The sequence below is a fragment of the Leptothoe spongobia TAU-MAC 1115 genome (assembly GCF_018739885.1).
Classification (GTDB): Bacteria; Cyanobacteriota; Cyanobacteriia; order Phormidesmidales; family Phormidesmidaceae; genus Leptothoe; species Leptothoe spongobia.
In genome coordinates this window covers 1-56,891 of sequence record NZ_JADOES010000011.1, presented here as the reverse complement: position 1 = coordinate 56,891, position 56,891 = coordinate 1, and the positions used below count along the sequence as shown (strand labels likewise).

The 56,891-nt window shown below is 47.5% G+C and carries 59 protein-coding genes (1 of these 59 running past the window's edge); 43 read left to right on the top strand and 16 right to left on the bottom strand.

The features are described 5' to 3' along the window. Positions 1-249 carry the 5' portion of an NAD(P)H-quinone oxidoreductase subunit N gene (locus IXB50_RS07965; protein ID WP_215608427.1) on the bottom strand. It extends 225 nt beyond the left edge of the window, so 249 of the gene's 474 nt are visible here — the first part of the coding sequence; it begins with the start codon at positions 247-249; its stop codon lies beyond the left edge, outside the window. A gap of 473 nt (positions 250-722) precedes the next feature. On the opposite strand from IXB50_RS07965, the gene rplC reads away from it, so the two are divergent. The 21 genes from rplC (at position 723) to infA (ending at position 11,872) form a co-directional block, all read left to right on the top strand. Next, positions 723-1,361 carry a 50S ribosomal protein L3 gene (gene rplC / locus IXB50_RS07960; RefSeq protein WP_215608426.1) on the top strand — a complete coding sequence of 213 codons (639 nt, stop codon included), beginning with the start codon at positions 723-725 and terminating at the stop codon, positions 1,359-1,361. A gap of 18 nt (positions 1,362-1,379) precedes the next feature. Then, on the top strand, positions 1,380-2,012 hold the full coding sequence (gene rplD / locus IXB50_RS07955; RefSeq protein ID WP_215608425.1) for a 50S ribosomal protein L4: 633 nt from the start codon (positions 1,380-1,382) through the stop codon (positions 2,010-2,012). Next, positions 2,005-2,310, top strand: coding sequence for a 50S ribosomal protein L23 (locus IXB50_RS07950; RefSeq protein WP_215608424.1), 306 nt, complete (start codon positions 2,005-2,007; stop codon positions 2,308-2,310). Before rplD ends, IXB50_RS07950 begins: the two co-directional genes overlap by 8 nt. A 38-nt stretch (positions 2,311-2,348) precedes the next feature. Continuing rightward, a complete protein-coding gene (gene rplB, locus IXB50_RS07945; RefSeq protein ID WP_215608423.1) occupies positions 2,349-3,212 on the top strand; it encodes a 50S ribosomal protein L2 in 864 nt (287 codons plus the stop codon). 80 nt (positions 3,213-3,292) lie between these two features. Continuing rightward, positions 3,293-3,571, top strand: coding sequence for a 30S ribosomal protein S19 (gene rpsS / locus IXB50_RS07940; protein WP_193989677.1), 279 nt, complete (start codon positions 3,293-3,295; stop codon positions 3,569-3,571). Positions 3,572-3,582: 11 nt separating this feature from the next. Continuing rightward, positions 3,583-3,945 carry a 50S ribosomal protein L22 gene (rplV, locus tag IXB50_RS07935; protein WP_215608422.1) on the top strand — a complete coding sequence of 121 codons (363 nt, stop codon included), beginning with the start codon at positions 3,583-3,585 and terminating at the stop codon, positions 3,943-3,945. 44 nt (positions 3,946-3,989) lie between these two features. Then, positions 3,990-4,721, top strand: a complete 732-nt coding sequence (gene rpsC / locus IXB50_RS07930) for a 30S ribosomal protein S3 (protein WP_215608421.1) — start codon at positions 3,990-3,992, stop codon at positions 4,719-4,721. 36 nt (positions 4,722-4,757) lie between these two features. Continuing rightward, positions 4,758-5,177 carry a 50S ribosomal protein L16 gene (gene rplP / locus IXB50_RS07925; protein ID WP_215608420.1) on the top strand — a complete coding sequence of 140 codons (420 nt, stop codon included), beginning with the start codon at positions 4,758-4,760 and terminating at the stop codon, positions 5,175-5,177. Positions 5,178-5,180: 3 nt separating this feature from the next. Beyond that, a complete protein-coding gene (rpmC, locus tag IXB50_RS07920; protein WP_215608419.1) occupies positions 5,181-5,426 on the top strand; it encodes a 50S ribosomal protein L29 in 246 nt (81 codons plus the stop codon). Between the two features lie 13 nt (positions 5,427-5,439). Further along, positions 5,440-5,691: a 30S ribosomal protein S17 gene (gene rpsQ, locus IXB50_RS07915; protein WP_215608418.1), complete on the top strand. Its 252-nt coding sequence runs from the start codon at positions 5,440-5,442 to the stop codon at positions 5,689-5,691. 12 nt (positions 5,692-5,703) lie between these two features. Then, on the top strand, positions 5,704-6,069 hold the full coding sequence (gene rplN, locus IXB50_RS07910) for a 50S ribosomal protein L14 (RefSeq protein ID WP_023071154.1): 366 nt from the start codon (positions 5,704-5,706) through the stop codon (positions 6,067-6,069). A gap of 29 nt (positions 6,070-6,098) precedes the next feature. Further along, positions 6,099-6,410 (top strand): 50S ribosomal protein L24, encoded by a 312-nt coding sequence (gene rplX, locus IXB50_RS07905; RefSeq protein ID WP_216867615.1) that lies wholly within the window; start codon positions 6,099-6,101, stop codon positions 6,408-6,410. 44 nt (positions 6,411-6,454) lie between these two features. Next, positions 6,455-7,000 (top strand): 50S ribosomal protein L5, encoded by a 546-nt coding sequence (gene rplE / locus IXB50_RS07900; RefSeq protein ID WP_215608416.1) that lies wholly within the window; start codon positions 6,455-6,457, stop codon positions 6,998-7,000. 20 nt (positions 7,001-7,020) lie between these two features. Further along, a complete protein-coding gene (gene rpsH / locus IXB50_RS07895) occupies positions 7,021-7,422 on the top strand; it encodes a 30S ribosomal protein S8 (RefSeq protein WP_215608415.1) in 402 nt (133 codons plus the stop codon). Positions 7,423-7,486: 64 nt separating this feature from the next. Then, positions 7,487-8,023 (top strand): 50S ribosomal protein L6, encoded by a 537-nt coding sequence (gene rplF / locus IXB50_RS07890; RefSeq protein WP_215608414.1) that lies wholly within the window; start codon positions 7,487-7,489, stop codon positions 8,021-8,023. 7 nt (positions 8,024-8,030) lie between these two features. Continuing rightward, positions 8,031-8,390, top strand: coding sequence for a 50S ribosomal protein L18 (rplR, locus tag IXB50_RS07885; RefSeq protein ID WP_215608413.1), 360 nt, complete (start codon positions 8,031-8,033; stop codon positions 8,388-8,390). Positions 8,391-8,412: 22 nt separating this feature from the next. After that, complete coding sequence (rpsE, locus tag IXB50_RS07880) at positions 8,413-8,937, top strand: 30S ribosomal protein S5 (RefSeq protein WP_215608412.1); 525 nt, start codon at positions 8,413-8,415, stop codon at positions 8,935-8,937. Positions 8,938-8,973: 36 nt separating this feature from the next. Beyond that, positions 8,974-9,420: a 50S ribosomal protein L15 gene (gene rplO, locus IXB50_RS07875; RefSeq protein WP_215608411.1), complete on the top strand. Its 447-nt coding sequence runs from the start codon at positions 8,974-8,976 to the stop codon at positions 9,418-9,420. 87 nt (positions 9,421-9,507) lie between these two features. Then, the gene (secY, locus tag IXB50_RS07870) at positions 9,508-10,830 is read left to right on the top strand and encodes a preprotein translocase subunit SecY (protein ID WP_215608410.1); all 1,323 of its coding nucleotides are present in this window, start codon (positions 9,508-9,510) and stop codon (positions 10,828-10,830) included. Continuing rightward, positions 10,830-11,384 (top strand): adenylate kinase, encoded by a 555-nt coding sequence (locus IXB50_RS07865; protein ID WP_215608409.1) that lies wholly within the window; start codon positions 10,830-10,832, stop codon positions 11,382-11,384. The genes secY and IXB50_RS07865 overlap by 1 nt, the downstream gene beginning before the upstream one ends. Positions 11,385-11,647: 263 nt before the next feature. Continuing rightward, positions 11,648-11,872, top strand: a complete 225-nt coding sequence (infA, locus tag IXB50_RS07860; protein ID WP_006276978.1) for a translation initiation factor IF-1 — start codon at positions 11,648-11,650, stop codon at positions 11,870-11,872. Between the two features lie 82 nt (positions 11,873-11,954). Here the strand turns inward: infA and IXB50_RS07855 are convergent, their stop codons facing one another. Further along, positions 11,955-13,013 carry a DUF1611 domain-containing protein gene (locus IXB50_RS07855; RefSeq protein ID WP_215608408.1) on the bottom strand — a complete coding sequence of 353 codons (1,059 nt, stop codon included), beginning with the start codon at positions 13,011-13,013 and terminating at the stop codon, positions 11,955-11,957. A gap of 131 nt (positions 13,014-13,144) precedes the next feature. Then, the gene (chrA, locus tag IXB50_RS07850; protein ID WP_215608407.1) at positions 13,145-14,323 is read right to left on the bottom strand and encodes a chromate efflux transporter; all 1,179 of its coding nucleotides are present in this window, start codon (positions 14,321-14,323) and stop codon (positions 13,145-13,147) included. Between the two features lie 97 nt (positions 14,324-14,420). Between chrA and IXB50_RS07845 the strand changes: the two genes are divergently transcribed. Beyond that, a complete protein-coding gene (locus IXB50_RS07845) occupies positions 14,421-15,380 on the top strand; it encodes a LysR family transcriptional regulator (RefSeq protein WP_215608406.1) in 960 nt (319 codons plus the stop codon). Between the two features lie 170 nt (positions 15,381-15,550). On the opposite strand, the gene IXB50_RS07840 is transcribed toward IXB50_RS07845, so the two are convergent. Then, entirely contained in the window at positions 15,551-17,620 is a 2,070-nt protein-coding gene (locus tag IXB50_RS07840; RefSeq protein ID WP_215608486.1) for an NAD(P)H-quinone oxidoreductase subunit 5, read from the bottom strand. A 348-nt stretch (positions 17,621-17,968) separates the two neighbouring features. Here IXB50_RS07840 and IXB50_RS07835 point away from each other — a divergent pair, with 348 nt between their 5' ends. Then, entirely contained in the window at positions 17,969-19,963 is a 1,995-nt protein-coding gene (locus IXB50_RS07835) for a mechanosensitive ion channel domain-containing protein (RefSeq protein ID WP_215608405.1), read from the top strand. 88 nt (positions 19,964-20,051) lie between these two features. On the opposite strand, the gene IXB50_RS07830 is transcribed toward IXB50_RS07835, so the two are convergent. The 3 genes from IXB50_RS07830 to IXB50_RS07820 form a co-directional block, all read right to left on the bottom strand. Next, positions 20,052-20,315: a Txe/YoeB family addiction module toxin gene (locus IXB50_RS07830; RefSeq protein WP_215608404.1), complete on the bottom strand. Its 264-nt coding sequence runs from the start codon at positions 20,313-20,315 to the stop codon at positions 20,052-20,054. Beyond that, positions 20,308-20,562 (bottom strand): type II toxin-antitoxin system Phd/YefM family antitoxin, encoded by a 255-nt coding sequence (locus IXB50_RS07825; RefSeq protein ID WP_215608403.1) that lies wholly within the window; start codon positions 20,560-20,562, stop codon positions 20,308-20,310. Before IXB50_RS07825 ends, IXB50_RS07830 begins: the two co-directional genes overlap by 8 nt. Positions 20,563-20,657: 95 nt before the next feature. Beyond that, positions 20,658-21,215, bottom strand: a complete 558-nt coding sequence (locus IXB50_RS07820) for a Uma2 family endonuclease (RefSeq protein WP_215608402.1) — start codon at positions 21,213-21,215, stop codon at positions 20,658-20,660. Positions 21,216-21,529: 314 nt separating this feature from the next. Here IXB50_RS07820 and IXB50_RS07815 point away from each other — a divergent pair, with 314 nt between their 5' ends. From IXB50_RS07815 to hetR, 7 genes are all read left to right on the top strand, one after another. Further along, on the top strand, positions 21,530-22,525 hold the full coding sequence (locus IXB50_RS07815) for a hypothetical protein (RefSeq protein ID WP_215608401.1): 996 nt from the start codon (positions 21,530-21,532) through the stop codon (positions 22,523-22,525). Between the two features lie 139 nt (positions 22,526-22,664). Next, complete coding sequence (locus IXB50_RS07810) at positions 22,665-23,207, top strand: DUF1353 domain-containing protein (protein WP_215608400.1); 543 nt, start codon at positions 22,665-22,667, stop codon at positions 23,205-23,207. A gap of 500 nt (positions 23,208-23,707) precedes the next feature. Further along, positions 23,708-24,289 (top strand): YdcF family protein, encoded by a 582-nt coding sequence (locus IXB50_RS07805; protein ID WP_215608399.1) that lies wholly within the window; start codon positions 23,708-23,710, stop codon positions 24,287-24,289. A gap of 68 nt (positions 24,290-24,357) precedes the next feature. Beyond that, a complete protein-coding gene (locus tag IXB50_RS07800; RefSeq protein WP_215608398.1) occupies positions 24,358-25,098 on the top strand; it encodes a Mo-dependent nitrogenase C-terminal domain-containing protein in 741 nt (246 codons plus the stop codon). A gap of 3 nt (positions 25,099-25,101) precedes the next feature. Beyond that, positions 25,102-26,931, top strand: coding sequence for an FAD-dependent oxidoreductase (locus tag IXB50_RS07795; protein WP_215608397.1), 1,830 nt, complete (start codon positions 25,102-25,104; stop codon positions 26,929-26,931). A gap of 114 nt (positions 26,932-27,045) precedes the next feature. Further along, on the top strand, positions 27,046-27,336 hold the full coding sequence (locus IXB50_RS07790; protein ID WP_215608396.1) for a hypothetical protein: 291 nt from the start codon (positions 27,046-27,048) through the stop codon (positions 27,334-27,336). Between the two features lie 262 nt (positions 27,337-27,598). Then, complete coding sequence (hetR, locus tag IXB50_RS07785) at positions 27,599-28,507, top strand: heterocyst differentiation master regulator HetR (RefSeq protein WP_215608485.1); 909 nt, start codon at positions 27,599-27,601, stop codon at positions 28,505-28,507. Positions 28,508-28,595: 88 nt separating this feature from the next. On the opposite strand, the gene IXB50_RS07780 is transcribed toward hetR, so the two are convergent. The 3 genes from IXB50_RS07780 to csaB form a co-directional block, all read right to left on the bottom strand. Continuing rightward, a complete protein-coding gene (locus tag IXB50_RS07780; protein ID WP_215608395.1) occupies positions 28,596-28,823 on the bottom strand; it encodes a hypothetical protein in 228 nt (75 codons plus the stop codon). Positions 28,824-29,051: 228 nt separating this feature from the next. Then, complete coding sequence (locus IXB50_RS07775) at positions 29,052-30,188, bottom strand: hypothetical protein (protein ID WP_215608394.1); 1,137 nt, start codon at positions 30,186-30,188, stop codon at positions 29,052-29,054. Positions 30,189-30,557: 369 nt separating this feature from the next. Further along, positions 30,558-31,631, bottom strand: coding sequence for a polysaccharide pyruvyl transferase CsaB (csaB, locus tag IXB50_RS07770; protein ID WP_215608393.1), 1,074 nt, complete (start codon positions 31,629-31,631; stop codon positions 30,558-30,560). A gap of 163 nt (positions 31,632-31,794) precedes the next feature. Between csaB and IXB50_RS07765 the strand changes: the two genes are divergently transcribed. Together IXB50_RS07765 and IXB50_RS07760 are read left to right on the top strand one after the other, a co-directional pair. Further along, positions 31,795-32,091 (top strand): DUF2499 domain-containing protein, encoded by a 297-nt coding sequence (locus IXB50_RS07765; RefSeq protein WP_215608392.1) that lies wholly within the window; start codon positions 31,795-31,797, stop codon positions 32,089-32,091. Continuing rightward, positions 32,084-32,371 carry a DUF3593 domain-containing protein gene (locus IXB50_RS07760; RefSeq protein ID WP_215608391.1) on the top strand — a complete coding sequence of 96 codons (288 nt, stop codon included), beginning with the start codon at positions 32,084-32,086 and terminating at the stop codon, positions 32,369-32,371. The genes IXB50_RS07765 and IXB50_RS07760 overlap by 8 nt, the downstream gene beginning before the upstream one ends. Before the next feature lie 649 nt (positions 32,372-33,020). Here the strand turns inward: IXB50_RS07760 and IXB50_RS07755 are convergent. Then, positions 33,021-34,370: a tetratricopeptide repeat protein gene (locus tag IXB50_RS07755; protein WP_215608390.1), complete on the bottom strand. Its 1,350-nt coding sequence runs from the start codon at positions 34,368-34,370 to the stop codon at positions 33,021-33,023. Positions 34,371-34,816: 446 nt separating this feature from the next. Between IXB50_RS07755 and IXB50_RS07750 the strand changes: the two genes are divergently transcribed. Further along, positions 34,817-36,256, top strand: a complete 1,440-nt coding sequence (locus tag IXB50_RS07750; protein WP_215608389.1) for a protein adenylyltransferase SelO — start codon at positions 34,817-34,819, stop codon at positions 36,254-36,256. A gap of 71 nt (positions 36,257-36,327) precedes the next feature. On the opposite strand, the gene hpsJ-B is transcribed toward IXB50_RS07750, so the two are convergent. After that, positions 36,328-37,110, bottom strand: coding sequence for a hormogonium polysaccharide biosynthesis protein HpsJ (hpsJ-B, locus tag IXB50_RS07745; protein WP_215608388.1), 783 nt, complete (start codon positions 37,108-37,110; stop codon positions 36,328-36,330). Positions 37,111-37,236: 126 nt separating this feature from the next. Next, the gene (deoC, locus tag IXB50_RS07740; protein WP_215608387.1) at positions 37,237-37,917 is read right to left on the bottom strand and encodes a deoxyribose-phosphate aldolase; all 681 of its coding nucleotides are present in this window, start codon (positions 37,915-37,917) and stop codon (positions 37,237-37,239) included. 278 nt (positions 37,918-38,195) lie between these two features. On the opposite strand from deoC, the gene IXB50_RS07735 reads away from it, so the two are divergent. The 5 genes from IXB50_RS07735 to IXB50_RS07715 all read left to right on the top strand — a co-directional run bounded on the left by IXB50_RS07735 (position 38,196) and on the right by IXB50_RS07715 (position 43,376). Next, on the top strand, positions 38,196-39,137 hold the full coding sequence (locus IXB50_RS07735; RefSeq protein ID WP_215608386.1) for a glycosyltransferase family 2 protein: 942 nt from the start codon (positions 38,196-38,198) through the stop codon (positions 39,135-39,137). A gap of 147 nt (positions 39,138-39,284) precedes the next feature. Further along, a complete protein-coding gene (locus IXB50_RS07730) occupies positions 39,285-40,229 on the top strand; it encodes a glycosyltransferase family 2 protein (RefSeq protein ID WP_215608385.1) in 945 nt (314 codons plus the stop codon). Next, on the top strand, positions 40,229-40,882 hold the full coding sequence (gene hpsU / locus IXB50_RS07725) for a hormogonium polysaccharide biosynthesis acetyltransferase HpsU (RefSeq protein WP_215608384.1): 654 nt from the start codon (positions 40,229-40,231) through the stop codon (positions 40,880-40,882). The genes IXB50_RS07730 and hpsU overlap by 1 nt, the downstream gene beginning before the upstream one ends. Before the next feature lie 360 nt (positions 40,883-41,242). Next, entirely contained in the window at positions 41,243-42,448 is a 1,206-nt protein-coding gene (locus tag IXB50_RS07720) for a glycosyltransferase family 2 protein (protein WP_326520747.1), read from the top strand. A 163-nt stretch (positions 42,449-42,611) separates the two neighbouring features. Continuing rightward, a complete protein-coding gene (locus IXB50_RS07715) occupies positions 42,612-43,376 on the top strand; it encodes a tryptophan-rich sensory protein (RefSeq protein ID WP_215608382.1) in 765 nt (254 codons plus the stop codon). Here IXB50_RS07715 and ilvA read toward each other — a convergent pair. After that, the gene (ilvA, locus tag IXB50_RS07710; RefSeq protein ID WP_215608381.1) at positions 43,355-44,866 is read right to left on the bottom strand and encodes a threonine ammonia-lyase, biosynthetic; all 1,512 of its coding nucleotides are present in this window, start codon (positions 44,864-44,866) and stop codon (positions 43,355-43,357) included. The two genes, IXB50_RS07715 and ilvA, sit on opposite strands and share 22 nt — an antisense overlap. Before the next feature lie 320 nt (positions 44,867-45,186). Between ilvA and IXB50_RS07705 the strand changes: the two genes are divergently transcribed. Then, the gene (locus IXB50_RS07705; RefSeq protein WP_215608380.1) at positions 45,187-45,732 is read left to right on the top strand and encodes an EF-hand domain-containing protein; all 546 of its coding nucleotides are present in this window, start codon (positions 45,187-45,189) and stop codon (positions 45,730-45,732) included. A 409-nt stretch (positions 45,733-46,141) separates the two neighbouring features. Then, a complete protein-coding gene (locus IXB50_RS07700; protein WP_215608379.1) occupies positions 46,142-46,744 on the top strand; it encodes a hypothetical protein in 603 nt (200 codons plus the stop codon). 828 nt (positions 46,745-47,572) lie between these two features. Here the strand turns inward: IXB50_RS07700 and IXB50_RS07695 are convergent. Together IXB50_RS07695 and IXB50_RS07690 are read right to left on the bottom strand one after the other, a co-directional pair. Beyond that, positions 47,573-53,257, bottom strand: coding sequence for an NACHT and WD repeat domain-containing protein (locus tag IXB50_RS07695; protein ID WP_215608378.1), 5,685 nt, complete (start codon positions 53,255-53,257; stop codon positions 47,573-47,575). Further along, positions 53,250-54,623 carry a P-loop NTPase family protein gene (locus IXB50_RS07690; protein WP_215608377.1) on the bottom strand — a complete coding sequence of 458 codons (1,374 nt, stop codon included), beginning with the start codon at positions 54,621-54,623 and terminating at the stop codon, positions 53,250-53,252. Before IXB50_RS07690 ends, IXB50_RS07695 begins: the two co-directional genes overlap by 8 nt. A 302-nt stretch (positions 54,624-54,925) precedes the next feature. Here IXB50_RS07690 and IXB50_RS07685 point away from each other — a divergent pair, with 302 nt between their 5' ends. From IXB50_RS07685 to IXB50_RS07675, 3 genes are all read left to right on the top strand, one after another. Continuing rightward, on the top strand, positions 54,926-56,035 hold the full coding sequence (locus IXB50_RS07685; RefSeq protein WP_215608376.1) for an AAA family ATPase: 1,110 nt from the start codon (positions 54,926-54,928) through the stop codon (positions 56,033-56,035). A gap of 135 nt (positions 56,036-56,170) precedes the next feature. Beyond that, entirely contained in the window at positions 56,171-56,572 is a 402-nt protein-coding gene (locus IXB50_RS07680; RefSeq protein WP_215608375.1) for a hypothetical protein, read from the top strand. Further along, positions 56,569-56,859, top strand: a complete 291-nt coding sequence (locus IXB50_RS07675) for an HNH endonuclease (protein ID WP_215608374.1) — start codon at positions 56,569-56,571, stop codon at positions 56,857-56,859. Before IXB50_RS07680 ends, IXB50_RS07675 begins: the two co-directional genes overlap by 4 nt. Positions 56,860-56,891 lie beyond the last annotated feature (32 nt).

The window sequence follows — 56,891 nt, the reverse complement described above, 5'->3', positions numbered from 1 at the left end:
AGCTCCAACAGCAGCTTGCCCTACATCTTTTTTCCCCAGGTGAGGAGGGCGGACACCATGAATATCCCCTAAATAAGCGGATAAATCTCCCAGTCCACGGGCTGTCATATGTAGACTTTCATAACCTGCTGCCCGCATCCGTCGTTGATAGCGCCCCTCAAATCCTCCCTCTAGCGGCACCCGTACTGCCAGGGCTCCGTTACTTTCTAAATCACGGACAAATCGATTGCCAAGTACAAGTAATCCCATAGCTTATGTGAGCAGTACCTATCTATAGTTTTTTCATTACCTATATATTAGGGCCGTTGACCCCCTCCTTTGAATCAAACCCTTAGTAGTTCACCTAAAGAAAAACGATCAAAATCTCACTGCAGAATACTTTTCAGAAAATGATGGACAATTGCATCAAATCTCTGTACGATTGTAGACCGCTGCCAAGTTAGATACTAAACGGTCTATCTGTTTAAGTCTAAGGCGCTACTTTTATAGCCCAAAGGACTGCAAAATCAATGCCTTTATTGGCTTTGAACTCGCAAACTTAGTCCTGGCTACTTCTATAAAGTATTCAATCAAATACGGTTGAATTTCTAGAGGAGTGACAAAATCCTCAGGGTGTTTGTTCGCTTTTTTAGGTAATTTCCCCCGCTGTGAAAAAACAAGGGGTTCACGATGCTGGCTGCAATGTTTGTAGTTTGGCTAAAATGTCTAGTCGGAGATTAATTGTGTCTGTCGGTATTCTCGGGACAAAGCTGGGAATGACTCAGGTGTTTGATGACGCTGGTAATGCTGTGCCAGTAACTGTCATCCAAGCTGGCCCCTGCGTTGTTACCCAAGTCAAAACGCAGCAAACCGATGGCTACTGCGCCGTGCAGCTTGGCTATCAGGAAGTGGCAGAAAAAGCATTGAGTAAGCCTGAATTAGGTCACCTCAGGAAGGCAGGAGATACGAATCTGCGCCATTTGCGTGAATATCGTGTTGACGATAGTGCAGCCTTTGAGTTAGGGCAAACCCTGGCAGCAGATATTTTTGAAGCCGGTCAACTTATAGATGTCTCCGGCAAAAGCATTGGTAAGGGATTTGCGGGCAACCAAAAACGCCACAATTTTAGTCGTGGCCCCATGACCCATGGTTCTAAGAATCATCGCTTGCCAGGTTCTATTGGTCCCGGTACTACTCCTGGGCGCGTTTATCCCGGCAAGAAAATGGCTGGGCAGATGGGTAACGTTCAAGTTACGGTTCGAAAGCTTTCGGTTGTCAAAGTTGATAGTGAGCGTAATGTTCTGTTGGTAAAAGGTGCTGTGCCTGGTAAGCCAGGAGCACTTTTGAACATTACCCCTGCAAATATTGTTGGCAAGAAATAAGGGGGTTAGGAACTCATTATGGTTGATTGCGTAGTAAAAGATTGGCAGGGTGCTAATGCAGGCACTGCCACCCTCGACTTAAAAGTCGCCAACGAAGATAATGCTGGTCACATAGTTCATCGCGCTATCGTTCGTCAAATGCACAATGCCCGTCAGGGGACATTGTCATCGAAGACCCGTTCTGAGGTTCGTGGTGGTGGCCGCAAGCCATGGCGTCAAAAGGGAACTGGTCGCGCCCGTGCTGGCTCTAATCGTTCTCCCCTCTGGCGAGGTGGCGGTGTGATTTTTGGCCCGAAACCTCGCGATTTTGAAGTCAAAATGAATCGCAAAGAGCGACGTTTGGCTTTACGAACTGCTTTTCAGAGCCGAGTTGATGACATAGTTGTAGTTCAAGACTTTGCTGATCAGCTATCTACTCCAAAAACAAAGGAAGTTATCTCAGCAATGGGACGTTGGGGTGTAGAGCCTGAGAACAAGGTTTTAATGATCACTGCTGAAAAGAACGATGTGATTTATCGTTCCGTACGCAATGTCGCTAACATCAAGCTTATTTTGGCGGTAAACCTTAATGCTTATGACATTCTTCTAGCTGATCGGCTGGTGGTAACGGCTGCTGCTCTCGAGAAAATTCAGGAGGTGTACGGTGCCTAAGGTAACTGATTCGCGTAATCTGCCCGATATTATTCGGAAGCCACTGATTACTGAAAAAGCAACTTTAAATCTGGAAAACAATCAGTACACATTTGAGGTTGCTCCCAAGGCTACAAAGACTGAGATTAAAGCAGCCGTCGAAGCTTTATTTGAGGTCAAGGTGACCGGCATCAGTACCCTGAATCCTCCTCGCAAAAAGAAACGGCTTGGTCGCTTTATCGGCTATAAGCCTACCTATAAGCGAGCAGTGGTTACCCTTGCTGAGGGTGACAGTATTCCCCTCTTCCCGGATGTCTAAAACTGGCCTTAGCACTCAATTAGTCTGTAGATAAAATCATGGGAATTCGTACTTATCGGCCTCTGACTCCAGGTACTCGTGAGCGCAGTGTTTCTGATTTTTCAGAAATTACTCGGAGCAAGCCGGAAAAGAAATTAACGCGCTCTATTCATCGTGCTAAGGGAAGAAATAATCGAGGCGTCATTACCTGTCGTCATCGTGGTGGTGGTCATAAACGTCTCTATCGCATCATTGATTTCAAGCGAAATAAGCGAGAGATGACCGCTGAAGTTCTTTCGGTTGAGTATGATCCCAACCGAAATGCTCGCATTTCCCTTGTGCAATATGAGGATGGTGAAAAGCGTTACATTTTGCATCCTGTGGGATTAGCTGTTGGTTCTACCATTGTGGCGGGATCTGATGCGCCTCTGGAAGTAGGAAATGCGCTCCCACTCCACAAGATGCCTCTCGGCACCTCTGTTCATAATGTGGAGCTTTACCCAGGTCGAGGTGGCCAAATTGTTCGAGCTGCAGGTGCTTCGGCCCAGGTGATGGCGAAAGAGGGTGGCTATGTTACCCTCAAACTGCCTTCTAGTGAGGTTCGTATGGTCCGTCGTGAGTGCTACGCCACGATTGGTCAAGTTGGCAACGTAGAATCTCGTAATGTCACTCTTGGTAAAGCAGGTCGAAAGCGCTGGTTAGGACGACGTCCAGAAGTTCGTGGTAGCGTTATGAACCCTGTAGATCATCCCCATGGCGGTGGTGAAGGTCGTGCTCCGATTGGGCGCAGTGGCCCTGTGACTCCTTGGGGTAAACCAGCACTTGGCTATAAGACTCGTGATAAGAAGAAATCGAGCACGTCGCTGATTGTTCGTCGTCGTCGTCGTTCTTCTAAGCGTGGCCGTGGTGGTCGTGATTCATAGAAGTGTCTGTCCAACGGTCTGGATTTGACTGTTATTAATTCTTTTGTTGTTCAACCGATTGTTTTTAGTCTGGCGAAACTATGGCTCGCTCTCTCAAAAAAGGTCCTTTTGTGGCGGATCACCTGCTCAAAAAGATTGAAAAGCTCAACGTAAAAGGAGATAAGCAGGTAATTAAAACCTGGTCTCGCGCTTCCACTATTATTCCTCAGATGATTGGACATACTATTGCCGTCCATAACGGTCGTCAACATGTGCCTGTCTATGTGAGCGAGCAGATGGTGGGACATAAATTGGGTGAATTTGCTCCCACGCGTACGTTTCGTGGGCATGTCAAGGGTGATAAGAAAGCGAGACGTTAGGGAGGTTAGCCATGGTTGAAATCGACAGTAATAATCAAGTTAAATCTGTTGCTCGCTACATTCGGATGTCTCCCCATAAGGTGCGTCGAGTGCTCGATCAAATTCGTGGTCTTTCCTATCGAGAGGCTCTGATCATTCTTGAATTTATGCCTTACAGAGCTTGTGAGCCAATTCTGAAAGTACTTCGTTCCGCTGTAGCTAACGCCGAACATAATAATGGTATGGATCCTGTGGATCTATACATCAGTGAGGCATTTGCTGATCAAGGTCCTGTACTGAAACGTTACCGTCCTAGGGCTCAGGGTCGTGCTTATCAAATTCGTAAACCGACTTGCCATATCACAATTGCAGTAGCTCCCGGCTCTGCTAGCTAGAACCGACTACTTTTTTACTGTTAGCTCTGTATAAGGAAGGATCTGTGGGACAGAAAATTCACCCAATTGGATTTCGACTTGGTATTACCAAAGAGCATGCCTCCTGTTGGTATGCGGATTCAAAGCAATATCCCAGTCAGCTGCAAGAGGATCATGTGATTCGTCAATTTATTGAGAAGACTCTCAATAATGCTGGCATTTCCGATATTAAGATTGCACGAAAAGCTGATCAAATTGATTTAGAGGTGCACACAGCGCGCCCTGGTGTTGTAGTCGGTCGTGGTGGTACTGGTATTGAATCGCTGCGAGCTGGGTTGCAAAAGAAACTCAAAGACAACACTCGTCAAATTCGTATCAATGTGATCGAAGTTGCTCGTGTTGATGCGGAAGCTGCTCTGATCGCCGAGTACATTACTCAACAGCTAGAGCGTCGTGTATCGTTTCGTCGGGTTGTACGCCAGACTATTCAACGTGCCCAACGCGCTGGAGTTGAGGGTATTAAGATTCAAGTGAGTGGTCGTCTGAATGGTGCTGAAATTGCTCGTACTGAGTGGACTCGTGAAGGTCGAGTACCGCTACATACCTTGCGTGCAAATATTGACTATGCCTATAAAACTGCACAGACTACCTACGGCATTTTAGGGATCAAGATCTGGGTCTTTAAGGGTGAAATTATTCCGGGCCAAGAAGATGTTCCTCAACCCGCTAACAATCAGCCACGTCGTCGTCAGCCACGTCGTCGTCAGCAATTTGAAGATCGTTCCAACGATTCTTAAATATTTCTCTTTAGCTTTTTAGCCTGTTTAAGCACCATGCTGAGTCCTAGAAGAACAAAATTTCGTAAACAGCATCGCGGTCGTATGCGCGGTATGGCCTATCGGGGCAGCAAAATTAATTTTGGTGAGTATGCTCTTCAAGCAACTGAATGTTCTTGGATGACCTCTCGTCAGATTGAAGCTGCTCGTCGTGCGATGACTCGCTACGTCAAGCGTGGCGGAAAAATATGGATCCGTGTCTTTCCAGATAAGCCTGTGACCATGCGTCCTGCTGAAACCCGTATGGGTTCTGGTAAAGGTAATCCAGAATTCTGGGTTGCTGTGATCAAGCCTGGCCGAATTCTTTTTGAGATCACAGGCGTACCTGAAGATATTGCACGTGAAGCAATGCGTTTGGCTTCCTTTAAACTGCCATTCAAAACTAAGTTCGTTGCCCGTGAAGGATTGGAGGGGTAGGTTATGGCACTTTCTAAGGCTAAAGAGTTGAGAGAGCTCAGTGATGATGAGCTCTCGACCGAAATTGCAAATGTAAAGCGCGAGCTGTTTGATTTGCGTTTCAATCAGGCAACTCGTCAGATGGAGACTGGGTTTCATCAATTTAAGCATGCTCGCCGTAAGTTAGCTCAGCTAATGACTATCGAGCGTGAGCGTCAGTTGGCAGGTGATTCAGCTAACGATGATGCGGCAGTGAGTAGCGAGCAGTAGGAGTTAATCAGCTATGGCAGCTAAGGAACTAACAGGGCGAGTTGTTAGCGACAAGATGGACAAGACAGTTGTAGTGGCTGTTGAAAGTCGTGTTTCTCATCCTAAATATCAAAAAATTGTCGTCCGTACTAAAAAGTACAAAGCTCACGATGATTCTAATGAATGTAAGGCTGGGGATATTGTTCGAATTCGCGAAACTCGTCCCCTAAGTCGAACTAAGTGCTGGGTTGTCGCCGATATCCTAGGCAGTTCTGAAAAAGTGTAGGGGAGCCGATCAATGATTCAGCAAGAAACATATCTGAATGTGGCGGACAATAGCGGTGCACGTAAGCTTATGTGCATTCGTGTCTTGGGTGGTAATCGACGCTATGCCAGTGTCGGTGATGTCATTATTGCCGTTGTTAAAGATGCGTTGCCCAATATGGGGGTTAAGAAATCTGATGTAGTGCGTGCCGTTGTAGTGCGTACTAAGAAAAATCTTCGTCGCAGCAGTGGTATGAGCATTCGTTTTGACGATAATGCAGCTGTTCTCATCAACAATGACAACAACCCGAAGGGGACTCGGGTTTTTGGGCCAGTTGCTAGAGAGTTGCGTGATAGAAACTTTACCAAAATTGTTTCACTAGCACCGGAGGTACTGTAGTGGCTACTAAGCAACCTGTGCGTCATAAGATGCACATCAAAAAAGGTGACACCGTACAGATAATCACTGGTAAAGATAAGGGCAAAGTTGGTGAAGTTACCGCCGTCTTGCCTAAAAAAAGTCAGGTGGTTGTGGAAGGTGTGAATATTCGTACTAAGCATGTCAAACCTCGTCAAGAGGGTGAATCTGGACAAATTGTTACATCTGAGTTTCCAGTTCATAGCTCAAATGTAATGCTTTATTCCACAAAGGAAAAAGTAGCCAGTCGTGTTGGTCACACCTTTACTGATGATGGCCGCAAAGTTCGAGTCTTGAAAAAGACAGGCGAAATCCTTGATTAGCTCAATGTTTGTCCCTGACCAAGCCCAGGGAAAGGAAAGAGAGAATGGCTGAACAGCTCAAAGATTTTTACAATACGAAAGTTGTTCCTAAACTTATGGAACAGTTTGAGTATAAGAACGTGCATCAGGTACCTAAAGTACTCAAAGTTACTGTTAATCGTGGTTTAGGAGAGGCTTCGCAAAACGCGAAGGCGTTAGAGGCTTCAGTAAGTGAGGTCGGAGTAATAACCGGGCAGCGGCCTGTTATTACTCGTGCAAAAAAAGCAATTGCTGGATTTAAGATTCGTCAAGGCATGCCAGTGGGGGTAATGGTTACTCTTCGCTCTCAGCGTATGTATGCGTTCTTAAATCGTTTAATAAATTTGGTTTTACCTCGAATTCGCGACTTTCGTGGCGTAAGTCCTAGAAGTTTTGATGGGCGAGGAAATTATACCCTGGGGTTGCGCGAGCAATTGATTTTCCCTGAGGTCGATTACGACGGTGTTGACCAAGTTCGAGGCATGGATATCACAATTGTGACCACCGCTAAGACTGATGAGGAAGGCCGTGCCCTCCTCAAAGAGTTGGGAATGCCGTTCCGGGATAGCTGAGGTTTATACGAGAGAGAAATATGGCGTCTAACGATACGATTTCAGACATGCTGACGCGCATCCGAAATGCAAATCTTGCGCGGCATAGGACTGTCCAAATTCCATCTACCAAGGTTACTCGTAATATTGCCAAAGTGCTTCAGTCTGAAGGCTTTATCGGCGATACCTCAGAGTCGGCGGAAGGGGTTGCACGTATGATGACTGTGAACCTGAAATATAAAGGGAAAATGCAGCAACCCATCATTCGTAATTTGACTCGTGTGAGCAAGCCGGGGTTGCGAGTCTACTCAAGCTGTAAGGATCTGCCTCGTGTTTTGGGAGGTATCGGTATAGCTATTGTTTCTACCTCGAGTGGCATCATGACTGACAGAGATGCTCGGCACAAGGGAGTAGGTGGAGAAGTCCTCTGTTACATCTGGTGATCAGTTGCCTCACTTATATTAGTTGTTCGCATTGCCGTTGCTGGCGGTTAGGGAAGGATTAAAAATGTCTCGGATTGGTAAAAAGCCGGTACCTGTGCCTTCAGGTGTAACCGTGTCTATTGATGCTCAGTCAGTGGTTGTTAAAGGGCCAAAGGGAGAGCTATCTCGGATTTTGCCCAGGGAAGTTGATATTGCCCAAGAAGGGGAGCATATCGTTGTAACCCGTCAGGATGACTCGCGTACGGCGCGGGCTCGTCATGGGTTATCGCGAACCTTAATTGCCAATATGGTAGAGGGCGTTTCCAAAGGCTTTGAGAAACGACTTGAAATTAAAGGTGTTGGTTATCGTGCTGCTGTTAAGGGCAAGATGCTAACTATGAACTTGGGCTATAGCCATCCGGTTGAGTTTGAACCGCCAGCAGGTATTGATTTTAAGGTAGAGAGCAATACCAATGTGATTATTAGTGGTATTGATAAGGAGTTGGTTGGTACGATTGCCGCTAAAGTTCGTGATGCTCGACCCCCTGAGCCTTACAAAGGTAAAGGAGTACGCTATCTCGGTGAGATGGTTAGACGTAAAGCTGGTAAAGCAGGGAAGTAATTGAGTTATGAAAGCAACGCGAAAACAATCCACCCATCGCCGCCACGTGCGTATTCGTCGTCGGGTTAAAGGTACAGCCGAGCGACCTAGATTAGCGGTTTATCGCTCGAATAATCATATTTATGCTCAGGTGATTGATGATTATAAGCATCACACTTTAGCAGCTGCATCTACGCTAGACAGCGATCTCAAAAATGATGAGGGTGGTGCTACTAAGGATGCTTCTGCCAAGGTTGGTAAGTTGATCGCAGAGCGTTCTTTGGCTAAAGGGGTAAAGCAAGTCGTTTTTGATCGTGGTGGTAAACTTTACCATGGTCGAGTTGCGGCTTTGGCAGAGGCTGCTCGTGAAGCTGGTCTGGATTTCTAAGACTTCTACAGGGATTTAAATCATGGCAAAGGAACGTCGCAAGGGAAATAAGAATAAAGAGAAGGATTCAGAGTGGCAGGAGCGAGTGGTCCAAATTCGCCGTGTGACTAAAGTAGTCAAGGGTGGTAAGAAACTCAGTTTCCGTGCCATTGTGGTCATTGGTAATGAGAAAGGCCAAGTTGGTGTTGGGGTTGGGAAAGCCAGTGATGTTATTGGTGCTGTTAAAAAAGGCGTCGCCGATGGCAAAAAAAACTTGGTTGAAGTTCCTCTGAATAAAGCTTATTCATTACCGCATCCATCGACTGGTGAGGCAGGTGGTGCTCGTGTATTTATGCGTCCAGCAGCTCCTGGTACTGGTGTAATTGCTGGTGGTGCGGTGCGAACTGTGCTTGAATTAGCGGGTGTACGAAATGTTTTGGCTAAGCAGCTAGGTTCTGACAATCAGCTGAATAATGCTCGAGCAGCTGCCGATGCTCTGGCCTCATTGAGAACCTTCTCTGAGGTGGCTAAAGAGCGAGGAATACCGCTTGAGAAGCTTTATGCGTAGGTCTGAAATAGTTGAATTTACTTGGATTTTGAAACAATGAGACTAGAGGATGCTCAGCCTAAAGCTGGTTCAAAGCGTCGCCGTCGTCGCGTAGGTCGTGGTATCGCTGCAGGTCAGGGAGCTACCTGTGGTTTTGGGATGCGTGGCCAAAAATCTCGTTCAGGTCGTCCTACCCGTCCTGGCTTTGAAGGTGGTCAGCTACCGTTGTATCGTCGGATTCCAAAGCTTAAGCACTTTCCCATTGTCAATCAGAAAGTGTTTACCGTGCTCAATGTTTCACGTTTGGCTGAGCTATCGGCTGGTTCAGAAGTAACGATGGCGTCTCTGATGGATGTTGGCATTATTACTTCAAATGATGGCCCGCTGAAAATTTTGGGCAATGGAGAACTGAATGTTGCTCTTACAGTTAAAGCAGCAGCATTTACGCAAAGTGCCAAAGCTAAAATTGAGGCCGCTGGTGGGACCTGTGAAATCGTGGCGTAAGCCTCTAGAATGAGCATACATATCAGTTTAGCTGTGCTCTGGGTTTATGGCCTGGGTACAGCTTGCGTTTAATTAGAATCTAAACTTATGGTTGTCAGTCGAGGAAAGACACCCAGCGCTCAGGAAACCTTTTTGCAGATGGCGCAAGCGGCTGGTCTGCGAGGTCGGTTGCTGGTGACTTTAGGGTTATTGGTGCTGGTACGTTTAGGAATGTATATTCCTGTGCCAGGGATTGATCGTGTCGCTTTCTCACAGCAGGTTGATGCTGGAGGTCTACTGGGATTTCTAGATATCTTTGTGGGTGGTGGCTTATCTTTGCTAGGTATTTTTGCTTTAGGCATTTTGCCTTATATTAATGCCTCCATCATCATGCAGCTGCTGACAGCCGCTATTCCTCAGTTAGAAGATCTTCAGAAAAATGAGGGAGAGGCTGGACGTCGTAAAATTTCCCAAATCACTCGCTACGTAGCAATGGGTTGGGCAGTTTTGCAGAGTACGCTATTGGCAAGTTTCTTATTGAGTCCTTTTGCGAATCAACCTGGTATCCCATTCATTGTTGAAACAGCTGTAGCCCTGACGGCCGGTTCAATGTTCGTCATGTGGGTGGGAGAGTTAATTACTGAGCGTGGTGTTGGTAATGGCGCATCACTGCTGATCTTTTTGAACATTGTTTCATCACTGCCGCGATTGCTAAATAGTGCTGTGACTGTGGCTCAGTCTCCCACATCCTCTCGTCAGGATGTAGCAGGCATCGTTGTTGTCAGCTTGGTTTATTTGGCCATGGTTGTCGGAATTGTGTTTGTTCAAGAGGGTATGCGTCGAATTCCGATTGTGTCGGCTCGACGGCAGGTAGGTCGAAAGCTCTATTTGGAGAAGAGTAATTACTTGCCCCTGCGTCTCAACCAGGGGGGCGTGATGCCAATTATTTTTGCCTCAGCTATTTTGGTTCTTCCTTTGCAGGCGGCTCCCTATATTGCCAGTACTCTTTCTAACCCAGGTGTTTCAGATTTTGTGAATCAGTTTTTGAGTCCAGGTTCTATTCCTTATAACCTGATGTACTTGGTGATGATTTTGTTCTTCAGCTATTTCTATGCATCATTGGTGGTAGATCCTGAGGATATGTCGCGGAACTTGAAAAAGATGGGTGCTAGTATTCCTGGAATTCGTCCTGGTAAAGCAACTAGCGACTTTATTGCTAAAGTTCTGAATCGACTCACATTTTTAGGTGCCTTGTTCCTTGGTATTGTTGCTGTGGTGCCCAGTATGGTGGAAAGTGGTTTGCGCGTAACCGTATTTCAGGGCTTAGGTGCTACGTCGCTATTGATTTTGGTTGGTGTGGCGATTGATACTGCCAAGCAGATTCAAACTTATGTGATTTCTCAACGTTACGAAGGTATGGTGAAAAAGTAGTGATCAGAGTAATTTTTTTAGGCCCTCCAGGGGCTGGTAAGGGGACTCAGGCCGCCGTTCTATCCAAGAACTTTGGCGTGCCTCATATCTCAACTGGTGACATTTTGCGTTCAGCAGTAGCTGCTAAGAGTGATCTGGGTCAAAAAGCTGAATCCTATATGAATTCAGGTGAACTCGTCCCTGATGATCTAATTTTGGATCTTATTCGTGAGCGTCTGGCTCAGGATGATGCGAGTAAAGGTTGGATTTTGGATGGCTTTCCTCGTAATGTCAGCCAAGCTAACTTTTTAGATAAATTGTTGGCAGAAATAGGGCAGCCTTGCGAATGTGTTCTAAATCTGGAAGTTCCAGATAATGTTTTGATATCGCGTCTGTTGGCTCGTGGACGTAAGGACGATAATGAAGAGGTAATTCGTAATCGGTTAGAGGTTTACCATCAGCAAACGGAACCGTTGATTGAATTTTTTAGAAGCCGCCAACAGCTTGTATCGGTTAATGGTCATCAGTCCCTGGACTCAGTAGCTTCTGATTTGAAGCAGGTTTTGCAAGCCTAGAAGTTTGCGTAGCAACTCTAGCTACTTTACAAGTCTTCGGTTGTGGAGCTGCTGTCCCGTCTCATTTTGGGTATCGTTTGTTACCCTTGTAACATTGGTCTCATGAATTAAGGCCAAGCGTATGGCGATGAACGCCCTGAGATATGTCATTGAGTCAGGCAAATATTCCTAAAACAATAGGGTATCTGCTGTAGAAGCGGGTGGACGGTTAAAGTCCGTCCGCTTTATATGTTTGATTGTTTACTGAAGTGAGGAATAGCTAATTGTCTAAGCAAGATTTAATTGAAATGGAAGGGACCGTTACCGAATCTCTTCCCAATGCCATGTTTCGGGTAGATTTGGATAATGGGTTTAATGTACTAGCCCATATCTCTGGCAAAATCCGTCGTAACTACATCAAGATTTTGCCAGGCGATCGGGTAAAGGTTGAACTAACTCCCTATGACCTGACTAAGGGACGTATTACCTATCGTTTGAGGAAAAAGTAATTTTTTGAGTTTTGAGTGGTGATAGGCATCGTTGGTAAGGTTTAGGATTTTGCTTTACCAGGGCCTTGCCCTATCAAAAACTTCAATCGCTTAGAATGCTGTCCAGAATGGGTTCTGGACTAAAGCGGACAACGTCTGTACAGGGGAGTCCGGTAGTTTTTGATAGGGAGGTGATTGCGTCTCTTGCCTCATCTTCACCTATTCCAAAAGTGTTTAACGCAATACCTGTAATTTTTGCTGTTGCAAATGTCCCTCCTGCTGCCGCTACAGTTTCATAGAGATGAACCACCTCTTCAATAGGAGGAATTGAAAACTCTGGAAAGTGTTGAATGTGTTCCAGGTTTATTTTGTGTACTAACACTAGGTGAGTAGGTTGGGAGCCCCGCAGTAATGGCAATGTGGCAGTAGAGGCTGGATTTAGCAGGGAACCCTGGCCCTCAACATAGATCACATCCTTGTCATCACTATGGGCAAGGATGGCCTGTTCTACAGCGCCAGCTGCAAAGTCTACCCTCACTGCATCAAGGGCTATGCCTGGTGCTCCGAGCATGAGGGCCGTTTGGCCTGTGGCAATCAGTTGGGACTTTAGACCTCTAGCCTGAGTTGCTTGATTGAGTTCAATACAGGTAGACATTTTGCCGACAGCCATATCTGTACCGACAGCTAGGACACGTCGACAATTTAGGTGGCGAGCTTTACCCGATCCAACTGATAGCCCGCTAGGTTCTTGACGCATATCCCAAATCCACTGATCGGGATATTGGGTTGGATCAAGATGCTTGATGAGACTAGGATCGTCATTGAAATAGGTGTGGAGACCATTCATGACGTTAAGGCCTGCTGCGATCGCAACCCTGACATCCTCTACCCATGGTTCTGGTAAACGTCCTCCCGATGGAGCCAATCCAATTGCCAACACATCTGCCCTATGAGCCAAAGCCGCTTCCATAGTGGCAACAATAGGGACATGCCGATCAATACCTGTAAGTTCCTTGATAGATTGTCCGGTGCAGGTTTCGTCAATAACGACGGCAATAGGATTGTGACTATAGCGCAGCAGCGCTAAACCAGTTTTGCCCTTGTCTCCGGTAATCCCGTTGTGGAGCAAAATGGCGATGCGATGATGAGGTTGGAGATGCATAGTTGAGGAAACACTGAGGTAGGGACTGTTAGTTTTGTAGACATAACGGCAGCTTCCCAAAGGTTATTTTGAATTATGGATGTTTGACCTCAGAGTTTTTGTTTTGTGTGAAATATTCTAATTTAGCTAATTTAACCAACTTCACCCCCCAGTAACGGATATGCGGTTAGGCCAATCGCTGCTCCGCAGAGAATCAGTTTCCAGGCGGTGACGTTGAATCGTATGATGGCGATTAGAGATGTAATCGCCACACCCACAGCCAATATGGACAAGGGCCAAGTTGTTTGACCAAAAGCTGTTTTTCCTAAGGGAATTGCTGCTGCCATAATCGTCCCTACCACAGCTGGTTTAATTCCTTTGAGAAACGCCTGTACCCAGGGATTGTTCCGCAAACGGAGCAGTAAGGGAGCTGCCAACATAATAAATAAAAATGATGGCATAAAGATACCGACAGCAGAGATAAACGCTCCCCCAAAACCCGCCATTTTATAGCCAACGAAAGCTGCCGTAAGTACCACGGGACCAGGACTTAGCTGACCAATGGCCACACCGTTAATAAAGTCTGTTGTGGTCAGCCAACCAAGACGTTCAACTACCTCAAATTCCAGCAGAGGAATAATCACTAGCCCCCCGCCAAATATCAACGTGCCTACCTTGAGAAAAAAGGTAAACAGCGGTAATCCATACTTTCCTAACCGCTCCATCCCCCAAACACTAGGTTGCACCATTGCCAATAGCCCAAAGGGCATAAAGCTCTTGAGCTGCAGAGTCTTCGGACCATACATTCCTATACCCAATAGACCTGCTAGCAAGAATAAAACCGGTGTACTCAGGTCGCTAAATGCACTAGCTAGCAATGCCAAAACAGCTATAGCGACACTTAACCAGTTCTGAATAGCCTTGCAGCCAAGCTTGTAGCAAAAACCTAGAATAATGGCGATCATTACTGGCGATAGGCCAAAAAATAAAGCCAGCAGCTGAGGTAACTGATGAAACCGGAAATAGACCCAGCTCAATCCCACCACAATCAAAAAAGCTGGAGTAATAAAGGCTAGACCTGCAACCAAAGCTCCTAGCCAACCGCCATAAACATAGCCAGTATATATACCTATCTGAGTAGACGCTGGACCGGGCAGTATTTCACACACAGCCAGTCCATCACTAAACTCCTCGTTCCCAAGCCACCCCCGTCGTTCTACAGCTTCATTATTAATCATGGCAATGTGAGCCTGAGGACCACCAAAACCAAGAACTCCCAGTTTTAGGAACAAGCCAACGAGCTCCCGCAGCCGACTAATCTGAGTATTCATAGAAAAAATCCACTCAAATAGGTTTCTTTGATAGAATAGACTCTATTGAAGAATAGGTTACGATTGAAAACTGATAGCTGCAACGAGGATTAAACCCGTGATTCATGCGACGCTCCATCAGCTCAAAGTATTTGAAGCCACTGCGCGTCACGGTAGTTTTACCCGTGCAGCCGAAGAACTCTATTTAACTCAGCCAACGGTTTCCATACAAGTCAAGCAGCTTACAAAAGCTGTGGGATTACCGTTATTTGAGCAGATTGGTAAACGGTTATATCTAACCCAGGCGGGTAAAAAGCTACTGGAAACCTGCCAGGAAATCTTCCAAGGGCTATCTCAGTTTGAAATGTCCATTGCCGACCTTAAGGGTATGAAGCAGGGCAAGCTGAGTTTAGCCGTTATTACCACTGCTAAGTATTTTGTCCCTCGACTGCTGGGGCCATTCTGCAAGCGTTATCCCGGTATCGACATTTCCCTCAAGGTGACGAATCACCAAAATATCCAGGAGCGCATGCTTAATAATAAAGATGACCTGTTTATCTTTAGTCAGTTGCCCAGCCAGCCGGATCTCAAGACCTATCCCTTTTTGGATAATCCATTGGTGGTGATTGCCCCAACAGATCATCCTCTGGCCGGTAAGCGAAATATTCCCATTGACGCTCTGAACAATGAACCCTTCATCATGCGTGAGCCCGGTTCGGGGACCCGAGAAGCCGTTCAGAAACTTTTTGCTGCCAATAATGTTGATGTGAAGGTGCGCCTAGAGTTAGGTAGTAACGAAGCTATCAAGCAAGGGATCGCTGGTGGCCTAGGTGTTTCAGTTCTATCGCAGCACACGATTATTTCTGAAGGGACCAGTGGCGAATTTGCCATCCTTGACATAGAAGGATTTCCGATTCCCCGTCAGTGGTATGTAGGGCATTTGGCCGGTAAGCAGCTTTCTGTAGTGGCTGAGAGCTTTTTGAATTATTTGATGGAAGAAAGTCCAGCGATGGCAAAGCGGTTCTTACCTGGTTTAGGGCAACCAATGCCGGGGAAAGAGGCTGCGACTGTGGGGTGAGCGGTTTGATGGAGTTGCTAATGTCTATAGGGTTGGCCATACAACTTCAGGCTGATAAAAAATAGGGGCGTTGCATTGGCAACGTCCCTATTTTTTGATTTATTTGTGATGCTCGCAGTTACTTAGACAGGACGTAACCCTCATATTACAAGGGTTTTTATGGTCCTTAACTAGGTTAGACCTGAGAGCAGCACTAGTCCGAGTACTGCACCAAACACGATCAGGGCATAGAACTGGGCACGGCCTGTTTCCAGGTATTTCAGGCCTTCTCCTGAGATCAGGGTGAGGAAGCCAGTGAGATTAACGATCCCATCAACAAGTTTGACATCCATGGTGAGGGCACCTTTAGCAATCTTGCGACTGCCTTGGACAAAGACAACTTCGTAGATGTCGTCGACGTACCACTTGTTGAGGGAGAAGTTATAGAGGGGCTTGATTTTGTTTGCGATCGCACCCGCATCTATCGTCTTCGTCATATACATCAGCACTGCCAGGGTGATCCCCACGACCGAGATCGCCACAGAACTACCCGCCATAATGGCAAACTCATGTAGATCTACCTCTTCGGCTAGCTCAGCCACAGTGACCACTTCGCCAGGGGCAGAGATAAATGCCTCAAAGTAGTTACCAAAGGGCGTACCGACCAGACCCACTAAGATCGAAGGTATGGCTAGAACCATCAGAGGCAGAGTCATTGAGATGGGGGACTCATGGGGTTCAGACGCATGGTGGTGGTGAGCATCATGATGCTCTTCTTCAGCGGTGGGCATTTCCTGCATGCTCATGGCACCAGGTCCCAGGGAAGCTCCCATCTGCTGTAGATTTTCAATGCGTAGCTGCTCTTTGATGTCAGCATTGGTCCCGCGAAACTCTCCCTCAAATGTGGAGAAATACATGCGGAACATATAGAATGCCGTGATCCCAGCAGTCACCCAGCCAACGGCCCACAGGACAGGACTCACCTGGAATGTGGAACCCAAAATCTCATCCTTAGACCAGAATCCGGCAAACGGAGGAATCCCCGAAATGGCCAGAGTCCCAATCAAGAACGTAATGGCTGTAGCAGGCATATATTTCCGGAGACCACCCATTAGCCGCATATCCTGGGCATAGGTGGGATTGTGGCCGACCACATCTTCCATGCCATGGATAACAGAGCCAGAACCAAGGAACAGCATGGCTTTGAAGTAAGCGTGGGTCATCAGGTGGAATAGACCTGCACTGTAAGCTCCCACCCCCATGGCCATGACCATATAACCCAGCTGGGACATGGTGGAATAGGCCAGACCTTTCTTAATATCGTTTTGTGTAAGGGCAATAGTTGCTCCCATCATGGCGGTAAACGCCCCCACGTAGGCGATGGTAGTCATCGCTGCGGGGATGTCCTCAAACACCGGATACATGCGGCCAATCAGGAATACACCTGCAGCCACCATGGTTGCGGCGTGGATCAGGGCAGAAATTGGTGTTGGACCTTCCATCGCATCGGGCAGCCACACATGAAGTGGAAACTGAGCCGATTTGGCCATGGGACCCATAAATACCAAAATGGCAAACAGCGCTGCTAATCCGCCGGACAAGCTACCCACTTCCACCATGTGGGTAAGGCGCTCACCCATGATGTCAAAGTCAAAGCTGCCAGTGGCCCAAAACAGACCCAGCATCCCTAGGAGCAAACCGAAGTCACCAACCCGGTTGGTGACAAATGCCTTTTGGCAGGCATCCGCTGCCGGTTTCCGGTCGTACCAAAAACCAATGAGCAGGTAGGAGCACATGCCCACCAGCTCCCAAAATACATAGACCTGTAGCAGGTTGGGGCTAATCACTAGGCCCAACATAGAGGCGCTAAAGAGGCTCAAATAGGCATAAAACCTGACATAGCCAGGATCATGAGCCATATACCCATCGGTGTAGACCATGACCAAAAAGGCCACCGTGGTCACAATCACCAACATCAATGAGGCGATGTGGTCGATGGTGTAGCCCATCTGAAGCTTGAAGTCACCTGCCGAGGCCCACTCAAACATAAATGAGTAGGGCTCATGGCCATTCCACTGACTCCAGAAGAGACCAAAGGCCATCACCATCGCTGCCCCGGTCAGGGTGACGATAAATAATGAGCTTGGTGTACGAAGCTTATTTGTTGCGTTGCTATAGCTGATCAGACCCACACCGACAATAGCTGCACCGAGGAGTGGCAGTACTGGGATGAGCCATGCGTAAGAATAGAGAGATTCCAAGGATTCCATAATTTTTTTGGTGCCTGCCCCACATGCTCGAGTTGGCAAAACCGCCTACATTGTGACACATGGGAGCTGGACTATTATCGAACTTCTGACGGACCTTTCTTGCGGGACATTGATTTTTCCTTGAGTAACTGCTCACCCTCGTTCGGTACAACTCAGGTACAATGAGGGCTTTTGTTTTGTATGCCCCAGGGTAGGCTGCGATCCTGATAAAAAGGTTATTTTTTACGACAGTCTCTAATGATTTAGGTTTCTTGATATTGGATTAAATAGGCAAAGGAACGCATTGATAAAGCCCAATGGGCAATCGGAGGGTGGGTATGGCCTACCAGGCAATGGTCAATGGGTAATGGTCAATGGGGTAGGAGAGCAAAATCCATCGGAGTGGAGGGTAGATTTTCTGGTAAGTGGGCATGGTCTACCAGGCGTTGGGTCATTGGGCTGACGGTAGCGGTAGCAACAATTTTGCTCCTGGGAGGGATCCCGTTTTCTGTCATAGCTCAGCCGCAGTTACCTGCTGAGGAATCGGATGTGGTGATTGACGGTCGGGTGCTGTTTCAGTTGGGCCGGATTGATACGGTTAGTGCTGAGATCCGAGCTAAGGTCGCGAATGAGGCTCTGTGGAAGGTTTTAGAAAATGCTGAACGTCAGGCACCACCGTCGTCGATTCGGGTGCGGACCAGGGAAATAGATGATTTAGTCACGGTCCGGGCCAATGGTCGTCATTTGCTGACGGTGACAAGTAGCGATCTGATGTCTGGGGTATTGGCTCAAGATCTGGCAGATGAATGGAGGCTTGAGTTACAGGCGGCTTTAGAACAAGCACAGAAGGAACGGCGGCCTGGGTATCAACGCAAGATGGCGTGGATAAGTTTGGGGGTGGTTGCGATCTCACTCCTTGCCTGGGCTCTACTTTATAACGGTCGCCGCTGGCTTTGGCGACGGCAAACGCGCACTGGCAAAAGTTTGCCGATGTTGCTATTGCCCTCCTTATTGTGTGCCCAGGTGCTGGTGTGGCTAGCGGCTGGGGTTTATATATGTGAGCTGTTTCCGATCGCCCGGTCGACGCGTTACAAAGTTTTTCAATTTTTAGAGCAGACGTTTACGGATCCTCTATTTGATATAGATGGTCGGGGCTATTCCCTGGTCAACTTATTTAATCTGGTGCTGTTGACGCTGGCCCTGTGGATTGGGGTGCGGTTGTTGACGTCGACGGTGAAGTCGCGATTTTTGCAGGCGGCGATACCGGATCGGGGGTTGCAGGATGCGATCGCAACGCTGATGCAAGTGGGCCTGATGGGATTGGGCCTCTTTTTGATTTTGCAGGCACGGGGGATTGACCTGAGTACGTTGGCGATTTTGGCCAGTGTACTAGGTGTGGGGGTGGGCTTTGGTCTGCAGAATATTGCTAACAATATTGTCAGTGGCTGGGTGATGCTGTTCGAACGGTCGATTCAGGTGGGAGACTTTATCAACCTGGGGCAGCTGGTGGGGACAGTAGAGAGTATTGGCGCTCGTAGTACAGAAATTCGTACACCGGATCGGGTATCGATTATTGTACCGAATGCGGAACTGCTGGAGAACAAGGTGATTAACTGGAGCCATGGGCATCCGGTGTCGCAGCTACATCTGCCCATCGGTGTGGCCTATCAATCCGATATTCACCAGGTGCATGCGGTGGTGATGGAGGTGGCGGGAGCACATCCCAATGTGTTGCAATATCCTCAACCACGATTGCGGTTCCTTGGGTTTGGGGAGAGTTCTCTAGACTTTGATGTATTGGTTTGGATAAGAGAACCGCGTCTGCAGTTTGATCTCAAGAGCGATCTATATTACATGCTAGAGGCAAATTTTCGCCGTTATGATATTGAGATTCCGTTTCCGCAACGGGACTTGAATATTCGGTCTTCTCAGGTTGATCCCGCTGTCTGGCCGCAACAGATTTCTAAAGAGATACCGTCTGCTTTGCCAAAGACGGAAACAACCACTAGCGAGCTAATGCCTCATGATTTGTTGGCTGATGTGAGAGATTATTCGAGTTTGTTGAAGAGTCATCAGCGATTGCAAGAGAAGGTACTAGAGCGGTTGGTGCAACAGATGCGTACGACTGGTGGGTTAGAGATTCAGGATCGGCGGTTTCGGTTGACAGTGTATGCAAACTGTTTTGTGGGGAGTGAGGCGGTAACATGGTTGGCGAGGACACAGAATGCAACGCGGGAAGCAGCGGTGAGAATTGGTCAGGCGTTGGTAGAAAAGGGGGTTTTACATCATGTGACCGATGAACATCCGTTTAAGGATGAGTATTTGTTTTATCGGTTTTACGAAGACGAAATGTAATTCAACGGTAGATTGAGTTGAGCCCATGGTAGACTTTGCCTTCTCGCAGAGTAACCCAACATGCAAAGTTTATCGCACCAATCCGAGATCAATAATGGTATCGGCAAGAAATGATCGTTAGGTAATCATCATCCACGGCATAAACGAGGCGATTGGTATCATCAATACGCCGTGACCAGAAGCCAGATAGATTTTCCTTTAGAGGTTCTGGTTTACCAATGCCTTCAAAGGGAAGTTTTTTCGTCTCTTTGATGAGTTTATTGATTCTCTTCAGAGTCTTTTTATCTTGAGTTTGCCAGTAGATATAGTCTTTCCATGCCTCATCGGTCCAGGCTAATTTGCGATTACTCATCAATTAATGCTTTTTCTGTTACCTGACCTTGCTTGTATTGGGCAATGGACCGTTCCAGGTGAGCAGCATTGGCTGGGGACTTGAGCAAGTGAACAGTTTCGAGCAAACTATTGAAATATTCCAGGGACATGACCACAGCATCGTCGGCATCGCGGCGGGTGATGACAGTGTAATCCATGTCATTGGAAACCTGGTCCAGAATACTTTTGAGCTTGCTACGGGCTTCGCTAAAGGTGATTATCTTCATGGCTCTTGTACAACTAATTGTACAAGTATAGTGTATAGAGGTGGAATGTGGGGAAGGTGCCTCACGATTGGGCCTATGAGCCAAGGGATAACGCGTTATCCCAATAATCCTGCTCGATCAAAAATCACCTGTGCCGAAATCTCCAATTCTGGCAATTGATCCTCATCAATCAATGAGTTGTCCCGATAGGTGATTGGTACTGCCTGAGGCTTAAACACCGTCACCGTTTTTGCCCGTGGGTCTACGATCCATACGCTCAACACCCCTGCCATTAAATAATCAAACGCTTTTTCGGCCATTACGCCAAAGGTTTGATCCGGTGAGATGATTTCAATGGCGACATTAGGCGGGACGGGACAGGGACCATCATCATCCCAGTTAGGGGGGAGACGGTCAAAGGCTACGTATAGTAGATCAGGCACGGGACACCAGTCTCGGCCTTTGCGCTGTAGGGTAGAGGACCACTCTAGACCGACTTCTCCATGGTTAATGGCCCAATCGTCTAAGAGGCGTAAGATAGCTTTCTGGGTTTTGGAGTGAAATCGTTTAGGTGCCACTTTGGGAACTACCTTGCCGTCAATGAGTTCGTTGGCAACGTCGCCGTCGGGCATTGCCAGAAAGTCTTTTAGGGTTAGCTGGGGAGCTTGAACCATAGTTCTGCAAAACTTGCTAACTCTAGTTTAGGGGTGATTGCTGGAAACGGGTCAAGGAGTCTTGCGAACTACGTTTGCTAAGGAATGACTAACTTTGTGTCTGCTAACCGGTAGGGATTTTCAGCATTAGGTGCAAAATGCGTTGGGAGAAACGTATATGCCTTCCTGTTAGTAAAATCATCATCTGCTTTGTACAAAACTCTAAGATATTGCCATTTCAAGATGTTTAGGCAAAAACACTCCGCAAAATGGCTGAGGCTAATTGAATCATTTGCTAGATGCCAATTGCCCCCTCGGAATCAACATTATCAGCTATGAATCCCGCTTTTCCTTCCCAGCCTATTGCAGATATCACAGCTAACACACAGACTAAGCCTCCTTCAACACCGGCATCCTTGATAACTGACGATACGGTGAGATACGTGGTCGTTCCGGCTATGGTGGGTGGCCTCGGTAGTGTCGCTCTACAAATGATTCAGGACGGCGGAAATTTTGTAGTCACGCCTGATGAGCAGACGACCAAGACTGCTCATCAAGACAATAATGAGTCTGCCATACTAACTGACCAGACTTCTCGAAATGAGGGCATTAAAACAACAAGCGAACAATCTCACGAGCATGATTTTATTCCTGCTATCAAGATGCACACTGGAGTAGAGTTTTCTATTTTAGTTGCTTCTAGTGTCTTGCTGGGGGCTGTGGTTGGCTATATCGGCGCTATTCTCACAACAGATGGACAACCAAGAGAGTCTAACAATAAGCCAAAATTGGCTGCTACGGCATTGATGTTTGCGCTGTTCTTTCCATCGGTTATTCAGGTTTTAGAAAAAAACGTTGAGTCCGAAGCGAATAAGATCAGGAGTGAATTACAAGATAATGTACAGGAAGCCAATCAGGTAGCAGAGACAAATGCTCAGCTAACAAAAGAGAAAGAAAAAGCAGCTAAGGACAATATTGATCAGACAAATCAAAACCTTGATGAGGTTGCTGAATCGTTTAAGCAAGTAGATGCGGCCAATTTCACTCAAAATTTGCAGATTAAAGAAACAACTAAACGTATTATTGAGAGTAAGTTTGCTTTAATTGATGAGGCTAAATCACTAGCCCTAGAAGCTACCTCGGATGAAAGCGCGAAGCAGTTTGTAAACAGCATTTTTGAGATTGGTCGCGGTGATGATGTTGATGTTAAGCAGCATGCTATCCAGGTATTAGCAAAGATTAAGGAAGAGTCTGGCTCACGAGAGGTGCAAGAAGCTGCTGAAGCTAAAGCCGCAGCATTGCGCAATCTTGGTGATAACAACGCTGTCTAATCGACAGAAAATCATCTTCTTAACCAACTTAAAAAGTGGCATAAGGGAGGGGTAAATCCCCTGCTATATAACCCCAAGGGGTACTCCATTATAAAAAGTTCGATGACTAGCCTGTAATTATATTTTGAGAATGCCTGCCATGTATCAACCTAAAATCGGCAAACTGCACAGCGATGGTAAACCTGTTTATCAAAGTCTTTGTCCTGGGAAGAAGTTTAAGCTGGATGAGTGGTGGGTTTATGAGGACCATCATGGGCAGCTGTGGGTGATTCCTCCTGGATTTGTGTATGACCTGGCGAGTATTCCGTCCTGGATGGCGGGAAGTTTGCAGTGGGGTGTTTGGAATGTGGGAGCGGTGCCTCACGATTGGGCCTATGAGTATGGGTATTTGTTACGGGTGCATCAGGGGCGGCTGGAGCAGGTGTTTGTGACGAAGCGGGAAACGGATGATTTGTTTGCGGACATTATGTTTAGTGTGGGTCGCAGGATTCAGGCGGTGCGGTTTTGGCGGATGGGGTTGATCTATTGGGCGGTGAGGCTTTTGGGTCGGGGTGTGTGGTTACGGGGGCGGAGGGCGTCGCAGCCGGTGCTGCCGTCATTGTGGGAGTTGCAGCGGGCGTATGATCGAGTGAAGGATCGGGTGGATGAGGGGCAGCGGCGACGGCATTTGCATGTGGCGTAAGGGGCGATACTCAGAAGCAAAAAGACACCAACATTGCAAGGGCGGTTGCCTTTTTGATTTTTGATCAGTAGCACAGGGCTGTCACCACCAAATAGCTCAATGGCGTTGAGCCAGTAGGGGAAATCGGTATTCTCCTTATGGGTATCGGCGGCCAGGGAATAGAGGGAGCGTTAGTGATGGAGGATGGTGCGAGGTGGATAGATTGTGTGGTGTAGAGCTTTGCCCACTCTTCGAGAAGAGCAAAGCTCTACACCCTAAATCCTTATCCCCAGGGAGAGGGGTTTTGAGCTGGCAGATAGATTTTTTGAAACCACATAAAGAAGGTCTACAAGCTCCAGCTCCCCTTCTCCCTGGGGATAAGGGGTTGGGGGATGAGGGCCCTATTCTTAAGTAAGACCATAGTTTCCCCAACGAGCCGACTAACCTCCCTTAAAATGAAAAAGTTCATTGAACTCATCTACGTCCATCCAATTTAGTTGCCCCCATTCGAGGATCCCCCAGTGCCCAAGGTGCGTCGCAAAAAACGTCGCTTCACATTAGCCTCTGTACTGCTCTTAGCCACAGGTCTCTGGCTAGGACAATGGCATGTACGTGGTCGCCTATCCTCACCCACCGCTGCACTAGTATTAGGCGGAGATGCCAAACGCGAAGAATTCGCCGCTCAGTTTGCCATTGAAAACCCAGATATAGACCTATGGATATCGTCTGGGGCCAATCCCGAATACTCCACCTGGGTATTTCAAGAATCCCAAGTGCCCTTGGAGCGTCTGCATCTAGATTATCGAGCCGTAGATACCGTCACTAACTTCACCACCCTAGTCGACGATTTTGACCGACTAGGCATCAAAAGTGTCTATTTGATTACGTCTGACTACCATATGCGGCGCGCCACTACCATTGCCGCTATCGTTTTAGGAAGTCGAGGTATTCACTACAAACCATTGCCAGTGACCTCAGAGCGCCCACCGGAACCCCTGCTTCGTAGCCTGCGTGATGGCGGACGCTCAATACTGTGGGTATTCACTGGTAAAACTGGATCTGAGCTGGTTCAGCTGTCATCTAAGTTGCCTGCTCGTCCATAGCCGTTGGGGTACATTAGATCCCTCTGGCAGATTTTGATCAGACATTTGATGTTTTTCCAAGGCTGGCTATGACGTCTACATCAAACAAATCTCTCTACACCGAAGAACAAGTAAAGGCATGGCTGCGAGGACTGCTGGCCGTTGCCTGGGCCGATGGTGAATTTGACGACCAGGAGAAAGACCTGATCCACACCATGATGGATGTGGAATTTGCCCCTAAGCTCGATTTCAAAACCTTCGAGCCGATTAAACCGGCAGAGCTGGCAAAAGTCCTGACGCCGAATCCCATTGCCGCTGAGAACTTTTTGCGCATGGGGGTGATGGTTGCGATCGCAGACGGCATCTACTCCGCTGCCGAAGACAAAATCCTCATGGACTTCTGCCAGGCGCTCAACCTCGATACCGCCGTCCTCCAATCCCTGCAATCCACCCTCTACAACCTGCGCCAGGTCAAAGAAGAAGTCCAGCCAGGCACTAGTAGTAGTGGTGCTGCGGCTGAAGCCCCTGTAGCGGCAGCCAGCCCCCTACAGCCCCCAGCACCCAAAGAAGGCCCGGACCCACTCAAGCCCATGCGTGAGTGGCTAGATCAGTTTGAAGTGCAAGATCCGCGCCTGGCCCGCTTTGTCTGCAAAATGATTCCCTCTCAGTGCCCCTTTGAGCGCGACGTCACCCTATTTGGCAAAAAAGTGGTCCACATTCCACCTATGTGTAAGCTCAACCCCCTTTACGAACAAATGGTTGGTTTGAGATTTCGAGCCTTGTCCCACCTGGCCGATGATTTAGGTGAAGATGTAACGCCCTATTTATAAATAATGGGCTCGACAGTGGGTAATAGTGAGCGGTTAATAACCGAAGTCCTCGTAGTCGGTGGTGGTACCGGAGGCACAGCTGCCGCCATTCAGGCAGCACGGTCAGGGGCTCAGGTGTTGTTAGTCAGTGAGTGGCCCTGGCTGGGGGGGATGCTGACCGCTGCAGGGGTGACGGCTCCCGATGGCAATGAGCTGGCCGCCTTTCAGACCGGACTGTGGGGAGCATTTTTACGAGCATTAGAAAAACGTCAGCTGGGTGGGTTGCATAATGCCTGGGTGAGTTTCTTCACCTACGAACCCGCCGTAGGTGCGGCCATATTTGCTGACTGGGTGGCCGCCCTCCCCAATCTGACCTGGCGCTGGGGCCATCGGCCTCGCTCAGTGATGCGATCCGGTGATCGAGTGACAGGAGTAGCGTTTGATCAGTTTTCGGTCGATGCTCAGATTACGATTGATGGCACTGAGTTGGGGGACTTACTCGCCCTGGGCGATGTCCCCTATCGCTGGGGATGGGAGACTCAAGGCCAATGGCATGAACCCAGTGCACCCAAATCTCTGAACGACCCCACCGATCCACTAGCACTCGCCATTGAGAAATATCCGGTGCAGTCGCCCACCTGGGTAGTGGTGATGCAGGACTATGGCGAGGGGCAAACTGCGCCGCTAATTCCATCGATAGGGTCCCATGCTGGGTCTCGTGCTTCGTTTGCAGGTGCCTGGGAAGGCTACGGTGCTGAGCAGTTTCTCAACTATGGGCGACTGCCGGGCAATCGTTTTATGATCAACTGGCCGCAGCAGGGCAATGACTATGGGGTGGGGCTGGACCGTTTGATCGCGTCAGATGCGGCCCGCTATGACTATTGGCAAGAGGCTAAGGACCACAGTCAACAATTTGCCCATGGGATCCAGGCGGAATTGGGGACTCGTTACGGGTTGGCGGAGGGAGTATTTCCTGAGCTGGCAGGTACACCTGGAGGCGGAGCCTTTGCACTGTACCCTTACTACCGCGAGAGTCGGCGACTGGTGGGCCTGACGACGGTGAGTGAGCGAGATATTCTGCCGATGCCTGGAGGTCAGGTGGCTCCGCTGCCAGTAAATGGGGATGGCATGGTGGATGCGATCGCAATCGGTAACTATCCCAACGATCACCACTATCCTGGATTCGACATGCCTCTGGCCCCTAAAGCTATCCGTTGGGGTGGCCGCTGGACCGGTACTCCCTTTACGATTCCCTACCGCTCGCTAGTCCCAGCTGAGATTGATGGCCTATTAGCTGGCGACAAGAATATCTCAGTGACCCATATTGCCAACGGTGCTACCCGACTGCAGCCTGTTGTCTTGGGGATTGGTCAAGCAGCTGGAGTAGCAGCGGCTCTCTGTGTACAGCAAAGATGTCAACCGCGAGAACTGTCTGTGCAGGATGTACAACAAACCTTACTGCAGGATGCGCAGGCCCCGGCCATGGTTGTACCTTGTTTTGACCTACTACCTACCGATGAGCATTGGCTGGAGCAACAACAAGCCTACCTGAAAGATCTGCAGATCTATCCCAACAGTGGCTTTATATATCCTTTAGATAAAGTTCCCCCGTCTGTTACTTCCGTCGGTAGCATTTTTCGCGGTCAGTATCAGCGAATAAAGGATGACAGCTACCAACTTTTCTGTCCCATGGGCCAAACTGACATCCCTCTAAATCTTGTTGCTGTTTCCTCTCAGGCTGTCAATCAGTTGATGCAGGTTGCTGATGGCAGTACCGTTGAAGTTTATGGTACCCATAATTTAGGTGGTGGTTGGATTCTAGTAGATGCCATTACAAAAGTTGATGGAAGGTAGCATCAATTACAAAAAATGGGTGACATCACCCACATATTTTTCACATAGTTTTTCCTGAGTGATTTGTCAATTCCATGTAATCAGAAAGTAGCAATACTAATCATTTTCTGACCCATGAGAATTTCTCTATCGGTAATGTCAGTTGCTGCTACCATCAGCGTTTTCAACTTTCTAGGTTTGGTTGTTACCTCTCCTGATTCTCTATTGGCTGAGCGTGGCAGTGGCCGCACTAAAACTGAACAAATTGACCGTGGCAGTGGTCGCGTAATGACAAACCAAGCAGACCGTGGCAGTGGTCGTGTGATGGCTTCCGACCGTGGCAGTGGTCGTGTGAGGGCTTACCGTGGCAGTGGACGTATTTCAACTGATCATGCCTATCGTGGTAGTGGCCGCATTATTGCTTAAGAGCCTTTCCACTCGGCCTGTTCAGCTAATAAGCGCATAAAACACTATAGAAAAACTATAGATATTAATCAGAAAAAGTTTTACGCTAACCGTTACAAGCTAGTGAAGAAATAGCTACTACTATTGAAGTTCCTTTGTCATCTTGAATAAATCAAGAAAAATTGGTGCTTCTTAAGGTAGCCTAGTCCCACTAACAATCATCTGTCCACGCGATCAGCGTGTATCTATTCCCTGAGCGTCCATGACCAATGTTCAATCACCGATGACTACTGATGCCGATTTGATCAAGCGTCTAGAGCCCAGCGCGATTGATCAGATAATGATGTACCTTGCCTTCAGCGCTATGCGTACTGGTGGGCATCGCCACGGTGCATTTCTTGATGCTGCGGCAACGGCTGCTAAGTGTGCCATCTATACAACCTATATGGAGCAGGGACAAAACCTGCGCATGACGGGGCATTTACACCATATTGAACCCAAGCGAGTCAAAGCCATTGTCGAAGAAGTGCGACAGGCATTGAGCGAAGGCAAATTGCTAAAAATGCTAGGGGCGCAGGAACCTCGCTATTTGATTCAATTTCCCTATGTTTGGCTTGAACAATATCCCTGGACGCCAGGACGCTCTAGGTTAGTTGGTACAAATCTAACATCTGACGAAAAAGCTCAAATCGAGCAAAAGCTGCCGCCAAATTTACCAGAGGCGCAGCTAATTACCTCATTTCAGTTTGCAGAACTGATTGAGTTTCTGCACGCTCGTTCTCAAGAATCTGTTCCGAGTGGGCGACAATTACCTCTGAGTGAGGCCTTGGCAGAACACATTCGACGACGCTTAATTTACTCAGGTACTGTTGCCCGTATCGACTCGCCTTGGGGGATGCCGTTCTATGCCCTTGCCCGAGCTTCCTATATTCCGACCGATGATGCGGAAAGAACGTACACGATGATCGAAGATACAGCTCGCTATTTTCGCATCATGCACGAATGGGTTGCTCGTAAAGACGGCACCATGAGAGTCCTAGAATCTCTTGACATCCCATCAGAGAATCGGCAGCAAGCCCTTGATGAACTCGATTTGCTGCTACGCAAATGGGCTGACAAGTATCATCAAGCGGGTGGTGAGCCCATGGTGTTGCAAATGGCCGTAGGCGACAATGATGAGGATGCTAGTTAGCCACCATCTTAGATATCTGAATATTTACTTTGTGAAGGGTGGACCATGTCCACCCTATTTTTTTATGCTTGAGCGCTAATTAATCTCCTCAGAGAGTATTCCATGCTTGGGTCAGGATATCTCCAAGCAGATGGCGGCTCTTGGGATCTAGTAGGGCATCGTCGGTCATAAGTTCATTGATGACATCATCCAGGGTTTGTCCCTGGGAACGAGCTGTCTCAATCACATGGAGAATGGCCGTGGCAATGTGTGTCTCACTGACAGGCTTGCTTGATGGAGAATTTTCTAAAACAGTTTTTAAAGATGAGGGGCTCATATTATTTTTACGGGGAAGATGCAATTGCCACCTGAGGGACTAAGGCAAACCCGCAGGGTATTTTTTGAAAAATGCTTACGGCTAAACCTATGTTGGAAACACCTGTAAATCAGCAACAGTAAGGAATAACTACCATTGCTTTTACATGTTGACCAGAAGTTAACAAAGTCTAACCTAAGTTGACTAGGAAAAAGATTTTATTTTAGGCAATTAAGAATAAAGTTTCTCTCAAGCCTTGGCCTTTGGTGGTTGCTTTTTAAGGCGAGGAAAGTTTGGTAGATCGATAGCTGATAGAGACCCAATGCGTTTCTGAGGCTTCAGTGGATTGACCAATGGAGAAGGGCTACTTTGAGCTGACATTACAGGTAAGTAGGTGTCAGCTGATGCCACTGTCCTGGCTGATTGTACTCGCGCCAGAATTTCACTGGCTTCAGGAGAAAGCTGAGAGATTCCTGCTGACGTATTATCACTCGTGTTATCAGCTGGGCTAATTGTAGATGAGCCGATGTCCTTGCTCCAGGGCGATGGTTCAGTAAATTGAGGAGCACTAGAATGGTCTTCAGTGATGGAGCTGTCTACGGTAGAAAGTTCCTGCAAGTCTGATTCAGCAGGAACTTCGGAGGGATCCATCACTCGTGCTAGATCGTGCCACAGTTGATCTTCGGCCTCGGTTTCTAAAGTGTTGATAGGGACAGGCTGAGGGTTAATTGTTTGACCGCCACGAATCATAGACTCCAGTTGAGGATCGAGTCTAGCGTTACCAAGGGCGGATTCCCAAGGACGAATTTCATCGGCTGTGGGCATGGTGATACCTGGTGCATTCAGGCCTGCCATAGATGTCTTGGATGACTCTGTTGACATGCTAAGACATTTTTCAAGGGCCGCCTTGAACTGTAATGTATAGCGCTGCTGTCTCTGGAGGCGGGCTCTCAAGTCACGGCAGTTGGTGTTGGCCTGCAGGAGCTCTCGAGACTGTTCTGTATGTTGCTGCAGCATTGCTGCATTTTCAGTTTCAAGCTGTGCGGTACGTTCCCGAAATGCAGCAAGTTCTGTTTGGAGAGTTTCGCTACGTACTTGGTGATGTTGTAGGGCCTGAGTGCTTTGTTCTAGCTCAGTCACCAATTGGACAATTTCGCGATCACCAACAGGTGGTCCGGCCCGGTCAATCTCAGCTTGGAGGGCAGCTTGCGAGCGTTCTAGAGATTCTTCAAGCTGGGATACCTTAGCTAAGAGCACATCGTTGCATTCGTTTAGATCTCGCACCAGGTTGAGCAGCTCTGTTTCACGCTGGCTAGGCTGTTCGGTGCTAGTAGAGGGCTGGGTACTGGAGGTGCTATTAATCTGGTACGTGCTAGAAGAATCCATAGCGTTGGTCCGCGAATGATGTGTGGGCCCTGAAAGTTGATTGGCAGGGATTGTGCCTGGGAGATGAACGGTCTGCCAGCTATTGTTATCCGATTGTTCTACAGGTAACTGTGCCCCACATGACGAAACGTCCTGGGGTTGATTGCCTGACTCAGGGAGACTGTCGTTGGATCTAGCTGGATTGAACATTCTAGAGCACCGCAATGATACAGCGGAGACGATGGCATCTTACGCTAATCTCTCCATAGTGTTAACACAGAAAATGTAATTGGCATTGGTTTATTGCTGCAAAATACCTGTAAATCAACGCATTCAACCAATATCTTAATGATTAAGAATATATTAAAATTTAAAGTAATTCACATTTCATCATAGATTATCAGTACTTTTCGTCAGTACTTTTTGTATTACGGCGGCATGTAGGAGAGCGCGATCAATGTGCGATCTTACCTGTACATCGCTCAATCCTTCGCCATTGGCATAGTGCTCTAGCCACTGCTGGGTCATGGTGCCAGCATCGTTTGGTATGAGCGGTAGTGGGTCCGTAGATGAAAGTCCCCAGCCAGGCAGCGATAGCTCTTTCATGATCTGGGTGACTTTAGGATCATAGCTAATGGCAAAGCAGCGACAGCCTTCCGCAGCCGCCATGACAACGCCGTGAAACCGCATGGCAATGGCCATTTCGATACTCCGAAAAACGCCCTTAAGCTGATCTGGGTTATCCACTTGGATAATCTCATGGTGGCCATTCAGGTGTTGAGCAATATGGTTTGCGATCGCGCTGTCTTTGACCGGTTGAAATGGTAGGAGGATTACACAGGTCTGGGTGGCGGTCTGAAAGTCAGCAATGGCTTTAGTCAGATTTGCCAGTCGCTCAGGTGTCAGCTGAGCATGGTCACGCAGAGCAACGGCAACTCGTGGTGAATGTAGGTCTGCAAACCCTGGCAGGTGAGAGGACTTAAGCGCCCATACTGGATCGGGTGCTAGCTGGCAGGGAATATTCCAATCGGTTAACAACTGAGCTGAAGCCCCATCGCGGACACTGACGGCATCGCAATTTTGCAATACCCAGCGTGTAATCCACCGACTACTCCGCCGATGGATCGGCCCAATCCCCTGGCCCCAGGCAATGGTGCGCAGACCCATCCACTGGGCCAACTTCATTAAGCCACCGTAGTACAACGGATTGATCGCACTGGTGGTATCCTGCATCAGGCTGCCACCCCCCCAGATAAACGCCTGGGATTGCCGGAGGGCTGACCAGACGGCAGCTAGGGATTTCCTGGGTACAGCCTTCACTCCGTAGCGTTGGGACGTTTCCTGAGGATTGCCAGAAAGAACAAGGGGGGTGACTGACATGGGCAATAGCTGTAGCAGTGTTGCTAGTAGTGCCTCATCGCCGCCATTACCCATGCCATAGTAGCCACATAACACTGCTCGCATGTTTACACCGCTGTCCTCTTAAATAGTTAGGCTTAGACCCACAACGCCTGAATCTACTTTAGACTAGTGCCGATTGCTCAGGTTTGTCCCAGGGCAAATGCCTGGACGGTGGGCACTGCCCACCCTTACATTTTCTGATTATCCCCATTGATGTTCTCTGCCTATGCACGCTCTCTCATTGCCCACTTGGATGGTCCATATCTCCAGCGTGATTGAATGGATTGCCGCTATTTATTTCGTTTGGCAATTTGCTGAGGTGACGGGGTGGTCTGCTTGGCGGTGGTTATCGTTTGGTATGTTGCCAGCTCTGATTAGCGCTATGTGTGCTTGCACCTGGCATTTTTTTGATAACTCACCGTCCTTGAGCTGGCTAGTGATTTTGCAAGCAGCGATGACGGTTGTGGGTAATTGCACTAGCTGTGCTGCTGCTTGGTATATCTGGAGGCAAACCCGTGTCTAAAGAAACCTTGTTTGCAGTCTCCTTATTTCCCTATCTGGGATTCCTCTATTTTGTGACCAAGTCTGGACAGACACCCCGCCTGGCTTTGGTTGGCTTCTATGTGCTGCTGGTGTTTGTCGCAGTGACTATTCCAGCCGGTATCTATGCCCAGAAAGCCTATGGATTGGAGTTAGCCAATGTGGATTGGCTCCATGGCAGTGCTGAATTTTTTCTCACCCTCTCCAATATTTTTGTGGTGCTAGGTTTTAGAAGTTCGGTGCAGAAACTGAAGAGTAATTAGGGCTTGCTGAATAATTCAGAAGCACTGATATATAGTCGTTTCAGCTAACGAAGTCGAAGTTAAGTGCAAGGTCATTTTACGAGTTTTCAAGGGTTTCAGCCGATTCACCCTTGCACCTACCTATCGATACAGCCTGAAAAGATAACGTATTTGCGTCGTTTCAGCCGTGAAAAAGTCTGATCAGACTTTTTCAGCAAGCCCTAATTAAAGTTTGAGATTAAGCAGTCTATGGCGGAGTTGTTTTAGCAGAATTGATTTAAACCAATTGTGCTTACTTGATTTGGTGAGGGAATTCTTAGATACCGTTCTGGCTAGTAATCTAAAAACAGCTTTATACTAAATTGAACATTCCAAAATATTGAGTAATTTGCGAGGTAGTCGAATTTTTGTTGCAGCTAGCTGATAATTATCAGCTGATAAATACCTTTCAAACTTTCAAACTTATAGCTGAGTTACCCAGTGAACTTTTTTGAGCGACCATTAGCAAGCTGGAGAATTGCAATAATACTATGGCAGTTAAGGGGGGTAGCCAGTCAATGTCAGATGTTAATCTTGGCCTAAAAATATTAAAATTGGACGTCATCAAAATTAATTCAAGTAGCTTAAAACTCTACTGAGTATTGGCAGTAATAGTTTATGAAAAGTGTAACTACAGACGTCGCCTTTCAATCAATTCGTATTTCGTTTCTGCGGGGCATTTTGCCTCATCACCTTTGCCTTGACCGTCTAAAGTTACCCATCTAAAGGAAACTCTAGAAGCCTCCTTAATAAGCTCAATTGAACCACTACAGTCCCAACCTTCTTTAGAATCAATAATACTTGAATACTCTCTAAAAGTGCCTTTATGACAATCATCTCCTGAATTCATTCTGGCTAAACCAATGGTTAGAACCTGTTTTCTTCTATTTTTAGCGTACTCAGACGTAGCACTATAAGGAAGTTCAAGAGATGTTTTTGGCTCAAGACATACCTGGTTAGCATCCAGGAAAGTTATACCTCGACGTGAAGTTGAGAAAACCATTGGCCACTCAATTGATTCACTTTTTTGCTTGTCTAGAGACTCAGGGAGACTTGCTTGCGCATTGTCAGAAGAACTGTTACTTAAAACTGTATTCTTTTCATTCGAAACATCATTGGAGTGCTCTGCCAAATCCTTTCTTGCCTTTTTTAATTCTTGAATGACTTCCCAGGCTCGTAAATTTATGACTCGTAATGAGTACTTTGGCTTAGCTTTCCCTGGTGGTGTTTCAGGTTGAATAGACAATGGTATTGGGTCATTAGGCGCATCTAAGATTTTCCCTGGAATAGACTTTCCTTTATCCTTAAAGTACAACAAGGCATTTCGAAACGTTGTTAATTCAGGAGCTGATTGATTGGCCTTATAATAGTAATCTATTGACTTTTTAATATTGTTTAATTTGTAATGAATGAAGCCAAGATTGCCATTTGCATGACTATCTTTTGGTGATACTGATAAAATATATTCATAAACTTGTTGAGCTTTCTTATAAGAGCCCTTTTCAAGAAAGATATCTCCTTTGAAATATGTAGGATATAAAAAAGACGATAGGTTTTCGACTGGTATTCTTGAAATTGAGCTGTCGAAGGCATCTAAAGATTCGTTTTTCTTATTAATAAAATACTGAGAGGCTCCATACATATACCAAGCAAAAAAATCTTCAGAATCTCTTACTATAACTTTTTCATAGCCGAGAGCAGCTTTTGAGTAGTTATTGCTTGAGTAAAATGAATTTGCTCGATCAAAAATCCTAGATGGTTCATTTATGCCTTCATAGGGATCAGAGGCTATGGACGCATTAGGGTTTATGAAAGTTGACATCGTGTAAAATATGAATATGCCAACAGCTAGCCATCTAAGAAGATTTCTGCCTTTATCATTTGGCTTGATTCCAAATGCTTCATCAGAAATAGATACAATGATGAAGAAAATGCATATAACGAGAGGAATGGCAAGTTTTGCGATGATCTCTTCAACCATATTTAGCTCTTTTATCAGGAACAATCACTTTTTAAGACCTAAGCTAATCAGTTTGGTATGAAAGCATGGCGGTCATGGTTCTCTACATATCCATAAATCGGAGAATTGATTCTTCTCTTTGTGAATTTACTAGATAAAATTATGTGTCGATAAGCGCAATAATTCTCTAATTTCTTTACTCAAACAAATGAAAATGAGTTTGAATAGTGTAATGTTCTTTTTGACGGACATTGCTGCCTTCTTATTATCATTGATCTATTAATACAGCTGCCTTGCTTTCAGTATGCAGTATATGTAACGGTACTTAAATCAGTTTGATCTATAATATAGAGTCGGTCAAGCATATCCTGGCCCCTTTATCTTGTGGACTTGATTTTACTTAGAGCGGTCTTTATAGGCTCACTGGATATCAGATACTAGAGTTGATCTGATTTTTGCTTTTACCCTTGGATACTCAGAATCCATTTATCTCTCTTACCTATGAGCCTGCCCTAGAGTCTCTAGGGGATGACTACTACGATGTTGTTGTAGCTGCTGATTTTCCACAATATCTTCTACGGTTTCGTAATGATGATCTACTGCCCCGCTTAGGACTATCGACGGATGCGGTGAGTGACCATAACTTTATTGAGACGTTTGGGCAGTTTCAGCAGCGATCGCCGCTCTTGGCCTTGCGCTACCACGGTTATCAATTTGGTGACTACAACACTGCATTGGGCGATGGTCGTGGCTTTCTCTACGGTCAGGTACGGGGCACCGATGGAGTACTCTATGACTTTGGTACTAAGGGGTCGGGCACAACACCCTACTCTCGTAATGGCGATGGTCGCCTGACGCTCAAGGGGGGCGTGCGAGAAATCCTGGCATCTGAGGCGTTGCACGCTCTGGGGGTGAATACGTCCCGTTGCCTGAGTCTGGTGGAGACAGGAGAGCAACTGTGGCGAGGAGATGAGCCGTCGCCCACACGCTCATCGGTCATGGTGCGCTTTAGCCAGTCCCACATCCGCTTTGGCACCTTTGAGCGTTTGCACTATTTGGCCCGCCCCGATCTGATCACACCTCTTCTGGATCATGTGATTGAGGTGTACTACGACCACTTGTTAGCGGTGCAAGATGTGCAGGAACGCTATGCCCAGTTTTATGCTGAGTTGGTGCAGCGGGTGGCTCAACTGGCGGCTCAGTGGATGGCAGTGGGCTTTTGCCACGCGGTGCTGAACACCGACAATATGTCCATTACTGGGGAGAGCTTTGACTATGGTCCCTATGCCTTTATGGATGAGTTTAATCCTCGGTTTACGGCCGCTTACTTTGACTATGGTGGTCGCTATAGCTATGGTAACCAGCCTCGGGTGTGTGAGTGGAACCTATGGATGTTACAGAAACCACTCAAGCTAATTATGTCAGGGGAGGATTTGGAGGCTGGCTTGGCAACGTATCGCGGCCATTACTACACAGCCTATAAGCAGAGAATGCTGGCTAAGTTAGGTTTTGAGGAGTTGCTGCCTGAGCTGGGGGATGAGCTACTGCGACTAACCCTGGAACTGTTGGAAAATACTCGTGTGAGCTACCACGACTTTTTCTCAGGGCTAACGGGACAGTTTTCAGTACAGTGGTGTGATGATTCAGAGCAGATTCTGCAGGCGACGGTTGATAACTCTGATGACGATGCGGCCATACTGCTTCAGGCTTGGCGACAGCACTATCACACTTGTTTGACCACATTGTCAGCTGCTGACGTTATGCAGGTAGAGCAATGCTTGCGACAGAATAACCCTGCTATCGTTTTGCTGCGGCCTGAGATTGAGGCGATTTGGGAGCCGATTATCGTTGAAGATAACTGGCAGCCGTTTTATGATCTGCTGGCTAAAATTCAACAACCGTTTTGAATAAATACAAAAAATGTGGGGACGTTGCATGCAACGTCCCCACATTTTTCTGTCCCGACAATTTCTATAGGTTAAATCGCAAACAGGCGTCTGAGGCCGCTAAAGCCGATGACGATATAACCAATAGCGAGCAGAATGCTACTAAGGGAGATGCGGACGCTTGCCTTGGTTGCTTCGGCGCGGACACGCTTGGTTGCTTCTTCACGGCGGGAGCCAATTTCGGTCTCTAGGCGGGTACGTAGTTCAGAGGCCTGGCCTGTCAGAAATTCGTCCAGAGATTCTGGGCTATCTTCGAACTGACGGATTTGGGCCGCTTGCTCTGCGGTCACATTGCCGCTGGCAACAAGTTGCTCGATTTGTTCTGGATTATTCAGTAAGCTGCCGATGCGATCGCGTTGCTGAGTTACTTCTTGATTTAGCCGCTGTTCCAGCTGGTTAGTAGCTTCAGTGGCTTCGGTCGAAACTTGAGCCAGTGCATCCTTGCTTTGCAGACGCACATTATTCATATGAATTGGAGTTAGAACAGCAAATATTAGACCCAGGATGCAGGCCAAAACACAGGTCCAAAGACGGGCGTCCAACATCAGGTTGCCACTGCCACGTTTGCCACTGACGTAGCTCTCAATCCAAAATCCAGTGAATAGCAGGGCAATCCCAACTAAAGGGACAATGCCACGATCGACCAGCTGGGTGGCTGTGGTGATTTGCCAGGCGCGGTTCAGTAAATCTGGCGGCAATAGCAATACCAGAAAATCCACTAAGGCAGCCAAAATGGTAATACCACCCACTAGCTTTAGGGCCAAAGCAGCAATGGGTGATGGTGCATTGCCTGCCGATTGTGCAGAGGGAGTCATAGGATCTTAACGAAAGGCGACAGCTATTTAATAGTGCCCGACATAGTCACTATTAGGGAAAAAAATCTGGGAAAAACATTCAGTTTTTTTGATGTTTTGCTGTCAGCAAAGAATTACATTCGCCCTTTAGGACGTTGTTTGAAACTCTGTGAACCGCTGTCGCAAAATGTCTGGTCCCCTTGAAGTCCCCAAGCGTGTGGCTCCCGCCTCGATTAGCATGAGGGCTTGTTCGGGGGTGCGGATACCCCCTGATGCCTTGATGCCAATACGTCCACGGGTAATTTCTTTGAGTAGGTGAATATCGTCCACAGTGGCCCCACCATGCCAGCCGGTACTGGTTTTGAGGAACTGCACACCAGCATCCATGCAAATATCAGCGGCTTTCCGTTTCTCGGACTGATCCAGAAGAGCCATTTCCAAAATCGCTTTCACACACTGACCGGTGGATTCAATAATTTGGGCCAATTCTGTATGTACCTGTTCCAGTTGGCCTGCTTTAACCCAGCCGAGGTTGATCACAACATCGAGTTCTGTGGCTCCATTTTCAGTGGCTTCCTGGGCCGCAAAGAGCTTACTGGCTGAGGTGTCTGCTCCGGTGGGAAACCCAATGACAGTGCTTACCGTTGCTTTGCTGTCGTGCAGATTTTCAACGGCGCGTGAGACATGGACTGGGTAAACACAGACACTGGCGAAGCCATAGCGCTGGGTTTCTGCACACCAGTAATCGACTTGCTCTAGGGTGGCTGTGGGTACCAATAAAGAATGATCTATATAGGGCGCAATATCGATGTCGTCACTAGTGTTCATGGGCTTAGCGAAGAAATAGAGGGAAAGACGGTGGCTACGACAGCTAACCGTTGGATACTTTACACGTTTGAAGAGTAGATAAAACGAACTTGATAGATAGGTCTCAATTGCGTAATTTCAGTAAAGTTTAATGAGTACATCCATCAGTGAAGCGGGCATTTTGATTAGAGCGGAATAGCTTATGCATCAATAGTTTTTAGTCTACTCAGGCTAGCATTGCATCATTGCCGAAGGATTGCTCTTATTTTCAGTACATTTTCTTTTTATTCAAAATTTTTATGGCTGAGTTAATAATTTCTGCCATTATTTGTACCCATAATCGTGCTCAGTATTTGGGGGCGGCTATTGATAGTTTATTGGCCCAAACCCTTGAAAATATTGAAGTGATCGTGGTGGATAATGCCTCGACTGATACTACTGCCGAAGTGGTGCAAAAGCGGTTGTCTGATCCTCGGTTACGTTATGTATATGAGGCTACTTTGGGGCTTTCAACAGCTCGTAACACAGGGGCTAATGCTGCTAAGGGCGATATTCTGGCTTACCTTGATGATGATGCGGTCGCCAGTTCTCAATGGTTGGCCTCATTGTTGGAGGTTTATCAGGATAATGACAAAGTTGCGATCGCAGGTGGCAAAGTCACCCTGCTTTGGCCCCCAGGCGTCAATCGACCACCGGCATGGCTTTCTGACGATTTAGCCAGTGGGTTAGGCGCTTATGATCTCGGCGATCAGCTGCAATATATTAAAAATCCCGGTCTTACCCCTCGGGGACTGAACTATTCCCTCCGCAAAACCTTTCTCGACTCAGTCGGCGGCTTTGACGTTAACCTGGGTCGTGTGGGCAAAAACCTGCTATCCAACGAAGAACTCCACATGACTCAGCTCGCCCTCAAACAAGGTTGGCATGTCGTGTATGTCCCTGCTGCCTTAGCCGCTCACAATGTTTCCCCGGCCCGACTTAAGCCCAGTTGGTTCCTCAGTCGGAGTTGGTGGCAAGGCATTAGTGAGTGTTACCGTGAGCAAGTATCGGGTCGCGCTGGGGTTGCCCAACTCCGCTGGGGGGGAGAACGTCTTGTCCGTGGCGTTTATAAGACCGTGAAATACGTCAACGATCCGGCCCAGCGGTTTGAGAATCTTGCCTATGCCTATGGCCAACTCGGGTATTTAGGTAGCGTGCTCCGTTACCTAGTCAAGCCACCAGCTAAGTCATCTGCTATCTAAGCCTTGATGGGCGATTCGCCCAAACACATCCCAGTTGAAACCTTGAGTTTTTACTGGGACAAATAAAGACCCATAAATCTAGATGTAAGTGACGCTTATTTATAACCTCCCTTCTACATCTACCGTTATTCAATTTTCCATTGACTTATGACTGCTGCTACCAAAATCCCAGTTTCGGTACTGATTCCTGCCAAAAATGAGGAGTCCAATTTACCTGCTTGTCTGGAGAGTGTTGCCCAGGCTGACGAGGTATTTGTAGTGGATTCTCACAGTGAGGATCGCTCGGTGGAGATTTCAGAATCCTACGGTGCGCAGGTTGTTCAGTTTGACTTCAATGGGCGCTGGCCCAAGAAAAAGAATTGGTCGCTGGATAACTTGCCATTTCGTAATGAATGGGTGCTGATTGTCGATTGTGATGAGCGCATTACGCCAGAACTGTGGGCCGAGATGGCCGAGGTGATTGCTGCAGATGAAGTAGATGGTTGCTATCTCAACCGTCGAGTTTACTTTCTCGGTAAATGGATTCGTCACGGTGGCAAATATCCTGATTGGAACATGCGCTTCTTTCGCCATGCCAAGGGCCGTTATGAAAATCTAAATACCGAAGAAATCCAAAATACTGGTGATAATGAAGTCCATGAACATGTTGTAATCGAGAGCGGTAAGGTGGGGCATCTCAAGAACGATATGCTCCACATCGACTTTCGCGATCTATTTCACTGGTTGGCTCGTCACAATCGTTATTCCAATTGGGAAGCACGGGTGTATTACAATCTGCTGACCGGTATGGGGGATGACGGCACTATCGGAGCCAATCTGTTTGGTGATTCCGTACAGCGCAAACGTTTTCTCAAAAAAATCTGGGTCCGGCTTCCCTTCAAGCCATTTTTACGCTTTGTTTTGTTCTACTTTATTCGATTGGGTTTTCTAGATGGCTACCCTGGCTATATTTATGGCCGTTTGCTCAGTCAGTATGAATATCAGATTGGCGTCAAACTTTACGAACTCCGGTTTGGTGGCAGCCTCAATCTGGCCGAAAAGGAAGCAGAACCTAAGGAGCCTGCCAAAGCTGCTTTGGTCGGTGATGCTTAATGGCTGACGGTATACCTAAAAGGGCTATCAGCGCTGATTTTTCCAACTATTCAGATTTACCTGCCTGGGCTGAGGCTGCCAACGAGATTGATTTTGGTCCTCCATCCCTGGTGGATTTGAGTCGCTATCATCAGCCAGATTTTGATATTGGTCGGCCTAAATGGTATGTGCTGCTGTGGTGGTTAGTCCAGGCTGTGGTATTTCCGCTCACATTGCATATGGCCCATGGTCCACGCTGTTGGTTACTCAGGCTGTTTGGAGCCAAAATTGGCAAGAACGTGGTGATTCGTCCTTCGGCTCGGTTTACGTATCCTTGGAAAGTTGAGATCGGTGACCACAGCTGGGTGGGAGAGGGGGTTACCTTTTACAGCCTGGCCCCGATTCGGCTGGGTCAGCACTGTGTAGTATCGCAAAAGTCATACCTGTGTACCGGCAGCCACGACTTTAACGATCCTTGTTTTGCCTTGGTTACAGCTCCGATTGTGATCGAAAATGGTGCATGGGTAGCGACAGATTGTTTTGTGGCACCGGGGGTGAGGATTGGGGCAAATGCTGTGATTGGAGCCCGCAGCAGTGTCTTTAAGGACATGCCTGCTCAGCAAATTTGCCTGGGGTCACCCTGCCGTCCCCGGAAGCCTAGGGACATGCGTTAAAGTCCGGGCATCCTGGATGAGGAATCTGTCCTAGCGAAGAGATGACTGATAACTCTTATGAAAAGCTGGAACTCAGTCCTGATAAGAGAGTCAATAAAGAATGGGAGCCATATAAAGTGTCTTGATAACTCAGGATAAACCACGTCCAAGTTGAAACCTGTAGTTTCTCCCACGGTAAAACGACCGTTCTGGACGTGGACAAGGTTTATATGGGACTCATTAGTGTATTTACTTCAATACTTTAGCGAATCATTATCTTAATCAGCGCTGAATCGCTCTCACTGATTAGGAAGAATTGCTTGGTCATGACTACTGTACCGATTCAATAGATGAATCGGATTAATGTTGGGAGAAGGTTTTGTGGTTGAATCCTTAGCTGTGAGTGTTCAAGTTGTAGAGGTATTGCTAGCTGCAGCTTTGGTATTGCCCTGTGCTGTTTTATTTATTGAAGTATTGGTCGCATTTGTTGGGCGAGGTCGGTTGAAACGGCCCCAGGCCTCGTTGGCTAATATACGACGTGCAATTTTAATGCCAGCCCACAATGAGGAAGCTGTGATCCAAGCCACGCTATCCACGCTGACCTCGCAGCTGAAATCCACTGATCGGCTCGTGGTGGTGGCCGATAACTGTACGGATGCAACGGCAGAGATTGCTCGTCAAGCGGGGGCAACCGTGTTGGAGCGGGAGGATGATCAGCAGCGCGGTAAAGGCTATGCCTTAGATTTTGGGATCCGTTATTTGAGTCAGGATGCTCCTGATGTTTTGATGATGGTGGATGCGGATTGTCAGGTGAAGCCGGGATCTATTGATGCGATCGCAAATCTAGCCCTCACCACCAATCGACCTGTACAAGCCACCTACCTATTGGAGCAAAGCCCTAATCCATCTCCTAAGGAAATGGTCTCCACCTTTGCCTTTAAGGTCAAAAATCAAGTGCGGCCTCTGGGACTGCGGATATTGGGTCAACCCTGTTTGTTAACGGGGACAGGTATGGCCTTTCCCTGGGCCACTTTGAAAGAAGTGGATTTAGCCAGTGGCAATATTGTCGAGGATATGAAGCTAGGGCTGGACTTGGCCATTGCTGGACATTCCCCCATTATGTGTCCCAATGCCTTGGTGACCGGTGATCAACCCCAACAAGACTCTACCGCTATGACCCAGCGCACCCGATGGGAGCATGGTCATTTACAAACATTACTCACCTGTGTGCCGCCACTATTGTGGCAAGGTCTAAAGCAGGGCCGTATCGGTCTGATTGCGTTGGCACTGGATCTATGTGTGCCGCCACTGTCGCTGTTGGTGATGCTATGGGTATCAGCTACTGTCGTAATCACAGCGATGACGCTACTATTGGCGACGACCTGGCTCCCTGCCATCACCCTCTACGGTGCTGGTCTGAGTTTATTGGTTGCCATTGGTCTGGCCTGGTCTGGGTTTGCGCGTCAGGATATTTCCCTGGGTAAGTTGCTCTCGATTCCGTTTTACATTCTGTGGAAGATTCCGCTTTACTTTAAGTTTTTGAAGGGGCCTGAGGCTCAGTGGATTCGTACCGATCGTGAAAGCTAATTGACGGTTATCTGGCAGACCTCAAGTCTACACGGCACAATAACTGGTATGGCACCTGTTCTAACGCATTAGGACAGGTGTTTGGCTATTTACTTAGAGGGTGACTGCTTTTTAAAAGCAGTTGGGTTCTATAGATTGCCGGTGATGTTTTGAGTGAGATGCTATGGGGCTACGAGGAGATAAGGGCTTAGCGATCGCAACCTGGATAGCGATTGTAGGCACCCTAGTCGTAAATGCCTTGTCCAATATTTTCCCCATTGATGGAAAGACCGTCGCTGAGGTAGCCAATGGTCCCCTTGCCGGTGTCCTCATCACCCCCGCTAACTATGCTTTTAGTATTTGGGGGGTGATTTATGTCGGGCTGATGATCTACGCCTGGCACCAATCGCGTCCTAAATATCGAGCCCATCTGCTGATCAAACGCATTAACCTCTGTTTGATAGTGGCCTGTGTCGCTCAGATGGTTTGGATTTATCTATTTACGCTGCAGCTTTACTGGTTTTCGGTGGTGGCGATGGTGATGATTTTGTTGTCGCTGATTGCCGCCTATAGTGAATTAGCCGATGGGCAGCACCATCCGGATCGTCGTCGTTATCGAGTCAATGGACCGATTAGTATTTATCTCGCTTGGATCTCAGTGGCGACGGTGGTAAATATTGCATCTGCGCTCTATGCTTCGGGGGCAAAAGAGCTGGGCCTATCGGGGGCGGTGTGGACGGCCATTATGATTGGGGTGGCTAATGTTATTGCCGCCTTGGCCATTGTGCAACGACGCGACTTGCCTTTTGCCTTGGTGTTTATCTGGGCGGATTTGGCCATTGCCCAACGCCATCAGGATGTCCCTGTGATCTGGGTGTCGGCCCTGGCGATGGTGTTGGTCCTGGTGGGACTTTTGGTATCCCGTCGCTATCCCAGGAAAAGTTGGTAGGCAGGGTTGTCGCTTTCTTCCCAATAGCGGTAGCCAAGGGTTTCTAAGAAGGCCTGCCATTCGTCCATTTCCTCGGGCGGAACCTGCATGCCCGCAACGATACGGCCATAGTCGGAGCCGTTATTACGATAGTGAAATAGGCTGATATTCCAGTTGGGGCTCATAGAGCCGACAAACTTCATCAGGGCACCGGGACGTTCTGGAAATTCAAACCGATATAGACGTTCGTTTTTGGCCAGGGCAGATCGGCCGCCGACCATGTGGCGCAGGTGCATCTTGGTGAGTTCGTCGTCGGTGAGGTCGAGGGTTTTGAAGTCGTTGGTTTCGAATAGGTCTTTCATGGCAATGGCATCGTCGCGATCGCAAATTTCCAACCCCACAAAGATATGGGCCTCAGCTTTGTCAGCAATACGATAGTTAAACTCCGTCAGATTACGCTTGCCAATGGTGTCACAGAATCGGTTCAGGCTACCCGGCTGCTCCGGAATTGTGACCGCAAAAATAGCTTCCCGCTGTTCTCCTAGCTCAGCCCGTTCGGCCACAAACCTGAGCCGATCAAAGTTCATATTGGCTCCACAGGCCACAGCTACCAGGGTTTCATCCTTGATACGCGCTTGTTTGACATAGGCTTTGGCACCAGCAATGGCCAGGGCTCCCGCCGGTTCGACGATGGAACGGGTGTCTTCAAACACATCCTTGATAGCAGCGCAGGTATCGTCGGTGCCCACGCGGACAATGTCATCCACATACTGCTGACATAGCCAAAAGGTTTCCTCCCCCACCTGGCTCACCGCCACCCCATCGGCAAACAGCCCCACCTGGGATAGCTTAACCCGATGTCCTAGCTTAAGCGATTGATACATAGCATCAGCATCCTTGGGTTCGACGCCGATAATTTTAATTTCAGGACGCAGACGTTTGACATAGGCGGCAATGCCAGAGATCAGACCGCCGCCGCCGATGGCGACAAAAATGGCATGGATGGGCTGCTGATACTGACGCAAAATCTCCATGCCGATGGTTCCCTGTCCGGCGATCACATCCGGATCATCAAAGGGATGGACAAAGGTCATGTTCTTTTTCTTTTCTAACTGGCGGGCATGGGCATAGGCGTCGTCAAAGGTTTCACCATGGAGCACCACTTCTCCACCACGGGCCTTGACTGCGTTGACCTTTACATCCGGTGTGGTCTCAGGCATGACAATGATGGCACGACTGCCTAGTTTTCGCGCTCCGAGGGCCACTCCCTGGGCATGGTTACCAGCAGAGGCGGCAATGATACCCTGAGCCAGTTTTTCCGGCGGCAGCTGGGCCATTTTGTTGTAGGCTCCCCGTAGCTTAAAGGAGAATACCGACTGCATATCTTCCCGCTTGAGCAGCAGCTTATTTCCCAGACGCTTGGATAGATTTGGCGCAATTTCCAGGGCCGTTTCTTGAGCAACGTCATAGACGCGGGCGTTGAGGATGCGTTTGAGATAATCAGCGTGCATTAGATGGGAAAAGGGATAAAGGAGAAGGGATGGTTGGGATTACAAGCCCTCATGAAAATAGTACATCCCCGGTAGGCTGGGTTGAGCCCTACATTCCCATGGCCTAATTAAGGCATTCCCACTACGAAACTCAACAAATCCACCTATTCCTACTGGTCTAACGATGGCAAGGAGTTGATTATCGAGCAGGTGCGCAAGTAAAGCATTCTGTAACGCTTGCTATTTCAGGAATGGAATGATTTATGATGCCCATAGAAATGGGCTGAAGCAGGCCTAAGTATCCGAATTTGCTCAGTATCTACTAGGAGATGAATGACGCCATGTTGACGGAGCTACAAACGCGAAAACTGTTGAAGTTGTTCTGTATGTATGATGGTGATCATAATGAGTATTTGGTAAAAAAAGATTTTGAAAAGATCGCTGTCAAAATCGCAGAGGTGAAGAACATTGGTTCTCGTTCGCCTAAGGTACTGGCGTTAAAAGAGAGATTTCTTCAGGTGTGGAAGTCTTTGGCCAGCGAAGCGGATGCCAGTGGTGATAAAAAGATTTGTCTGAATGAGTGGCTGGCTTATTACGATGATGTTTTGAGTGATAAGGACAAGTATCTCAAAGAGGTACAGTCATTGATGAAGCTGATCTTTGAGGTGTTTGATGAGAATGGGGATGGGCAGATCAGTCAAGAGGAATGGGCTGAGCTTTTCCTGGTTTACAATGTGCATCCGGCCTATGCGCCGACTGCGTTTGAACAGTTGGATATGAATGGCGATGGGTTTCTGAGTCGGGATGAGATTTTGGTGTTGATTGATGATTTCTTTTGTGGAGATGATGTGAATTCGGTGGCGAATTCAATGTTTGGGCCTTATTGATGCGGTCGTGGGCTGGGTTCGGAGGGAACCAAAACCGGTTGCTTGGGGTCCCTCCGAGTTCCCCTTTCCGGAAGTATTCATGTTATCCCAATTAGGCAAACTGGGGTTTCCATGGCTAGGGCCGGGAGGTCGCCCTAGGACCCAGCCTACTAGGTTGTCCTCAATTGCATTAAATTAAGGGTTACGGCGGGGTCGATTAATCAGGTTATTGCATTGTTGTTTGGCCCACTTTCAAGTAGAGCATGCCTTTCCTAAAATGAGCTTTCAATGCCTTCAGATTTTCTGTCCAGACAATGAAACAGCCCTGCTTAGAGGGAGTTAGGTAATCGCGAATGCTAGTTTCCCAGCCTTCTGTGTACACCGTAGCTTGCGAAGGGGGCGCACTGCCCACCACTGCCTAAAAAATCCTATGGCCTACAGTCAGTTCAAAACGCTTGCCAGTGTAAAAAATGCCTTTGGTCTTGTTACCCAGGAAGGGGTAAGGTTTTTGCCAGCTTTAGATCCGATTGAGCCATCTGCAACGTTGAAAAGTTTTTTGGAGTATAGTCTACCGGTTGCTGTTGCAACGGGTAGTGAGAAAGCGCGTTCGGAGTTGATTATTAGTCCGGTATTGTTAGAGGTGCGCCAGATTCTACACCAGACAATTAGTTTCTTCTCAGGTGAGGATTTTACGGTTGATGAGTCGGTGGGTTTAAATGGTACCTGTGATTTTTTGTTGAGCCGCTCGACGGAGCTGATTGATATTGAGGCTCCAGTATTTATTTTGGTAGAGGCGAAGAAGGCGGATCTGAAGTCTGGGTTGGGACAATGCGCGGCAGAGATGATTGCGGCTCAGCGGTTTAATCAGCAAAGGGAACAGTCGATTTCAACGATTTATGGCTGTGTGAGTAATGGGACGCAGTGGCGGTTTATGCAGCTGCAGGAGCAGTGTTTGACGATTGATCTGAATGATTATCCGTTGCCTCCCGTTGATCAGATTTTGGCATTTTTAGCTTGGATGGCTGAAAATTAGCGATCTTGGACTATGTTGAGCTGACTGAAATCCAACAGGTTGGCCCATCATGCTTTATCATCGATACCTGATGTCAATCAACGGTGTTAATTCGCAGTCTTTTGGGGACGGTTAACTACAGAACGTATTCTTATTGCAAGCTTTGTTTTATGCGTAAATTTGGGCTGTACCATTCGAAAGAGCATCTTAATCGCTATTAAGATATTGAGAACTATTGATAAAGTTAGATAGGGTTTAAATATTGTGAATCGTGATCTAACTAACCTTTTAAATCACACTTAGCGTCGTTTAATACATTGCTTAATATTATTTGATGGTGGTTATGGCCAAGGCTATCCAATGCATCACTCTATTTCAGATTATGCGAGGCATATGCTGGCCTTGCATAAATGCTTTTGCTTTGATGCTTTTTCTGCCAGTCTGTGCAGTCGCATATGAAGATCCTTGCATTTCTTTGCCAGAGCCTCAATCATCTAATCCGGAAATGACACGGCCTAACGTTGTAGTAGTTATACATAAATTTGATGACCATTGGCCAGCAATTCGAGAATGTTTTCCTAGTGCTTCAATTCGTGAATCTGGCCTTGGATACTATATTTATGTAGCTTCATTTGTTAGTCACAGAAACGCTAGAAATCTTGTCAACACCCTTGACGAAATACTTGATGTTCATAATGCACGTGTACTACATCGCAATCAATTGTAGTCCACTGTGACCAATACGATTAAGAGTAAGCATCTCCTATTGACTAGTGCTTGTCATATTATGCATTCGTACGACATGCTTCTAGTTCACTTATGCCAAAAGATATGTTTGTTTTTATTCTTTTAGCGTGACTTCAAAATCTCGGGTGTAAATTGGCTATTGTTATTTTTTAGCATCTCAATCCAGTCCTGTATTTTAGCTTTATCATCTGCATTGGTCGTGCGTGCAATAGCTACTTCGAAATCAGCTATTGCAGCCTCAGTTTTATCAGTAAGAGCATAGGCTAGCCCGCGATTGCGTATGTTGCTGTATCTAAATGGTACTCTTTCAACGGCAGCCTCGCAGGCAAATAATACATCTTGAGCTTGGCCTTTTAAACTTCCTTGATAACAGAGTCTTTCCCATGATTCTTCAACTTCCCAAATAGTTTGTTCTAAAGCAGGTTCAAGAGAATTTATAGCATAGAAACTTTGAATGGCTGGCTGAATTTTTCCCTCTTCAAGAAATTGTATGCTCTCTCTAAAATCTAAAATTTTTTTCAATCTTGATGTAGGAGAGAAATGAAAGCGATTATCCCACTCCTGAGCTTTCTGGTACCACTTTAAGGCAAGACTTTGAGACTTCCCTTGAAGTAAATAATTGTCAGCCTGAGCTATCAGTTCAGGTGAAGCGACTCTGAGCCAATCAGGATGATATGCTTGGCAAGCATTTAGGTCTAAGAGTAAATCAGGCGATTGTCTAAGAATATATGTTTCAATCCAGTCGCAGCCTTTATTTATCAAGTTATCGAGCTGAAAGTTCCACATCCTAATAGTGTTGTCGTCACTAGCACTAGCAAGGGTGTAGCCATCGGGGCTGAAAGCTACACTCCAAACACTATCACTATGGCCTTCGAGGGTAGTCAATTCCTCCCCATCTATACTACTCCATAGTTTGACAGTGTTGTCGTCACTAGCACTAGCAAGGGTGTAGCCATCAGGACTGAAGGCTACACTCAAAACCGGAGCATCATGACCTTTGAGAGTTTTTAGGTTTTCTCCATCTATGTTCCATAGTTTAACAGTGTTGTCGTCACTAGCACTAGCAAGGGTGTAGCCATTAGGACTGAAGACTACACTCCAAACACTATCACTATGGCCTTCGAGGGTAGTCAATTCCTCCCCATCTATACTACTCCATAGTTTAACAGTGTTGTCGTCACTAGCACTGGCAAGGGTATGGCCATCAGGACTGAAGGCTACACTCAAAACCGGAGCATCATGACCTTTGAGAGTTTTTAGGTTTTCTCCATCTATGTTCCATAGTTTAACAGTGTTGTCGTCACTAGCACTAGCAAGGGTGTAACCATCAGGACTGAAGGCTACACCCCAAACTGGGGCATCATGGACTTTGAAGGTTTTTAGGTTTTCTCCATTTCTGCTCCATAGCTTAATAGTCTTGTCAGAACTGGACGATGCAATAGTCTCACCATCAGGACTAAAGGCTGCACTTAGAACACTTTCGCTATGGTCTTTAAGAATACCTAGAGTTTTTCCATCCTTATCCCATAGTTTGATAGTTCTATCGTCACTGGCGCTGACGATAGTCTCACCATCAGGACTAAAAATCACGCTCCAAATAGGCGCATTATGGCCTTTAAATAATTTTAAGTCTTCTCTATTATCTTTATTAGTTTCCCATAGCTTAATAGTGCTGTCAGAACTAGCGCTAGCAAAAATCTCATCTTTAGGGCTAAAAGCTACACTTCGAACCGTAGCGCTATGGCCTTTGAGAGTTTTTACGTTTTCTCCATCTATGTTCCATAGCTTGATAGTATTGTCAGAACTAGCACTAAGAATGGTCTGACCATCAAGGCTAAAGGCCGCATCCCAGACTGAAGCGCTATGGCCTTTGAGGGTTTTTACGTTTTCTCCATCCATATTCCATAGCTTGACGGTTTTGTCATTGCTGGCACTAGCAATGGTCTGGCCATCAGGACTGAAGGCTACACTCAAAACTATAGCGCTATGCTCTTTGAGGGTTTCTACGTTTTCTCCATCCATATTCCATAGCTTGACGGTTCTGTCATTGCTGGCACTAGCAATAGTTTGGCCATCAGGGCTGAAGGCTACACTCCAAACTGGACCATCATGACCTTTGAGAGTTTTTAGGTTTTTTCCATCTATGTTCCAGAGTTTAATTGTTTTGTCCTTACTGGCACTGGCAATAGTCTGACCATCAGGACTGAAAGCCACATTTCTGACGGAGCCATTATGGCCTTCAAGAGTTTTTAAGTTTTCTCCATCTATGTTCCAGAGCTTAATCGTATTATCATCGCTTGTAGTGACGATGGTTTTGCCATCAGGGCTAAAGGCTATACTCCAGACTGGACCATCATGGCCTTCAAGAGTTTTGAAGTCTTCTCCACTTTTGTTCCAGAGTTTAACTGTGTTGTCCTTACTGGCACTAGCAATAGTCTGACCATCAGGGCTGAAAGTTACACTTCTGACAGGACCATTATGGCCTAGCAAGCGTTCTCTTTCTTGGACATTATATACTACCTTTCGTATAGCTGCTAAGGCACGAAATTGATTGGTAGTTTGCGAATGTGATTGTAAATCTTGACCAACTCGTAGTGCTGTAACCACTGCATCTCGCTCAAAACCTCCATCAAGAAATGCCTCCATAGCAAAGCTGCTTGCTAAAAGATTAGCTTCGGTTTCTCCTTTAATAGCTCGTCTTCGCTGTACCCAAGCTATACCACCGGAACAAATTGCGAGTAAGGCAATTGCTGCCAATCCTGCTGCTGCTCGCTGTGCGATTTTCCGCTGTCGTCGTTCTGCCTCTAACCGTTTCTTCTGTTCCTCAATTTGTCGCTTTTCTGCTGTCACCCGCTTCTTCTGCTCTTCTTCAATCCGTGCAATCAATGGCTGCTGAAATGACCGAATCAACGTTGCCAAATAATCATGTACCAGCTGATACCGCTCTTCCGGTGCTTCCGGCACCTCAGTCACCAACCCCGACTCCGTCAAAATCTTCAGAATCAGCGACAACAGATCTCGATCCCAATCAGTCTGATTCGTTATTGTTTTCAAATCACTAGCCAAATCAGACTTTGTCTTTAACGGTCGTGTCCCTTTCTCATTCGTCAGCAAATACAGCACCATCTCCGCCAAATCTTGATGCTTCTGGGAACCACACTCATCCACAATATCCCGTACATATTTCTGCACCAACAGCTCCTTCGTCGGTAGCTCAGGATCTCCCCAGTTGTAATAACCCTCCGGTGTTATAATCCCCTCCGCCTGTAGCTGTGCCCCGATAATCTGTAACTCAATGGGACGAACCTCCCCAGCCCCAGCAGCTAGATCATTAACTACCTTTTCCACCAGTTCCTGCTCAGGCTTATAAGGCGTAGGATAGGTCAGGTCATTGAAGATTGTTTTGGTCTCATCCGGCTTAAAGTTGCCAAGATAGTAAAGCCATTTTTTATCCAGAATATTGTTGTCAACGATATCCAGATTAGTCAGTCTGTCACATCCCAACAGATAGTGAATATAATCCTCCCTAAGTGACAACACCACCTTCACATAGGGCATACCCAAGCAAGTACCCAAAAAATCATAAAAAGCCCGTCGTTCAGCCGTCTGTTCAAATTCAAAAAAGAACTCCTCAAACTGATCAAACACCAACACCATGACCTGGTTTTTCTGAGTATGGTGTTTCAATCGACGTAATACTTTCTCCGGTAGAGCTGTATTTTCAGGCGATGAATCTTTGTCTTCGTCTAGAAGATCCTGTGGATAATTGAAAATATTTGATCGATAGGCCGATATCCCAGACTCCAGCTCCGTTAACAGCTGTACCAAATCCTCTACCCAGTTTCGATATCGTCGCAGATAGACCGGCACCACCCGCCGAGTTTCGATCCGTTCCTGCTCTAAGGCAGGCATCAATCCCGCTTCTATCAACGAACTTTTCCCCACCCCAGAGGGACCATAGACAATAGTCAGCACATACTCATCCTGCGACAGCCGCTTCACCAGCTTCTGCACATCCTGCTTCCGACCAGAGGCAACAATGGCATCCTTACGATTGTCCTCAGTGGGTAATGCCGGATTTGCAATTTGTTGTTTCGGCTGCAATCGCCCAGCCCCAACAAACGCACGGTAGTTAAACCGACTATCAATCGCATCTCGCTGACGGCGAGTCTCAAACGCAGGCAGATATAACCCCTGCTGAAAATAACACCGTTGTAACTGGGCCAGAATTAAGCTGTACAGCTTAGGATCATAGTCCGGCTGGGAAATACGGCGTGCCTGTTCTAACGTCTCCGTCGCGGCATCAATATCCTGTTGCTGAAACTGAGCTTTCCCTAGGGAGAATAAATACCAACCACGGTGAAAACTATTAATCCAGTTATAAAAGTCAGCATCTTGCTTACTTTTCTCTGTAACGTCAGCTGATTGGATTAATGCTAATGCCGTTTCCGCATGCTGTTGTCCCGTAGCCCAATCTTCCCTAGCCAGGGCAACTTCAGCTAAGAATCCCTCGGCCCGAGCTACCCGAAATGGGTGGTTCAGTTGCTGATGCCAGGCTCTGGCCTTAGTTGCCACAGTTTCTAATTCTGGCCATCGTTCTAGGCGATGAAGTGATTCGGCTAAGTAGTTAATATATCTAGCAGCTAGGATTTCCCCCTTAGATAATGTTTCTACAGAGGCGGTTTCCTCCCCTATAGCCCTCCGGGCATGCGCTAAAGGCGTAGTAGAAGGGGAGGTGCCGAAGGCGGAGGGGTTCTGATCGCTAGTGCTAGATTCCAATAACCCCCTGTCGGTCCCCCTTCGTAAGGGGGACACAAGATCCTGGTCAGGACTCAAAGGTTCTAAATTCTCACTGTTTACATTCTCCGCACTAGACTCCTCAATCCCCTCAAGTGTCTCGATCGCCGCTGCAAAGTACTTTCGTGCCTCGCCAAACGCCAGCTCAAAGTCAGGTCGATGTCGCTCAGCATGGTTGCGCCACCATAGTCCTAAGTAAAACTGGACATGCCCCATTTTCTCCTGCCACTTGGGCTCATCGTTTTCTCCAAGGACCAGAGTTTTCCATGTCTCTAAACTATAAGCATAGTGCTCACGGGCTGCAGCCTCATTGTTATTGGCAATGCGCCCGCGCACAAATTCTAAATTAGCAGCCTGATCAGGGGGCAGCTGGAAATCTTGTTTAGCCAGGACAGCCAGACTGGTTTCTAACTCGCGATAGTTGGCTGAATTCGCTGTCAGCCCCAGTTCCTGAGTCGTTAGAAAACGATTTTCCTGGGATTGGGTGACCTGCTGCCATACATGTTCAATCAGTTCATCGATAAATGATAGAAAGAATGATGATGGTGTTTCAAACGTAATCGGATTTGCCCAAGTGTAAAAGTCTGGCGCGGTACGGATCAGATGCTTTTGGTCATTATCTGTGAGCCATAGCACCAGCGGAAAGGTAAACTCACGAAACTCCTCGCGAATCTGATTGGTGGCCGTTAGCAGTTGTTCTGGATCTTCGACTTCACTGAGGCCATAGACCATTAGAGCCTCAGGCGGAGTTTTTGCAGCGTCTTTGATGTAAGCATTGACTGTGGTGAAGAGTGTGCTGGCAGTGGGAGCCAGAGTGATTTCATCGAAGGGAATAGAGCATTGTTGTCGTAGCTCTTTAACTAGTTCCTGGCGATGACGAGTCGAGTTACACACTGCCAGGATCAAGGTAAACTCCCCTTGAGAAAATCGCAGCAAGCGGCAGAGTTCGTCTAACGCTTCTTGGTTATGGGGGGATGTCTCCTCAGCCATTGGACTTTAGTTCCTCAGCATCAAGTAAGACTGGGTTGAGCGCAAACCAGGTTTGACCGGCATTTCGGTATTCAAACACAAATAGACTGCGCAATAAAGCCTGATATTCCCCTTCCCCCCGCACGGTTTTGGTACGATGCACCTCCCGCAGCAAATCCCATTCTTCAAAGTCAATGGCCTTGGTCAAATCACTTAGCCGGAGACTAATGACTCGGTCCAGCAACTCGCCCGTAAAGGGGGGATCGGCCTTCTTGAGGCAGTAGTTGATTAACACTAGCAAGTTTCGTACATGGCCACCGCTGGCAAGACATAACCGGTCCAGGGTTTCTATCGAATCAAACAGCTCGCCTACCTTAGCCAGGCGTTCCTCCGTAGAGAGTTCTGGAAAGGCCCGAGCTAGCAGCATTTGTCGTAGGGAATCGATGCCTGCTTTGCAGGGACTACCATCTCGGTTTTGGGTACGCACCATGGGTAATACCTGGGGGGCACTGCCAAAGCGATTGGTCAGATTTTCCTGCTCGTTAGAAAAGGACAGCACCAGCGGCACGGTATACACCACATGGCACCGCAGCTTTTTCAGCTGGTCGCCCCGGTCGACAAATAGATATTCTGGCTGACGACGACCCTGGCCCCTGGGTTTATTGTCAATCCGGTCCAGGTTATCCACGATTACCACCAGCCCAGCCTTACCCTGATCGAGTAACTGCTGATTTGCCGTGTCGATCAACTCGCGATTAATCACGTCTAGGATGGAGTTAATCCGAGGTTCTAGATGCTGCCGTAGTAGGGAGCGGACATCTTTACTATCCTTGGCTTTAGTGGTTAGCTCACCAATGCCAAAGGCGAGGGAATAGTTACCATCTTCAGCACTTAGGCCCACCTCATCGGCTACCTTTAATCCACCCACCTCAGGGATTTTTACCTTTAACCCCGTCACCTCGGAGTTGAGTAAATCAGCAGCACTCTTGAGCAGGGTTTGAAACTTATTGGGAGCAAGACGTAGACGGGCGTCTTCTAGACTTTTGCTGACCTGTTTAGCAATGGCTAGCAAAATGTCGCTAATGTCCACGTCTCCCATATCCAGGTCATCGGTGGATTCAAAGTAGACCACATGGTAGCCGTCATCCTCTAGCTCCTGGCGCAGGCGGGATAGCTCGGTGGACTTGCCACAGCCAATATGGCCCGTAAATAACTGACAGGTGGGCTCCCGGTCCGAAAAGGTAATGGTGCGCTTGAGTTCTCGTACTAGATCGCTACCCCGCACTGCTGAGAAGTCGATGTAGTACTTGCCATCGTCGGGGGATATCAGATTCAGCGTTTTGCTAGGGTTACACGCTCGGAAAAATCGACCCAGATTTACTCCCATCTATTTTGCTCCCCGTTCGTGTTCAATACTGACCGATGCTGCCATGCATTAGACTATGGCGCATTTTTCCTGGACTACCCACCCACTGTTGAGAAATTTAAAGGCTGTAGTGGTCACACAGGTCTGGCTGCAATCACTAACATAAAGTTGCCATTTGCTACTTCTCCTGGAAATCTATGGAAATCAAGCAGTTGATTACTGATGCATTGCAATTGCCGACCAATGCGAACTGACAAGTCAGCGCTGGCGCTATCGCATACCACGTCAGCCAATCCCTCACCCAGCTATACCCAGACCGCGAAATGGTTGAAGGCAGCGAATGCGCCTTTGACCTAGAAGCCTATGCCCGCGATGGTCAGTGCAGCATCAGCCTCAAACAGGTGTTCCACAACCATGTGCCCAGCCATTGGGACGGCAAACATGAGCGGACCTATCAGCAGGCTGAAAATGCCCGATTTGAAGTCAGCTGGCAGGACCATACCCTGGATATTCTGCTCATGACCTGGAGAGAAGGATGGCAAACCGTTCACTACCAATGGATTCTGACGGATACCTTTTCCTTAGCCGATAGCTTCTTTGCCGCCGTTTGCGATTGGAATTCAGACGTTCGTGATGAGCTGTTAGTCTTTGAAGATGGCTACTGGTCCAAGAGCCCCAGCCTCTTTAAGGAGATTAAGTCAGCCACCTTCGATAATTTGGTGCTCAGCGGTAACCTAAAAGAAGATATCAGAACAGATTTACAAGACTTCTTTGCCGCCCGTGCCACCTATGGCGAATATGGTGTGCCCTGGAAACGTGGGGTATTGTTGATTGGCCCTCCCGGCAATGGTAAAACCCATACCGTCAAAGCAGTGGTGAACCTATTGGAGCAACCCTGTCTTTATGTCAAAAGCTTCAAGGCCGAACATGGCCCAGAGAGTAGCAACATTAAAACAGTGTTTCAACGGGCCAGGCAAGCGGCTCCCTGTTTACTCATCTTAGAAGATTTAGATTCTCTAGTAGATGACGAAAATCGCTCGTTCTTTTTGAATGAACTAGATGGGTTTGCCGCCAACGATGGCATTGTCACCATTGCCACCACAAACCACCCTGAAAAGTTGGACGTGGCTATTCTAGAACGCCCCAGCCGCTTTGACCGCAAGTATTACTTTGCATTACCGGCCTTAACAGAACGGGATACCTACATTCGCCAGTGGAACAAAAAGCTACGTCCTGAGATGCACCTGACAGACACTGCCATGGAGACTCTGGCTAAGGAGACCGAGGGCTTCTCGTTTGCCTATCTGCGGGAGTTGCTATTGGCCATGATGGTGCGATGGATGCATCAGCAAACCTCTGGTGCCATGCCCCTAATCGCATCAGAACAATTAGCATTACTCAAAACCCAAATGAAAAGCCTCGAAACAGTTTAATTGCCCCACCCTTGCTCCAGGCAGAGCCTGGGAGCAAGGCAACGTGGCTCTGCCACCAAAAATCGCAGTTGCGATGAGTTGGCATCCATTTAAATGAACCATCATAATTGAGTCAAATACTCATATCTTCTCGCTATGACGGTCCAAGTCACCTTACAACTGCCAGACCATCTGGTAGAACATGCCAAACAGTTGGGTACGGCCACTCAACGTGACCTTAATACCGTTTTAACTGATTCCTTAGAAATGCTGTGGCTGCCCCTTAATACCACTATAGGGGCCACCACTTCTCAGACTCAATCTGTTGATACCCTGCCTGATAAAGACTTGCTGGCACTTGCTTCTATCAAGATGGACCCAATTCAACATCAACGTTTGGGTGAGCTACAGGCTATGGGGAAAACGCGTGAGCTAACGTTACCAGAACGTTACGAACTAGTAGCACTATTCCAAATTTATCAACTGGGCTTACTGCATAAATCTGAGGCCCTAGCAGAAGCTGTTAAACGTGGCATCCAGGTATCTCTTTCGCAATGAGTAGTCTGTCCGACGGCATCCGTCAACAGGTACGACAACGGGCTAGAAATCGCTGTGAATATTGTTTGAGTCATCAAGATTACACCATGGGATGGCTACAGATTGATCATATTCAGCCAGTTGCACGAGGAGGTATGGACGAGTTGGAAAATCTCTGCCTTGCGTGCGAATTGTGTAATCAATACAAATGGACTCAGACTGAGGCTCTAGACCCAGACAGCGGCAAGATAATTCCACTATTCAACACGACTTGGAAGGTTAGGTCGTTCGACTATCTGGGACAATAGTTAGCACCGTTGCTGGAAAATACCGATGCATT

Excerpts from the sequence above, each read along its gene's own strand:
- IXB50_RS07765 (WP_215608392.1), top strand. The coding sequence starts at position 31,795 with ATGCACGCTCTCTCATTGCCCACTTGGATGGTCCATATCTCCAGCGTG.
- IXB50_RS07690 (WP_215608377.1), bottom strand. The coding sequence starts at position 54,623 with ATGGGAGTAAATCTGGGTCGATTTTTCCGAGCGTGTAACCCTAGCAAA.
- csaB (WP_215608393.1), bottom strand. The coding sequence starts at position 31,631 with ATGCGAGCAGTGTTATGTGGCTACTATGGCATGGGTAATGGCGGCGAT.
- IXB50_RS07810 (WP_215608400.1), top strand. The coding sequence starts at position 22,665 with ATGTATCAACCTAAAATCGGCAAACTGCACAGCGATGGTAAACCTGTT.
- IXB50_RS07855 (WP_215608408.1), bottom strand. The coding sequence starts at position 13,013 with ATGCATCTCCAACCTCATCATCGCATCGCCATTTTGCTCCACAACGGG.
- rpsH (WP_215608415.1), top strand. The coding sequence starts at position 7,021 with ATGGCGTCTAACGATACGATTTCAGACATGCTGACGCGCATCCGAAAT.
- IXB50_RS07675 (WP_215608374.1), top strand. The coding sequence starts at position 56,569 with ATGAGTAGTCTGTCCGACGGCATCCGTCAACAGGTACGACAACGGGCT.
- rplO (WP_215608411.1), top strand. The coding sequence starts at position 8,974 with ATGAGACTAGAGGATGCTCAGCCTAAAGCTGGTTCAAAGCGTCGCCGT.
- hpsJ-B (WP_215608388.1), bottom strand. The coding sequence starts at position 37,110 with ATGACTCCCTCTGCACAATCGGCAGGCAATGCACCATCACCCATTGCT.
- hetR (WP_215608485.1), top strand. The coding sequence starts at position 27,599 with ATGACTACTGATGCCGATTTGATCAAGCGTCTAGAGCCCAGCGCGATT.
- deoC (WP_215608387.1), bottom strand. The coding sequence starts at position 37,917 with ATGAACACTAGTGACGACATCGATATTGCGCCCTATATAGATCATTCT.
- IXB50_RS07815 (WP_215608401.1), top strand. The coding sequence starts at position 21,530 with ATGAATCCCGCTTTTCCTTCCCAGCCTATTGCAGATATCACAGCTAAC.
- rpsQ (WP_215608418.1), top strand. The coding sequence starts at position 5,440 with ATGGCAGCTAAGGAACTAACAGGGCGAGTTGTTAGCGACAAGATGGAC.
- rplR (WP_215608413.1), top strand. The coding sequence starts at position 8,031 with ATGAAAGCAACGCGAAAACAATCCACCCATCGCCGCCACGTGCGTATT.
- IXB50_RS07830 (WP_215608404.1), bottom strand. The coding sequence starts at position 20,315 with ATGAGTAATCGCAAATTAGCCTGGACCGATGAGGCATGGAAAGACTAT.
- rpmC (WP_215608419.1), top strand. The coding sequence starts at position 5,181 with ATGGCACTTTCTAAGGCTAAAGAGTTGAGAGAGCTCAGTGATGATGAG.
- IXB50_RS07825 (WP_215608403.1), bottom strand. The coding sequence starts at position 20,562 with ATGAAGATAATCACCTTTAGCGAAGCCCGTAGCAAGCTCAAAAGTATT.
- IXB50_RS07685 (WP_215608376.1), top strand. The coding sequence starts at position 54,926 with ATGGTTGAAGGCAGCGAATGCGCCTTTGACCTAGAAGCCTATGCCCGC.
- IXB50_RS07730 (WP_215608385.1), top strand. The coding sequence starts at position 39,285 with ATGACTGCTGCTACCAAAATCCCAGTTTCGGTACTGATTCCTGCCAAA.
- IXB50_RS07735 (WP_215608386.1), top strand. The coding sequence starts at position 38,196 with ATGGCTGAGTTAATAATTTCTGCCATTATTTGTACCCATAATCGTGCT.
- IXB50_RS07715 (WP_215608382.1), top strand. The coding sequence starts at position 42,612 with ATGGGGCTACGAGGAGATAAGGGCTTAGCGATCGCAACCTGGATAGCG.
- IXB50_RS07705 (WP_215608380.1), top strand. The coding sequence starts at position 45,187 with ATGTTGACGGAGCTACAAACGCGAAAACTGTTGAAGTTGTTCTGTATG.
- rplF (WP_215608414.1), top strand. The coding sequence starts at position 7,487 with ATGTCTCGGATTGGTAAAAAGCCGGTACCTGTGCCTTCAGGTGTAACC.
- rplV (WP_215608422.1), top strand. The coding sequence starts at position 3,583 with ATGGTTGAAATCGACAGTAATAATCAAGTTAAATCTGTTGCTCGCTAC.
- rplE (WP_215608416.1), top strand. The coding sequence starts at position 6,455 with ATGGCTGAACAGCTCAAAGATTTTTACAATACGAAAGTTGTTCCTAAA.
- IXB50_RS07800 (WP_215608398.1), top strand. The coding sequence starts at position 24,358 with ATGACGTCTACATCAAACAAATCTCTCTACACCGAAGAACAAGTAAAG.
- rplX (WP_216867615.1), top strand. The coding sequence starts at position 6,099 with ATGCACATCAAAAAAGGTGACACCGTACAGATAATCACTGGTAAAGAT.
- IXB50_RS07680 (WP_215608375.1), top strand. The coding sequence starts at position 56,171 with ATGACGGTCCAAGTCACCTTACAACTGCCAGACCATCTGGTAGAACAT.
- rplN (WP_023071154.1), top strand. The coding sequence starts at position 5,704 with ATGATTCAGCAAGAAACATATCTGAATGTGGCGGACAATAGCGGTGCA.
- IXB50_RS07695 (WP_215608378.1), bottom strand. The coding sequence starts at position 53,257 with ATGGCTGAGGAGACATCCCCCCATAACCAAGAAGCGTTAGACGAACTC.
- IXB50_RS07820 (WP_215608402.1), bottom strand. The coding sequence starts at position 21,215 with ATGGTTCAAGCTCCCCAGCTAACCCTAAAAGACTTTCTGGCAATGCCC.
- IXB50_RS07700 (WP_215608379.1), top strand. The coding sequence starts at position 46,142 with ATGGCCTACAGTCAGTTCAAAACGCTTGCCAGTGTAAAAAATGCCTTT.
- IXB50_RS07795 (WP_215608397.1), top strand. The coding sequence starts at position 25,102 with ATGGGCTCGACAGTGGGTAATAGTGAGCGGTTAATAACCGAAGTCCTC.
- IXB50_RS07775 (WP_215608394.1), bottom strand. The coding sequence starts at position 30,188 with ATGGATTCTTCTAGCACGTACCAGATTAATAGCACCTCCAGTACCCAG.
- IXB50_RS07755 (WP_215608390.1), bottom strand. The coding sequence starts at position 34,370 with ATGGTTGAAGAGATCATCGCAAAACTTGCCATTCCTCTCGTTATATGC.
- rplB (WP_215608423.1), top strand. The coding sequence starts at position 2,349 with ATGGGAATTCGTACTTATCGGCCTCTGACTCCAGGTACTCGTGAGCGC.
- hpsU (WP_215608384.1), top strand. The coding sequence starts at position 40,229 with ATGGCTGACGGTATACCTAAAAGGGCTATCAGCGCTGATTTTTCCAAC.
- IXB50_RS07835 (WP_215608405.1), top strand. The coding sequence starts at position 17,969 with ATGGGTAATGGTCAATGGGGTAGGAGAGCAAAATCCATCGGAGTGGAG.
- IXB50_RS07780 (WP_215608395.1), bottom strand. The coding sequence starts at position 28,823 with ATGAGCCCCTCATCTTTAAAAACTGTTTTAGAAAATTCTCCATCAAGC.
- rplD (WP_215608425.1), top strand. The coding sequence starts at position 1,380 with ATGGTTGATTGCGTAGTAAAAGATTGGCAGGGTGCTAATGCAGGCACT.
- rpsE (WP_215608412.1), top strand. The coding sequence starts at position 8,413 with ATGGCAAAGGAACGTCGCAAGGGAAATAAGAATAAAGAGAAGGATTCA.
- rplP (WP_215608420.1), top strand. The coding sequence starts at position 4,758 with ATGCTGAGTCCTAGAAGAACAAAATTTCGTAAACAGCATCGCGGTCGT.
- IXB50_RS07790 (WP_215608396.1), top strand. The coding sequence starts at position 27,046 with ATGAGAATTTCTCTATCGGTAATGTCAGTTGCTGCTACCATCAGCGTT.
- ilvA (WP_215608381.1), bottom strand. The coding sequence starts at position 44,866 with ATGCACGCTGATTATCTCAAACGCATCCTCAACGCCCGCGTCTATGAC.
- secY (WP_215608410.1), top strand. The coding sequence starts at position 9,508 with ATGGTTGTCAGTCGAGGAAAGACACCCAGCGCTCAGGAAACCTTTTTG.
- chrA (WP_215608407.1), bottom strand. The coding sequence starts at position 14,323 with ATGAATACTCAGATTAGTCGGCTGCGGGAGCTCGTTGGCTTGTTCCTA.
- rpsS (WP_193989677.1), top strand. The coding sequence starts at position 3,293 with ATGGCTCGCTCTCTCAAAAAAGGTCCTTTTGTGGCGGATCACCTGCTC.